The 57,671-nt window shown below is 38.1% G+C and carries 50 protein-coding genes and 2 pseudogenes (1 of these 52 running past the window's edge); 42 read left to right on the plus strand and 10 right to left on the minus strand.

The annotated features are described in order from the left end of the window. The first annotated feature begins 75 nt into the window (after nt 1–75). From AC1D0Y_RS10455 to AC1D0Y_RS10490, 8 genes are all read left to right on the plus strand, one after another. A complete protein-coding gene (locus AC1D0Y_RS10455) occupies nt 76–1,266 on the plus strand; it encodes a glycine C-acetyltransferase (RefSeq protein ID WP_060747530.1) in 1,191 nt (396 codons plus the stop codon). Nucleotides 1,267–1,303: 37 nt separating this feature from the next. Beyond that, a complete protein-coding gene (locus AC1D0Y_RS10460; protein ID WP_060747531.1) occupies nt 1,304–2,263 on the plus strand; it encodes an L-threonine 3-dehydrogenase in 960 nt (319 codons plus the stop codon). Between the two features lie 211 nt (nt 2,264–2,474). Continuing rightward, complete coding sequence (hutP, locus tag AC1D0Y_RS10465) at nt 2,475–2,939, plus strand: hut operon transcriptional regulator HutP (protein ID WP_060747532.1); 465 nt, start codon at nt 2,475–2,477, stop codon at nt 2,937–2,939. Between the two features lie 354 nt (nt 2,940–3,293). After that, complete coding sequence (locus tag AC1D0Y_RS10470; protein WP_477707555.1) at nt 3,294–4,514, plus strand: MFS transporter; 1,221 nt, start codon at nt 3,294–3,296, stop codon at nt 4,512–4,514. Between the two features lie 258 nt (nt 4,515–4,772). Then, on the plus strand, nt 4,773–5,438 hold the full coding sequence (locus AC1D0Y_RS10475; RefSeq protein ID WP_060747534.1) for a type 1 glutamine amidotransferase domain-containing protein: 666 nt from the start codon (nt 4,773–4,775) through the stop codon (nt 5,436–5,438). 203 nt (nt 5,439–5,641) lie between these two features. Beyond that, nucleotides 5,642–5,932 (plus strand): putative quinol monooxygenase, encoded by a 291-nt coding sequence (locus tag AC1D0Y_RS10480; RefSeq protein ID WP_060747535.1) that lies wholly within the window; start codon nt 5,642–5,644, stop codon nt 5,930–5,932. A 316-nt stretch (nt 5,933–6,248) separates the two neighbouring features. Next, on the plus strand, nt 6,249–7,688 hold the full coding sequence (locus AC1D0Y_RS10485) for an aldehyde dehydrogenase family protein (RefSeq protein WP_253352562.1): 1,440 nt from the start codon (nt 6,249–6,251) through the stop codon (nt 7,686–7,688). Between the two features lie 153 nt (nt 7,689–7,841). Then, nucleotides 7,842–8,690 (plus strand): MBL fold metallo-hydrolase, encoded by an 849-nt coding sequence (locus AC1D0Y_RS10490; RefSeq protein WP_060747537.1) that lies wholly within the window; start codon nt 7,842–7,844, stop codon nt 8,688–8,690. Nucleotides 8,691–8,827: 137 nt separating this feature from the next. Here AC1D0Y_RS10490 and AC1D0Y_RS10495 read toward each other — a convergent pair whose 3' ends face one another. Beyond that, nucleotides 8,828–9,064 carry a hypothetical protein gene (locus tag AC1D0Y_RS10495; protein ID WP_028408115.1) on the minus strand — a complete coding sequence of 79 codons (237 nt, stop codon included), beginning with the start codon at nt 9,062–9,064 and terminating at the stop codon, nt 8,828–8,830. A 166-nt stretch (nt 9,065–9,230) separates the two neighbouring features. On the opposite strand from AC1D0Y_RS10495, the gene AC1D0Y_RS10500 reads away from it, so the two are divergent. From AC1D0Y_RS10500 to AC1D0Y_RS10510, 3 genes are all read left to right on the plus strand, one after another. Further along, nucleotides 9,231–9,857 carry a LysE family transporter gene (locus tag AC1D0Y_RS10500; RefSeq protein WP_080781608.1) on the plus strand — a complete coding sequence of 209 codons (627 nt, stop codon included), beginning with the start codon at nt 9,231–9,233 and terminating at the stop codon, nt 9,855–9,857. Nucleotides 9,858–9,984: 127 nt separating this feature from the next. Beyond that, nucleotides 9,985–11,328, plus strand: coding sequence for an amino acid permease (locus AC1D0Y_RS10505; protein ID WP_013082475.1), 1,344 nt, complete (start codon nt 9,985–9,987; stop codon nt 11,326–11,328). 70 nt (nt 11,329–11,398) lie between these two features. Then, nucleotides 11,399–11,539, plus strand: a complete 141-nt coding sequence (locus AC1D0Y_RS10510) for a hypothetical protein (protein ID WP_013082476.1) — start codon at nt 11,399–11,401, stop codon at nt 11,537–11,539. 46 nt (nt 11,540–11,585) lie between these two features. On the opposite strand, the gene AC1D0Y_RS10515 is transcribed toward AC1D0Y_RS10510, so the two are convergent. Both AC1D0Y_RS10515 and AC1D0Y_RS10520 read right to left on the minus strand, forming a co-directional pair. Then, nucleotides 11,586–11,738, minus strand: a complete 153-nt coding sequence (locus tag AC1D0Y_RS10515) for a YpzG family protein (protein WP_013056278.1) — start codon at nt 11,736–11,738, stop codon at nt 11,586–11,588. 227 nt (nt 11,739–11,965) lie between these two features. Then, nucleotides 11,966–13,639, minus strand: a complete 1,674-nt coding sequence (locus tag AC1D0Y_RS10520; RefSeq protein WP_217599341.1) for a ribonuclease J — start codon at nt 13,637–13,639, stop codon at nt 11,966–11,968. Nucleotides 13,640–13,856: 217 nt separating this feature from the next. Between AC1D0Y_RS10520 and AC1D0Y_RS10525 the strand changes: the two genes are divergently transcribed. The 3 genes from AC1D0Y_RS10525 (at nt 13,857) to AC1D0Y_RS10535 (ending at nt 14,861) form a co-directional block, all read left to right on the plus strand. Continuing rightward, on the plus strand, nt 13,857–13,997 hold the full coding sequence (locus AC1D0Y_RS10525) for a hypothetical protein (protein WP_176547857.1): 141 nt from the start codon (nt 13,857–13,859) through the stop codon (nt 13,995–13,997). 68 nt (nt 13,998–14,065) lie between these two features. Beyond that, a complete protein-coding gene (locus AC1D0Y_RS10530; RefSeq protein WP_156602962.1) occupies nt 14,066–14,212 on the plus strand; it encodes a hypothetical protein in 147 nt (48 codons plus the stop codon). A 232-nt stretch (nt 14,213–14,444) separates the two neighbouring features. Beyond that, nucleotides 14,445–14,861 carry a hypothetical protein gene (locus AC1D0Y_RS10535; protein WP_060747540.1) on the plus strand — a complete coding sequence of 139 codons (417 nt, stop codon included), beginning with the start codon at nt 14,445–14,447 and terminating at the stop codon, nt 14,859–14,861. Between the two features lie 78 nt (nt 14,862–14,939). On the opposite strand, the pseudogene AC1D0Y_RS10540 reads toward AC1D0Y_RS10535, so the two are convergent. Next, a pseudogene (locus AC1D0Y_RS10540) lies at nt 14,940–15,143 on the minus strand (KGG domain-containing protein); the annotation flags it as partial. Nucleotides 15,144–15,363: 220 nt separating this feature from the next. Between AC1D0Y_RS10540 and AC1D0Y_RS10545 the strand changes: the two are divergent. Then, nucleotides 15,364–15,588, plus strand: a complete 225-nt coding sequence (locus AC1D0Y_RS10545) for a hypothetical protein (protein WP_060747541.1) — start codon at nt 15,364–15,366, stop codon at nt 15,586–15,588. 96 nt (nt 15,589–15,684) lie between these two features. Here AC1D0Y_RS10545 and AC1D0Y_RS10550 read toward each other — a convergent pair whose 3' ends face one another. Beyond that, a complete protein-coding gene (locus AC1D0Y_RS10550) occupies nt 15,685–16,416 on the minus strand; it encodes a ZIP family metal transporter (RefSeq protein ID WP_060747542.1) in 732 nt (243 codons plus the stop codon). 461 nt (nt 16,417–16,877) lie between these two features. Between AC1D0Y_RS10550 and AC1D0Y_RS10555 the strand changes: the two genes are divergently transcribed. The 3 genes from AC1D0Y_RS10555 (at nt 16,878) to AC1D0Y_RS10565 (ending at nt 18,997) form a co-directional block, all read left to right on the plus strand. After that, on the plus strand, nt 16,878–18,263 hold the full coding sequence (locus AC1D0Y_RS10555) for an amino acid permease (RefSeq protein ID WP_028408122.1): 1,386 nt from the start codon (nt 16,878–16,880) through the stop codon (nt 18,261–18,263). 156 nt (nt 18,264–18,419) lie between these two features. Next, nucleotides 18,420–18,641 carry a hypothetical protein gene (locus tag AC1D0Y_RS10560; protein ID WP_013056286.1) on the plus strand — a complete coding sequence of 74 codons (222 nt, stop codon included), beginning with the start codon at nt 18,420–18,422 and terminating at the stop codon, nt 18,639–18,641. Between the two features lie 155 nt (nt 18,642–18,796). Next, complete coding sequence (locus AC1D0Y_RS10565; RefSeq protein ID WP_028408123.1) at nt 18,797–18,997, plus strand: hypothetical protein; 201 nt, start codon at nt 18,797–18,799, stop codon at nt 18,995–18,997. 89 nt (nt 18,998–19,086) lie between these two features. Here AC1D0Y_RS10565 and AC1D0Y_RS10570 read toward each other — a convergent pair whose 3' ends face one another. Then, entirely contained in the window at nt 19,087–19,296 is a 210-nt protein-coding gene (locus tag AC1D0Y_RS10570; RefSeq protein ID WP_013058452.1) for an alpha/beta-type small acid-soluble spore protein, read from the minus strand. Nucleotides 19,297–19,386: 90 nt separating this feature from the next. After that, nucleotides 19,387–20,370, minus strand: a complete 984-nt coding sequence (locus AC1D0Y_RS10575; RefSeq protein ID WP_477707556.1) for a LacI family DNA-binding transcriptional regulator — start codon at nt 20,368–20,370, stop codon at nt 19,387–19,389. A 310-nt stretch (nt 20,371–20,680) separates the two neighbouring features. On the opposite strand from AC1D0Y_RS10575, the gene AC1D0Y_RS10580 reads away from it, so the two are divergent. The 12 genes and pseudogenes from AC1D0Y_RS10580 (at nt 20,681) to AC1D0Y_RS10635 (ending at nt 38,365) form a co-directional block, all read left to right on the plus strand. Beyond that, the gene (locus AC1D0Y_RS10580) at nt 20,681–21,922 is read left to right on the plus strand and encodes an MFS transporter (protein WP_028408125.1); all 1,242 of its coding nucleotides are present in this window, start codon (nt 20,681–20,683) and stop codon (nt 21,920–21,922) included. A 21-nt stretch (nt 21,923–21,943) separates the two neighbouring features. Next, a complete protein-coding gene (locus AC1D0Y_RS10585; protein WP_477707572.1) occupies nt 21,944–23,401 on the plus strand; it encodes a glycoside hydrolase family 32 protein in 1,458 nt (485 codons plus the stop codon). Nucleotides 23,402–23,673: 272 nt separating this feature from the next. Further along, nucleotides 23,674–25,134 (plus strand): protein adenylyltransferase SelO, encoded by a 1,461-nt coding sequence (locus AC1D0Y_RS10590; protein ID WP_098332354.1) that lies wholly within the window; start codon nt 23,674–23,676, stop codon nt 25,132–25,134. 590 nt (nt 25,135–25,724) lie between these two features. Continuing rightward, nucleotides 25,725–27,176: a glycoside hydrolase family 68 protein gene (locus tag AC1D0Y_RS10595; RefSeq protein WP_477707557.1), complete on the plus strand. Its 1,452-nt coding sequence runs from the start codon at nt 25,725–25,727 to the stop codon at nt 27,174–27,176. A 352-nt stretch (nt 27,177–27,528) separates the two neighbouring features. Further along, a complete protein-coding gene (locus AC1D0Y_RS10600) occupies nt 27,529–30,315 on the plus strand; it encodes a sigma-54-dependent transcriptional regulator (protein ID WP_477707558.1) in 2,787 nt (928 codons plus the stop codon). Between the two features lie 254 nt (nt 30,316–30,569). Continuing rightward, entirely contained in the window at nt 30,570–31,010 is a 441-nt protein-coding gene (locus AC1D0Y_RS10605) for a mannose/fructose/sorbose PTS transporter subunit IIA (protein WP_014460796.1), read from the plus strand. Then, nucleotides 31,007–31,501 carry a PTS sugar transporter subunit IIB gene (locus tag AC1D0Y_RS10610; RefSeq protein WP_013056296.1) on the plus strand — a complete coding sequence of 165 codons (495 nt, stop codon included), beginning with the start codon at nt 31,007–31,009 and terminating at the stop codon, nt 31,499–31,501. Before AC1D0Y_RS10605 ends, AC1D0Y_RS10610 begins: the two co-directional genes overlap by 4 nt. A gap of 12 nt (nt 31,502–31,513) precedes the next feature. Further along, a complete protein-coding gene (locus AC1D0Y_RS10615; protein WP_060747546.1) occupies nt 31,514–32,317 on the plus strand; it encodes a PTS mannose/fructose/sorbose transporter subunit IIC in 804 nt (267 codons plus the stop codon). A gap of 26 nt (nt 32,318–32,343) precedes the next feature. Then, nucleotides 32,344–33,171 carry a mannose/fructose/sorbose PTS transporter subunit IID gene (locus AC1D0Y_RS10620; RefSeq protein WP_013056298.1) on the plus strand — a complete coding sequence of 276 codons (828 nt, stop codon included), beginning with the start codon at nt 32,344–32,346 and terminating at the stop codon, nt 33,169–33,171. Between the two features lie 86 nt (nt 33,172–33,257). Beyond that, nucleotides 33,258–36,836 carry a GH32 C-terminal domain-containing protein gene (locus AC1D0Y_RS10625; RefSeq protein WP_334036075.1) on the plus strand — a complete coding sequence of 1,193 codons (3,579 nt, stop codon included), beginning with the start codon at nt 33,258–33,260 and terminating at the stop codon, nt 36,834–36,836. A gap of 194 nt (nt 36,837–37,030) precedes the next feature. After that, nucleotides 37,031–37,826, plus strand: a pseudogene (map, locus tag AC1D0Y_RS10630) (type I methionyl aminopeptidase). A gap of 230 nt (nt 37,827–38,056) precedes the next feature. After that, the gene (locus tag AC1D0Y_RS10635) at nt 38,057–38,365 is read left to right on the plus strand and encodes a DUF5634 family protein (protein WP_060747548.1); all 309 of its coding nucleotides are present in this window, start codon (nt 38,057–38,059) and stop codon (nt 38,363–38,365) included. Between the two features lie 868 nt (nt 38,366–39,233). On the opposite strand, the gene AC1D0Y_RS10640 is transcribed toward AC1D0Y_RS10635, so the two are convergent. Next, complete coding sequence (locus tag AC1D0Y_RS10640; protein WP_060747549.1) at nt 39,234–39,707, minus strand: YbaK/EbsC family protein; 474 nt, start codon at nt 39,705–39,707, stop codon at nt 39,234–39,236. A gap of 306 nt (nt 39,708–40,013) precedes the next feature. On the opposite strand from AC1D0Y_RS10640, the gene AC1D0Y_RS10645 reads away from it, so the two are divergent. The 8 genes from AC1D0Y_RS10645 (at nt 40,014) to AC1D0Y_RS10680 (ending at nt 47,700) form a co-directional block, all read left to right on the plus strand. After that, a complete protein-coding gene (locus tag AC1D0Y_RS10645) occupies nt 40,014–40,205 on the plus strand; it encodes a hypothetical protein (RefSeq protein WP_034275619.1) in 192 nt (63 codons plus the stop codon). A 37-nt stretch (nt 40,206–40,242) separates the two neighbouring features. Then, on the plus strand, nt 40,243–41,067 hold the full coding sequence (locus tag AC1D0Y_RS10650) for an aldo/keto reductase (RefSeq protein WP_060747550.1): 825 nt from the start codon (nt 40,243–40,245) through the stop codon (nt 41,065–41,067). A 356-nt stretch (nt 41,068–41,423) separates the two neighbouring features. Then, nucleotides 41,424–42,935, plus strand: coding sequence for a histidine ammonia-lyase (gene hutH / locus AC1D0Y_RS10655; RefSeq protein WP_098248917.1), 1,512 nt, complete (start codon nt 41,424–41,426; stop codon nt 42,933–42,935). A gap of 50 nt (nt 42,936–42,985) precedes the next feature. Beyond that, nucleotides 42,986–44,647 carry a urocanate hydratase gene (gene hutU / locus AC1D0Y_RS10660; protein WP_477707559.1) on the plus strand — a complete coding sequence of 554 codons (1,662 nt, stop codon included), beginning with the start codon at nt 42,986–42,988 and terminating at the stop codon, nt 44,645–44,647. Between the two features lie 16 nt (nt 44,648–44,663). Beyond that, nucleotides 44,664–45,953: an imidazolonepropionase gene (gene hutI / locus AC1D0Y_RS10665; protein WP_477707560.1), complete on the plus strand. Its 1,290-nt coding sequence runs from the start codon at nt 44,664–44,666 to the stop codon at nt 45,951–45,953. Further along, a complete protein-coding gene (locus AC1D0Y_RS10670; protein ID WP_477707561.1) occupies nt 45,928–46,911 on the plus strand; it encodes an agmatinase family protein in 984 nt (327 codons plus the stop codon). Before hutI ends, AC1D0Y_RS10670 begins: the two co-directional genes overlap by 26 nt. Before the next feature lie 189 nt (nt 46,912–47,100). Then, entirely contained in the window at nt 47,101–47,532 is a 432-nt protein-coding gene (locus AC1D0Y_RS10675) for a MarR family winged helix-turn-helix transcriptional regulator (protein ID WP_136790138.1), read from the plus strand. A 3-nt stretch (nt 47,533–47,535) separates the two neighbouring features. Then, complete coding sequence (locus tag AC1D0Y_RS10680) at nt 47,536–47,700, plus strand: hypothetical protein (RefSeq protein WP_217599329.1); 165 nt, start codon at nt 47,536–47,538, stop codon at nt 47,698–47,700. Between the two features lie 85 nt (nt 47,701–47,785). Here the strand turns inward: AC1D0Y_RS10680 and AC1D0Y_RS10685 are convergent, their stop codons facing one another. Together AC1D0Y_RS10685 and AC1D0Y_RS10690 are read right to left on the minus strand one after the other, a co-directional pair. Continuing rightward, nucleotides 47,786–48,724: a nucleoside hydrolase gene (locus tag AC1D0Y_RS10685; RefSeq protein WP_098248912.1), complete on the minus strand. Its 939-nt coding sequence runs from the start codon at nt 48,722–48,724 to the stop codon at nt 47,786–47,788. A 39-nt stretch (nt 48,725–48,763) separates the two neighbouring features. Then, nucleotides 48,764–49,834 carry an isocitrate/isopropylmalate dehydrogenase family protein gene (locus AC1D0Y_RS10690; protein WP_098964654.1) on the minus strand — a complete coding sequence of 357 codons (1,071 nt, stop codon included), beginning with the start codon at nt 49,832–49,834 and terminating at the stop codon, nt 48,764–48,766. Between the two features lie 434 nt (nt 49,835–50,268). Between AC1D0Y_RS10690 and AC1D0Y_RS10695 the strand changes: the two genes are divergently transcribed. The 4 genes from AC1D0Y_RS10695 to AC1D0Y_RS10710 all read left to right on the plus strand — a co-directional run. After that, the gene (locus AC1D0Y_RS10695) at nt 50,269–51,690 is read left to right on the plus strand and encodes a YfcC family protein (protein ID WP_477707562.1); all 1,422 of its coding nucleotides are present in this window, start codon (nt 50,269–50,271) and stop codon (nt 51,688–51,690) included. Between the two features lie 63 nt (nt 51,691–51,753). Next, complete coding sequence (iadA, locus tag AC1D0Y_RS10700; protein WP_286128122.1) at nt 51,754–52,926, plus strand: beta-aspartyl-peptidase; 1,173 nt, start codon at nt 51,754–51,756, stop codon at nt 52,924–52,926. 92 nt (nt 52,927–53,018) lie between these two features. Next, the gene (locus tag AC1D0Y_RS10705) at nt 53,019–55,589 is read left to right on the plus strand and encodes a cyanophycinase (RefSeq protein WP_477707563.1); all 2,571 of its coding nucleotides are present in this window, start codon (nt 53,019–53,021) and stop codon (nt 55,587–55,589) included. Nucleotides 55,590–55,808: 219 nt separating this feature from the next. After that, on the plus strand, nt 55,809–57,671 hold the 5' portion of the coding sequence (locus AC1D0Y_RS10710; RefSeq protein ID WP_272801555.1) for a sigma 54-interacting transcriptional regulator. The gene runs 183 nt beyond the window's last position; the window shows 1,863 of its 2,046 coding nt (coding positions 1–1,863); the start codon lies at nt 55,809–55,811; its stop codon lies off the right edge, out of view.

The following is a 57,671-nucleotide window of genomic DNA, read 5'->3' on the forward strand; positions in this document are numbered from 1 at the left end:
TGCTTAGATGAATCTTTTAATGGGGAAAAGAGAAGTTTATAAGACGTGTTGAACAACAATGAGGGGGTATGGAAGATGACAAGCAGACGTTTAAAAGAATTCTTGAATAATAATTTAGAAGATTTAAAAGATAAAGGATTATACAATGTCATTAATCCGGTAGAGGGGCCCAATGGACCTGTGATTCAAATTGAGGGAAAGCAATTAATTAATTTATCATCCAACAATTATTTGGGGCTTGCTACAGACGAGAGGCTTATTAATGCGTGCAACGAAGCCACTGAAAAATACGGAGTGGGGGCTGGAGCTGTCCGAACGATTAATGGAACTCTAGATATTCATATTAAGCTAGAGGAAAAGCTAGCCGAGTTTAAGCATACAGAAGCAGCTATAGCTTATCAGTCTGGGTTTAACTGTAATATGGCAGCCATCTCCGCGGTTATGGATAGACATGATGCGATTTTATCAGATGAGCTGAATCACGCTTCAATTATTGACGGATGCCGGCTATCAAAAGCAAAAATTATTCCTTTTAAGCATTCGGATATGGAAGATCTTCGTGCAAAAGCAGGCGAAGCACAAAAATCCGATTTATATAATAAAATAATGGTGATTACCGATGGTGTGTTCTCAATGGATGGAGACATTGCTAAGCTTCCGGAAATTGTAGAAATCGCAGAGGAATTTGACTTAATCACATACGTAGATGACGCTCACGGGTCGGGCGTATTAGGGAACGGCATGGGCACAGTTAAACATTTTGGCTTATCTGAAAAAGTAGACTTCCAGATTGGAACATTATCAAAAGCGATTGGAGCTGTAGGTGGGTACGTAGCCGGAAAAAAAGACTTAATCGACTGGTTAAAAGTAAGAAGCCGTCCGTTTTTGTTTTCGACTGCTATTACACCAGGCACGGCTGCTGCCTGTATGAAAGCAATTGAAATCCTAAGCACAAGTACAGAGCTGCAGCAGCAAATGTGGGAAAACAGTCGGTATTTAAAGCAAGGATTAAAAGAACTAGGCTTTAACATTGGAGAAAGTGAAACACCTATCACTCCGTGCATCATAGGAGATGAAAACCAAACCCAGATTTTTAGTAAGAGGTTAATAGAAGAAGGGGTATACGCTAAATCAATTGTTTTCCCAACCGTTCCAAGAGGGACAGGACGCGTTCGCAATATGCCGACGGCTGCTCATACGAAAGAAATGTTAGATGAAGCACTTCGTATCTACAAAAAAGTAGGCAAGGAAATGAAATTAATCTAAACGTTGAATCTAGGCAGTACACGAGGAGGATATTGACATGAAAAAAGTATTAATAACGGGTTCTTTAGGGCAAATCGGTTCTGAGTTAACGGCGAAAATGAGAGAGATATATGGTTCAGAAAATATTATTGCCACCGATATTCGCAAAACGACGAGCGATGTCGTGACTTCAGGTCCATTCGAGATTTTAGATGTAACGGATCAGACTGCGTTATTTACGATCGCTAAAAAGCATAAAGTTGATACGATTATTCACTTGGCTGCGCTGTTATCAGCGACAGCCGAGCAAAAACCGCTTCTAGCTTGGAATCTAAATATGGGCGGATTAGTAAACGCGCTCGAAGCAGCACGCGAGCTTCAGTGTCAATTTTTCACTCCAAGTTCAATTGGTGCATTTGGTCCAACGACTCCAAAAGACTGGACGCCGCAGGATACAATTCAACGTCCTACCACGATGTATGGTGTTAATAAAGTAGCGGGTGAATTACTTTGCGATTACTACCACCATAAATTCGGAGTAGATACACGAGGGCTGCGTTTTCCAGGCTTAATTTCATACGTAACGCCTCCAGGTGGAGGAACAACGGACTACGCTGTTGAAATTTATTATGAAGCCGTTAAGCATAAGCGATATACCTCTTACATTGACAAAGGAACATATATGGATATGATGTATATGCCTGATGCATTAAATGCTGTTATCCAACTAATGGAAGCTGACGGTTCTAAGCTGAAGCACCGAAATTCATTTAACGTTTCTGCCATGAGCTTTGATCCAGAACAAATGGCGACTGAAATCAGAAAAACGATTCCGGAATTTGTGCTGAATTATCAAGTAGATCCTGTTCGACAAGCAATTGCGGAAAGCTGGCCTAACCATATAGATTCCAGCTGTGCAATAGAAGAGTGGGGGTTTAAAACAGAATATAACCTAGAAAAAATGACGAGAGAGATGCTGGGAAAGTTAAAAGTTGAATCACAGCTTGTCTTAACGTAAGTAGAGAAAAATGATTTCTTCCTCGAAAATAAAGTAAGCGCTTACTAAAAGGCAGATTGCTTGTTTATGCAAGTTCTACTTCGTAACAGTGGTGGACAGTACACATAGATCTTCTGCCCCTTTAAGTGAGCGCTCGTTCGTTGAATAATCAGCACCCTTTTAGGTATTCGTCTGTTAAAATAATAAGGGGATAGAAGGGAGGGAATGACAGTTGAACAATAAATTTCAACAAGTTAATGATTTTTCAATGGGAAGATTAACATCTTTACTCGTTCTTTTACATAATACGGAACTAGCTGAAGGTATTGAAAAGGAAATCAATGAGAGAGGATATAGCTACACAGTAGGAAAAGTCGGAGCAATGGAACTGTCTAAAGTCGTGGCGGCAATTGAAACGAGCGCCAAGACAAACAAAATTATTAATGCCCAGTCGTACCGGGAAGTTCACGCTCTTTATCATGCTATACTTGAAGCCATTCAAGGAGTTAGTCGAGGAACGCTGCAGCTGGGTGATATTTTACGGACGGTAGGACTCACATTTTCAATCGTGCGCGGAAAAATTGAGTTTTCAGGATCAAGCGACGAATGGATTAGCGTTTGTGTGTATGGAACGATAGGTGCGCCTAAAAAAGGCTTTGAACATGATACATTAGGCTTTGGTTTTAACCACATTTAAAAAATAATGAACGAAATAGTACGAATATAAAAAGTGAGAGATGTACATAGCTGCTTTAAAGAAGATATTTTTCTTATTGAAAGGTTCTGTGCGGCGTGTTAACATAATAATTAATATAATAACTGCCTTTAAGACGGTCCAGAGAGGCCGAAAAGGACGGATCACTCATTTACTGCTTCTATGCCTATCTGTGCCCTTTTGCCCTCTGCGACAAAAGGGCTTTTATGTGTTACTTACCTCTTTTAAACGAAGTCCAGAGAGGCTTCAAAAGAGAATGGAGATATGTTATTTATCCATTCCTTCAAAAAAGAAAGAGCGTTGATACGGAAAGAATACACTGGAGGGTGGAACAACATGAATTATCGTAACAAGACAGTTGTAGCATCAGTAGCAGGTTTGACGTTAGAAGGGATGGACATTATGTTTATCTCGTTTGCTATGTCAATGATTATTGCTGAATTTCACATTGATTTAGCAACAGGTGGACTTATTTCTTCTATTACAAATATAGGAATGCTCATAGGCGGCGTAATCTTCGGAATTTTAGCAGATAAATTTGGAAGAGTGCGGGTTTTTACCTACACGGTTCTTTTATTTGCAATCGGAACGGCATTAACAGGTTTTGCAGCAAATGTTGAACAAGTGTATGCTTCACGATTTATTGCTGGAATTGGGGCTGGAGGAGAGTACGGAATCGGTATGGCTCTTGTTGCAGAAGCGTGGCCGAAACATAAGCAGGGAAGAGCTTCATCTTATGTTAGTGTTGGCGCACAATTTGGAGTTATTCTTGCGGCGCTTTTAAGTTCTCTGATCCTACCGATTTTCGGATGGAGAGCCTTATTCTTTGTCGGAATTATACCCGTCATTTTTGCTTTTATCGTACGAAAAAATTTAAACGAATCTCCTGAGTGGCTAAAAGCTCAAAAAGAGAAAACAGCGGTTGTTAAAAATAATGGTAAGCTTCGTCAATTATTCGCTACGCCTAGGACGGCGATGACGACTATTTCGCTGGCAGTGATGGCTACAGTCCAAATTGCAGGCTATAACGGACTGATGATATGGCTTCCATCTATGCTTCAGCAATCACAAGGCCTCTCTGTTTCAAGTTCAGCTCTTTGGACAATCAGTACAGCCGTGGGAATGATTATAGGCATGCTAACATTTGGTCAATTTATGGACCGTTTTGGATCGAAACGTACTTTTGGAATCTTTCTTCTTGCTTCAGCTTGTGCGGTATTTTTATACTCGTATGCCGAAGGAGGTGCAGGGCTGCTTATAGGAGGAGCTGTGGTCGGATTTTTCTCAAACGGAATGTTCGCGGGATACGGAGCATTGATCAGCAGCCACTATTCAGTAGAAGTGCGCAGCACTGCAACGAACACCATTTTTAACTTTGGGCGAGCGCTCGGAGGGTTATCACCCATTCTTGTCGGCTATATTTTGCAAAGCTATGATATGACAGTAGCGATGACGTACTTGGCGGGGTTGTACTGTATTTCGTTTGTTTTTATGGTAAGTCTTAAAAGAACGGGAGAAAAGAAAGTGAAACAAATGAACGCTCAATCTGCTCTTTAAAATAAAAGATAGATTCTATGCTTTTCTGGAAAAAACCGCGCTTATTCAAAAGGGCGGTTTTTTTGAGTGTATAAAAAATAAATTCAGAAATACGTTTGTTTTTTTGCAGATGCTTTATTAACAAAGACACATTATCTATAAAAATATTTATGGATAAGCAGATATTTTCTAATTTGTATTATAGTAATTCCTCTCTTACAATAGGGTGTGTAAAGCGGAAACAGAAAATACTATCTTTATTTACAGGAGGACGTTACTATGTCTAAACATATATTAATGGTCGTAACAACGGCTGACAAAATGAAAGAAAATCATCCAACAGGCCTTTGGCTTTCAGAATTTGGTGAAGCGTACGTAGAGTTCGAAAAAGCTGGATTTACGATTACTGTAGCAAGTCCTCTAGGAGGAAAAGCGCCGGTGGATGCTCGCAGCCTTGAAGGAGAGACTTCTCAAGAAATCTTAAATACAGCTAAGCATCTAGAGAATACCCTAAAACTTGATACAATTACAGACAGTGCTAAATTCGATGCTATTTTCTTACCAGGCGGTCACGGCACAATGTTTGATCTGCCAGATAATCAAACGCTCCACGCTTTAATTCGTGAACTATACGAAGGAGACAAAGTAGTAGCCGCTGTATGCCACGGACCCGCAGGCTTAGTAGGTGTTACATTATCAGATGAAAAGCCGTTGGTCGAAGGAAAAGATGTCGCTGCGTTTACAGATGATGAAGAACGTGAAACAACATTGGACCGCTTCATGCCGTTTCTTTTGGAAACACGTCTGCGTGAACTTGGTGCAAATGTAGTAACTGCTCCAAACTGGACAGATAATGTACAAGCAGATGGCAACCTAATAACAGGTCAAAATCCTCAGTCAACAATCAGTGTAGCTAAAGCAGTCGTGAAACACTTATTGAAATAAGATGTAAAAAAGCCTGTAGGCTATAAGCCTACAGGCTTTTTTATGAACAGCATCAAGAAAGATCGATGTGGATAAAATGTATGTTTTGCCGGCTTGAACTAGAGAAATCAATCATCATACAAAAAATATGATGGTCAGTGTAATAAATTCAAAAAGAGGGAAGCTTTTTATGGAGAATATTTTTAAAGAAATGAGGAAAAACGATGTCAGAAATTATTATTAACGCCATTTTGCAAGCCAAGCCAGGAAAAGAAGAAGAGCTTCGATCAGAGTTAGTAAAAGTTATTAAACCATCAAGAGAAGAAAAAGGATGTATTCAATACACTCTCCACCAGGATACAGACAAAGCAGGCACATTTGTTTTTTATGAGAAATGGAAAAGCCAAGAAGATGTTGAAGCTCACATTGAAACACCTCACTATCAACAATACAGACAGCAAACAGAACTGTTAATTGAAAGCAGAGCGGTACATCGTTTACAAGAAGTACGTTAATACAAAAAGAAGGGGAATAAAAGTGTTTTAGTTGAAGGAAGATCCGAACGAGGAACCGAGATTCTTGATGGAGAATCAAACTCGTTCGGATTTTTTTGTGGTTATGGTGAATGCAGATTTCATTTAGTGAGATCACGCAGAAGGGTAAGCGATGAGGAAAAATAATTGCAGCTGGGAAAAGCCGATTGGAAAAGGGGTAAGACAGTGAAAGAAACAAAAAATAATAGAAGCGGTGTTTGAGAAGCAGACAGGCGGGTAGATAAAAACTAGATGAGATAGTTCAACAATTAACAAACTAAAAGGAGAGATCAAATCAATGCGTACAAATTTAAAACACTTTATTAATGGAGAATGGATTGAATCAACAGGAAACGAAACGTCAGATGTGATCAATCCTGCTACTGAAAAATCAATTGGTAAAATTAGCTTAGGCACAAAAGAAGATCTAGATAAAGCCGTGGCAGCAGCTAAAGCAGCTCTTCCCACATTTTCAAGAACAACAAAAGAAGAGCGAATTAAAATGCTTCGCAATATTGCAAAAGGATATGAAAAGCGTAAACAGGAGCTTATTGAAGTTATGACTGAAGAGCTTGGCGCTCCTTTAAAGATTTCAGAAGAAGTTCACTATGAAATGGGACTTAGCCACTTTAAAGAAGCAGCTAATGCACTTGAAGATTACACATTTGAAAAAGATCATGGAAGCTACAAGGTCGTGAAAGAGTCTATTGGAGTAAGCGGACTTATTACACCATGGAACTTCCCAACGAATCAGACGTCTACTAAAATTGCAGGAGCTATCGCAGCAGGAAGTCCAATGGTATTAAAACCATCAGAACTTACACCGTATGCAGCGATGATATTAGCAGAAATCATTGATGAAGCTGGTGTACCAAAAGGTGCCTTTAACCTTGTAAACGGAACGGGAAGCACAATCGGTGACGGTATTAGTTCTCACCCGGACATTGATTTTGTATCATTTACAGGATCAGGTGCTGTAGGCGAGAAAATTATGCAAAACGCGGCTAAAACAATCAAAAAAGTAGCGCTTGAGCTAGGCGGGAAATCACCGCTAGTTGTATTAGAGGATGCGGATGTAGAAGAAGCGGCTAAAATAGCAGTTTCACACATTGCAATGAATACAGGGCAAGTATGTACGGCAGCAACGCGCATTATCATTCCTGCCTCTATGAAAGAAAAATTTGAAGAAGCAGTGAAGAAGGTTTTACCATCATTCCCAGTTGGTGATCCATTAAATAAAGACAACGTAACTGGACCGCTCGTAGCGGAAAAACAGTGGGATCGCGTACAGGATTATATTAAAAAAGGAATGGACGAAGGTGCAACACTTCTTACTGGCGGAACGGGCAAACCAGACGGCTTAGAGACAGGATACTTTGTTAAACCGACAGTCTTTACTGACGTTTCAAATGATATGGTTATTGCACAAGAAGAAATCTTTGGACCTGTAACAACTATTATTACGTATGATGATCTAGAGCAAGCTCTTGAAATTGCAAATGATACAATTTATGGACTTGCAGGCTATGCGGTCGGAAAAGACCAAGAAACACTTGACTATGTTGCTAAAAATATTAGAGCTGGTCAAATCATTGTTAACGATGCCAAGCAAGACAGAGCTGCACCATTCGGTGGATTTAAGCAATCTGGTATTGGACGCGAATGGGGAGCATTTGGTATCGAAGAATATCTAGAGCCAAAAGCGATCATGGGCGTTAAAGTTCCGGCAAAAGTATAATTGATGTAAAAAAAAGAAAGGAGTTCTTCTCCTTTCTTTTTTTATGGATACATAAAAGAGAGCTAGTTAAAAAAAGAATAACGAAAGCAAAGGTGGATAGCATAAACGTGTAGCACATATATGAAGTGACACGTTAAAGGAGGGAATTATAAATTGAATAGAGAGATGCACGGAAGTTCATCAACGGAAAGTTTCATTCCCATGAGCTCTATAGCCAGTGGAAAAGGAGTCGAAGTGGCGCCGGATATCTACAGCTATACTACACAGATTGTTAACGTATGTTTTATAGGGAATCCAGCCAAGAACGATCGCTTTGTCCTTATTGATGCAGGCATGCCTAACTCGGCTTCTATGATTATTAATGAGGCAGAGGAAAGGTTTGGAAAAGAAAAAAAACCAAAAGCAATTATTCTTACACATGCACATTTTGATCATATTGGATCTATTATTGAATTAGTGGAGAAGTGGAAAATACCGGTATATGCACATCCGCTTGAACTTCCATATGTGACGGGTAAAAAAAATTATCCCACACCAGACGGCACAGTCGAAGGCGGGCTTGTAGCAAAGCTTTCTCCGCTATTTCCAACGGAAGCCATTGATTTAGGTTCTCATGTGCAAGCTTTACCAGCCGACGGCTCTGTACCTCATATGCCGGAATGGGAATGGATTCACACCCCTGGTCATTCTCCAGGACATATTTCTCTTTTTAGAAAGCAGGATCTTGCGCTTATCGCTGGGGATGCTTTTGTTACCACTAAGCAAGAATATTTACTGGATGTACTAGAGCAAGAATTGGAAATTAGCGGTCCTCCTCGTTATTTAACTACGGACTGGGCATCTGCTAAAAGATCAGTTGAAGTGCTTCAGTCACTGCATCCGTCTGTGGCGGTGACCGGACATGGAAAACCAGTTTCCGGAGAATGGCTTTCAACTAATTTATTGAAGCTTACGAAGAATTTTGATGAGATTGCTCGTCCGGATTATGGAAAGTATGTATAAGGCTAAAGAAAAAAGTTTACTCTTTACGCAGCTCTTAAAAGCTGCAGGTGAAGATCAAAAGCTTTACGAACTCAGTGAGTTCGTAGAGCTTTTTTAATTTTTCGTATAAAAGTGAAAAAAGGTTGTTATTACCCTTATTAAAAATTTTGTTGAATAGCCTGCTGCGCTTCTCGTAAATGTCTTAAGTGCTCTTCCATTCGTTTTAATTCTTTATCACTAGACGCCGCTTCTTTTTGTTCATTAATTTGCTGCTGAACGATAGTCAAATGCATTTGAGCATTTTGAAAATTAGCTCCATTCAAATTCATCTGTCCTTGATAAACTGCCTGTTCAGCTAATTGTAATGCTTCTTTAATATGAGTGTATGAATTCATGCTTCTCATCCTTCTGTATAGTATTTACAGTTAACATGCGCTGGTTTTTCGCAGCTATACAAAAGGATTTAGAAATAAAATAAAAATTACGTAGTACAAGCTAAGCAGGCTGCATACATTTATCATAGTTCAATTTATAAAACCTCAGAAGCAGGGAGGGATGCATGTGGGAGCTTTTTTCAGTTATATGTTATTAGGGCTATCGTTAGCCGCACCAATCGGTCCTATCAACGCCGCTCAGCTTGATAAAGGAATTAAAAATGGTTTTTTACATGCTTGGTTCTTAGGGATAGGGGCAACATCGGTTGACGCTCTTTATATGCTTGTAGTTTATTTTGGGTCCGTTCATTTTTTAAGCAGCGATTTTATGAAAACGTTTCTTTTTTCGTTTGGATGCTTCGTATTAATTTATACCGGTATTGAAGGATTGATGAGCGCAGGGAAAATTACACAGCATCGGAATGCAAAAGGAGATTCGGTCGTAAAATGTTTTTTTTCAGGTTTTTTAATTTCATTAACAAACCCCCTTACTATTCTTTTTTGGCTCGGTATTTATGGCTCTGTTTTAGCCAAAACAGCTAATACATACGAAACAGAACAGCTTATTTTATACAGCTGTGCTATTTTTACAGGGATTTTATGCTGGGATATTGCTATGGCAGCTTTAGCAAGCACTTTTCGCAGGTATTTAGCAGCGACGTTTTTGACTGCAGTTTCCGTTATATCCGGCCTCTCTCTAATAGGATTTGGTATATATTTCGGCTGGCAAGCTGTGCAGCAATTCATTATTTAAAAGGGGAGAAAGCAGAACTGAATTTAAAGCGTTTTCTATCTGCTGAAAAATAGTAAAAAGCTGCCTCTTTTTGCGCATAAATTTTTCAAACTATCACACACTACATCGAGGTGTAAGGAGTGATAGTATGAAAAAGAAAATAGGCTGCGGAAGTCAAGTTGAAGGGAAATTAAAATGGTGGCAGCTGTCTTTAATCGGAGTAGGGTGCATCATCGGTACAGGCTATTTTTTAGGATCAAGTATTGCAATAAAAGCCACGGGTCCCTCTGTATTAATTGCTTTTTTACTAGCAGCAGTATGTACATTTATTGTATTTGACGCTCTTGCTAAAATGAGTGCTCAAGATCCTCAAAAAGGTTCGTTTCGCTCCTATGCTAAAAAGGCTTATGGAAGATGGGCAGGCTTTAGCAGCGGATGGGTATACTGGAGTTCAGAGATGCTGATCATGGGGAGTCAGCTCACGGCTTTATCTCTTTTTACACGTTTTTGGTTTGACGGTATTCCACTGTGGGTCTTTGCCTCTATTTATGCTGTTTTAGGCATTGCTGTTGTATTAATAGGAACAAAAGGCTTTGAACGAATGGAAAATGTATTTGCTGTCACAAAAGTGGCTGCCATTTTAATGTTTATTGTATTAGCTAGTCTCGCTTTATTTGGATTTTTAGACGAAGGTGCCAAACAAGGGATGCCACGAACGATAAGTGAAGTATTTCCCCACGGGTTTTTAGGTTTATGGGGCGCTTTGCTTTATGCCTTTTATGCTTTCGGCGGAATCGAAGTCATGGGGATCATGACGGTTCGTTTAGAAAAAAAAGAAGACGCACCGAAAGCAGGTAGAAGTATGCTTATTCTCCTTGGAATTATTTATATCGCTTCACTGAGTTTAGCTATTTTAATTGTGCCATTTCATGATTTTCATGGAAATCAAAGTCCATTTATAACGGCTTTAGAAACATACCATCTTCCATTTTTTCCTCATGTTTTTAATGGAGCAATGATTATCGCTGGATTTTCAACAATGTCGGCTTCTTTCTTTTCTGTAACAACGATGATTGTCACTCTTTCAGAAGATGGAGATGCTCCTGCATTGTTTTCAAAGCAAAAAAAGAAAAAGCTGCAGTTTCCTTTACCGGCCTTGCTTTTAACAACGGCAGGATTAATTGTTTCTATTGTTCTTTCCTTGCTATTGCCCGGGAAAATTTATGAGTACATTACAACAGCAGCGGGACTGATGCTGATTTATAACTGGTTCTTTATTTTAATTTCTTTTCATCGCTTAATCAAACAAACCGTTTGGGATAAAGTAAAACAAGCTGTTGGCCTCTTATTAATCCTGCTAGCAGTAAGCGGTACGCTGTTAGAATCTGCAAGCAGGCCAGGTTTCTTTGCAAGCTTAGGCTTTCTAATTGTTATAAGCCTTGTTATTTTAAAACTGCGCCATAAGTGGAAAGAAGAAGAAGCCGCTAGCTAACATATATTTAATCTTTATGAGGGACACTATGCACGTTGTACAATTACAAAAATAAAAGGTGGTTATGAACATGCCAAAAAACAAGCAGACTCCTTCTTCACAAGTAGATCAAAAACAAGTAGTAGATGACAAAGCGAAAGCGCTACGAGAAAATAATTATGAAGATGGTCATATTCGCAAGATAACTCAAAGCGGGGCAGACGGCCAATAACAAAAAAAGACGCGTTCGCGTCTTTTTTTGTTGAAGTGTATCATCCTTACCAACGATGAGCTTTTGCATTACTTCGCAAGATGATGTTCGTTTGAGACATCTCTGTATGTCCATTTACTTGGGACTTTGAACGCTTCGGTCTCGTCCAGTTGTGGCGGAATAGTTCTGAATGCTGATCTACTTGATTTTTATCATTCATCATAATCACCTCAAGGATAGGATACTTTCACAAGATATTTACGGTGAAATATCTCTCTTATAGAATGGGATAAAAAAGAAGAAATACACCTAACACTTTTAACCATACATATAAAGGGAGTGCCTATTCATAAACTATAAAGGGCAACTTCTAACTTTAGGTTAAGCTTCGGATTTATAAAGTAAAACTGCCTTAGTGGGGACTAAGGCAGTTTTTTAGTGGAGTAATCATACTTCAATAATGACAGGAAGGATCATAGGTCTTCTTTTGGTTTGGTTATATAGAAATTGGCCAAGCGTTGTCTTGATTTCTTTTTTCATAATGCTCCATTGATGAACATGAGCTTTTTGTAATTGATTTACAATTTTAGTCACTTGTCGGTTAACATCTTTTAATAACTGCTCTGAATCTCTGGTATAAACAAAGCCTCGTGAAATGGTATCTGGACCAGACACAATTTTCCCTTCCGCTTTATTCAGAGTAATAACAATAACCAGCATACCATCTTCTGAAAGCTGTTTGCGGTCACGTAAAATCGCGTTGCCAACATCTCCAATGCCAAACCCATCTACATATACATTACCTGCAGGGATTTTTCTTGTTTGAACAGCTGCTCCGCCCTTGATATCAACAATATCACCGTTATTTATAATAAAAATGTTCTCTTTTTCCACCCCGACGGATTCTGCTAATAAGCTGTGGTGATGAAGCATTCGAAACTCACCGTGAATCGGGATAAAATACTTTGGCTTCATCAATGTAGCCATTAATTTTAGCTCTTCTTGATAGCCGTGTCCTGATACGTGCATACCTGTTGCGCTTCCTGAACCGTAAATCACATGAGCCCCCAGTGTGAAAAGGCTGTCGACAATACGAGAGATATTACGTTCATTGCCAGGAATAGGTCCTGCTGATAAAATGACCGTGTCTTCAGGAAGAATCTCTACTTGTCGGTGATTTCCGCTGGCTAATCTAGATAGAGCGGCCATCGGCTCGCCTTGGCTTCCAGTGCAGAGGATAGCGACTTGTTCAGGCGCAAGTGAATGTACTTCATAAGGTTCAATTAGCATCCCTTCAGGAATGGTTAAATAACCTTTCTCTAACGCAACTGATACAACGTTAACCATACTTCTTCCTAGCAGCGCAAGTTTTCTGTTCGTTTTAATCGCTGCATCTACAATTTGCTGTACGCGGTTAACATTGGAGGCGAAAGTAGAAATAATCACTTTTCGCTTTGCTTTACGAAAAGCTTCTTCTACATGTTTGCCAACTAGCTTTTCTGAAGGCGTAAATCCAGGGCGTTCAGCATTTGTGCTTTCTGATATTAAAGCGAGTACACCTTCACTGCCGATTTTCGCCATTTTATGAAGATCTGGATATTGGTCGTTAACAGGAGTTAAATCAAACTTAAAATCCCCGGTATGCACCACAGCTCCTTCAGGGGTATGAAAGACAATGCCGAGACAATCTGGAATGCTGTGATTCGTTTTAAAAAAAGTAAGCGGAATATTGCCTAATATAATTTCCGACTCTTCGTTGATTTCAATAAGCTCCGTCTCAGCAGATAATTGATGTTCCTGGAGTTTAATGTCAATTAATCCAAGGGTAAGGCTTGTTGCATAAATTGGAAGATTCAACTGTTTTAAAAGATAAGGAATGCCTCCAATATGATCTTCATGACCATGCGTAACAACCAGTGCTCGAACTTTTTCTCGATTCTCTTGCAAGTATGTAATATCAGGTATAATCAAATCAATTCCTAATAAACTTTCGTCAGGGAATTTAGAGCCGCAGTCAATTACAATGATGTCATCATCATATTGAACGGCATACATGTTTTTTCCTATTTCATTAATGCCGCCTAAAGCAAAAATGGATAGTGTGTTTCTATTTGTACTCACACTTATTTCCTCCTATATTTTCAAAATGAATATGCAGAATTTCTACTCTTAGTATGAACATTTATTTCTGGTGCATTCTGTTAAATATGGAGATTTTATTTTTATTTAATAAGAGGGGTGCAAGTAAAAAGAAAAGAAAGTCATTTTCCTAATACTACCTCTTATTTTCTTTTTATAATTCCATAAAATATAGACGTTACACATGGAGGTGGATGGAATGAGTAAACAAAATAAAAGCAAAAACCAAGGAGTCAGCAGCAGTGCAGCTGCTGTCGATAATGTGAATAAAAGTATTTTATCAAACGATATTCATACAGATGAGCTTCAAAAATCAAAAGTAAGCCGTCACAACAAATAAAAGAATGACAACCAAAAGAGCAGCTTTGAGCTGCTCTTGATAAAATAGAGATAGGGAAGTGAAAAAACGTGTCAGAAAACAAAAGTTCTCAATATAAAGAAGAAAATAAGTCAACTCCTAGTCGTCCTCTTGAATATAAAGAACGCACAAATGAATCACAGAGTACACGTCAAATGCTGCGCAGCATTCTGGAATATTCGAGTCGATATCGTTAATAAAATTCTACATATAAAACTGTAAGGATAAGCGGGCAATATAAAAGTTGAAGCACCGCTTTAATACAAAAAAAGCAAGCAGCTATGCTTGCTTTTTTTGTATGCATAGCCCTGTACATATTGAAAAAAAAACATACATACGTTATTTTAGATAAACGTATGTATAATGGTAAACCTGTACATGTATTTTTTGAGAAAAATTAAAGTTTGGAGAAAAGAAGTGGGGGATTTTATGAATTTACATGATTTTGTTCATGGAGTAGATCCAACAATAAAGCTAGTTATTGAAGATGAGTTTCCTGGAACGCGGTGTGTAGGCGGAAAGTACGTTCCTAGCACACATTCTATTTTTTTATATGAAAAAGATATTAACATACAGTGTCAGCACTTGTTTGGTTCAAATGAGTGTTTAGAATCTTATCAATGGATTATTTTAGCTCACGAATTAGGTCATGCGCTAGATGAAGAACTTTTATCTTTGAGTGCAAAGTTTGATCAAACAGACGATATAGGTCTTTTGTATCGAATTGAATGTAATGCTTGGGAGATAGGAGAGAAATTGATTCCTTTTATTAATTCAGAACTATTCTCATTCATAAAAGATCAATCGTTAGCCCATTACCATAAAGAGATGGAGAAGATTAGTTAGAAGAAGAAAAGTTCCTGTGACTTGTACTATAAGGAACTTTTCTTCTTCGAGTTGTTTATATACTTCAAATACTAGTTAATTATTACGCTGGCTGCTGGATCTGCCGCCTTTTTTTCCAATTTCCTCGTAAAATTCTTTACCTTGATTTTTGGAAGTAGCTTCTCCGCCTTTTTCACCAATTTCTTGGTAAAACTCTTTGTCATGATTTTTGGAAGTAGCTTTTCCACCTTTTCTTCCTGCTTCTTCACGACTCATTTTTTCATTCTTTTTATTAGTTGCCATCTTGCATCCCTCCTAATAAATTTGAATTCATAGTCTGTCTTCCCGGTCAAAAAAGGATTAAACTGGTTATTTTATATTTTTTCTAAAAATTAGATTTTTCTCAAAATTATCAGACCACGAAGCCCTGTATAGTAGTATTTATTAAGTTGAAATTAATCTTAAAAAATTTTATATAAAATATGATATGGTTAAGAGAAATAAGAAAAAGGAGCTTAGAAACATGTCAAAATATGTAGAAATAGATACCGCTTCGCTGCGACGGAAAATACAAGAATACAAAGAATTAATTTGGAGAGTAGGGCCAGGAAGTGAAAGAACTATAGAAGCTGTTCAAGAGATTCAAGGAATGGAAAAGGAGTTAAAAGCACGCAATGCAGAATTTGAAGCTACGGATTGGAAAGCTTTTACTCGGGAAATAAAAGAAAACTACGATTTTACTTATTAAGAAGACACATTCATAATAATGTGATTGAAATAAATGTCTCCAAGTAGAAGGCTTTCTGTTTTCTACTTGGAAACGATAGAAGTAGTATGAAGACGATTAAGAAAAATGATCCAGTATCAATGAAACAAGTAATCCAAGTGCAGCAATCAATCCTGTAATAGACCCTCCTTCTTCATAGGCCTCTGGCATCATTGTAGAACCTACCATAGCAATAATGCCACCGCCGGCAAAAGCAGCAATAGCAGCCATAAGTGTCTCAGATGCATGATCTAAAAAAACAAAGCCTGTCCATGAGCTAAAAGCTGAAATGAACAAAACAGCTGCCCATAGTAAAAAAATTTTCTTTTTAGAGAATCCGCTTTTCACTAGACCGGTCGTGCTGGACAGTCCTTCAGGAATATTACTTATAAAAATAGCGATAACAAGAAGCCAGCTAACGGTTGCATTTTCAATTAAGCTAGCCCCAATCATAATGGACTCTGGTATTGCGTCCATTACGGTTCCTATAAATATAGCAATTCCAGAACCATTCGCGGCCATTTGTTTTGTAGACCTCTTTCTTTTATTCGCTCCTTGGCGTGAAATTAGATAGTCTAAAAAAGTAAAAACAATAGCACCTGCAAGGAACCCAAGAGAAGTAGCTTTTAACCCGCCGCTATGAACGGAGTCTCCAAGCAGCTCATAGGTAGATGCTCCAATTAATACACCCGTCCCAAAAGCCATAATATAACCAATTATCTTTTTGCCGATAGGCAAAAAAACTGCTGCCAAAGCACCAAGAAGGACAGCTGATCCTGAAATTCCGCCCCACATCGCAGCTTGCCACATGAAAAATCCCTCCTCATCTCTATTTTCTATTGATACTTTCCCTAAGTAGAGAAAGTGAAAACGTAAAGGGAGAAGAAAGGAATTTGTTCGATCAAGTAGCGGTTTCATTTCGTTATCCTTAAGAAATAGAGTGTTCCAGTATTCTACGTCTATATTTATTTTTAATATTCATAAAATTTAAATTATACTTAAATAAAAAAATATTTCACTGAGATGATTGATTTAATAAAGGTGAAAGGTTTTGTTAAGTGTTTTTCTGAAAAAAACAATTGTATTTCTGAGGGAAATTTATTATTATAAAATAAGTAATTATACAGTCGAATAGCTAAAAATAGAAAAAATAGTTTAGTTGTAAAGGTACTAGATAAAAATGGAAGGTTTTAAAAGCGATAGCTGTTCCATCAGACACAAAAAGTATCTTTCCTAACAGAGCTATAACAAGTTTAGGAGGAGGAAATGGAATGGCAGACAAAGAGCTAAAAAGAGGTTTAGAATCCCGTCACATTCAAATGATCGCGCTAGGCGGAACAATTGGCGTTGGATTATTTATGGGATCAGCAAGCACCATCCAATGGACAGGTCCATCGGTATTGCTTGCTTACGCAATCTGCGGAATGTTTATTTTCTTTATTATGCGTGCCATGGGCGAGATGCTGTACATGGAACCAAGCACAGGTTCATTCGCTACATTTGGCCACAAATATATTCATCCATTAGCAGGTTATATGGCTGCGTGGAGCAACTGGTTTCAATTTGTAATCGTAGGGATGTCTGAAATTATAGCGGTAGGAGCATATATGCATTACTGGTTCCCACATCTACCTGCTTGGGTACCAGGTATTATCGCCATGTTGATCTTAGGCACAGCAAACTTAGTTTCAGTAAAATCATTTGGAGAGTTTGAATTTTGGTTTGCGATGATTAAGATTGTAACGATTATTTTGATGATTATTGCAGGGCTCGGGTTGATTTTCTTCGGATTTGGAAACGGGGGAGACGCCATTGGATTATCAAACCTTTGGGCACACGGCGGCTTCTTTGCAGGCGGATGGTCAGGTTTTTTCTTTGCACTATCTCTTGTTATTGCAGCTTATCAAGGAGTCGAGCTAATTGGTATTACAGCTGGTGAAGCAAAGGACCCTAAAAAAACGTTAAGAAACGCAATTCAAAGCATCATCTGGCGCATTTTAATTTTTTATATTGGAGCTATTTTCGTTATCGTGACGGTATATCCGTGGAATGAATTAGATTCTTTAGGAAGTCCATTTGTATCTACATTTGCTAAAGTTGGTGTTACGGCAGCTGCAGGTATCATTAACTTTGTTGTTATTACAGCAGCGATGTCAGGCTGTAACAGTGGAATTTTTAGTGCAGGACGCATGCTTTATACACTTGGCGTAAACGGCCAAGCACCTAAATTCTTCACAAAAATTTCTCGTAACGGCGTTCCAATTTATAGCACACTCGCTGTTATGATTGGATTGGTAATTGGTGTTGTTTTAAACTACATCGCTCCACCTAATGTATTTGTTTATGTATACAGTGCGAGCGTGCTTCCGGGAATGATTCCTTGGTTCATCATTCTTATCAGTCAAATTCGTTTCCGTAAAGCTAAAGGTGCTGAAATGGATAGTCATCCTTTCAAAATGCCTTTTGCACCTGTAACGAATTATGTAACTATTGCCTTTCTACTAATGGTGCTTGTAGGCATGTGGTTTAATGATGAAACGCGTATTTCACTTATCGTAGGAATTATTTTCCTTGCTCTTGTTGTCGTTAGTTTCTACGCATTCGGAATAAATAAGCGTATGATACCTGATACAGAGAACGGTCAAATAAAGAAATAACTATGCATTTTCATAAGTGAAAAGCAAAACAAAAAAACGGCTGAGAAAAGCCGTTTTTTTGTTTTGTTTAAATGAAAGATACAAGAAAAATGTCATTGTACGCTGATAGTTTGGATAAACTATATTCGTTCATATAACGTAAAGGGAGCGATTGTTATGAGAAGCCACAGATATATTATTAAAGATTCACTAAAAGCTGATGAAGTTGCCCGAGATTTGGAACTGCAGCTGGATATAAACCGAATGTCGGATGTCAGAATCCTTTCGGTAAATGCACAAAACGAAATACTCGTTCAAATGGAGGAGGAGAACGAAGAAGCAGGAGATGTTATTGATGTATTTATGAAAGAGTATAAAACCGCAGAAATTATTGAATAGCATGTAGTTGAGAAGAATATTGAGGGGTTTCGTTGAATAAATAAAAAGAAAACACCTTTACTTTTTATTAAAAAAGAACACACGAAGAAAACTTCTTGGTTATCAAGAAGTTTCTTTTGTATCTGAACATTCGTTTATATAGGTAGGGAGAGGTGATGAAGGTGAAAAGAAATAGTGAGGGTCACGTCTTTTTTATTATTCTCGGAGGGCTGTTTATTTTAATAGGCACACTCTTTGCAAATACTTCCGTTTATTTTCTCATCTCCGGATGGATAGCAGCTGTCTGTTGTTTAGGAATCAGCGCTGTACTAAAGAAAGGAAAAACAAAATCAGTCAGTAAAGAGGAGGAAGAATAATAATTTTTATATAAAGATGGAAAGTAAATATATGAAAAGGAAGAATGGATCTCCATTCTTCCTTAAGTCATGGTGTGTATGAAATTGTCTTAGAAACGTCCGCCGCCAAGTTGTTGCTCAGCTAATTGTACAAGACGTTTTGTGATTTCGCCGCCTACTGATCCGTTTGCACGTGCAGTAGTGTCAGCTCCTAAATTTACTCCGAACTCGCTAGCGATTTCATATTTCATTTGATCGATTGCTTGTTCAGCTCCGTATACTAATAATTCATTATTATTGCTGCTTTTGTTGTTTGCCATTGTATTCAACTCCTTTCTGTAACGTTAAGGTGTGAATAAAAGAAGGAGAATATACAACAAACTGATATTTATTTTATAAAAAACGTATCTTTACGTTGTTTGTCCTTCTAGAAGCTTAACGGGAAGGCAGATTTCATGAGGTATATTGCTGAATTCTCCTTCAATTTCTTTTAGTAAAATATCAATGGCTGTTTGAGCAATCGATTCGATGGGTTGTTGAACTGTAGTTAGACCAGGTAACAAAGTCTGACTGGTCTCCGTTCCGTCATAGCCCACGATTTTTAAATCTCTTGGGATATTTTTTCCTCTTTTTTGTGCTTCCGCAACTACTAAAGCTGCAAGTAAGTCATCACTTGCAAAAATACCATCTACTTCCGGATGTTCTTCAAAAACCTTAGAAATAGTTTCTCGCTGAATGTTGCGGTCAAAGGTATTTGAAATTTCATACGTGATAGGCTGTTTTCCGTCCTTTTTCATCACGTTTTCATAAGCTTTCCTTCTTAAGTTAGCTGGAGTTTCAAGTTTAAGGGGGCCGTTAATATGAACAATATGCTTACAACCTTTTGAAATGAGCAATTCCGTGGCTTGTTTTCCTCCAGCATAGTTATCAGAAGATACGGTAGGAATATCTGTTGATAAATAATGATCCACTGCTACCACAGGAAGACTTTGACTTTCTGAATCAAAAATACCTCTGTTATAAGTAACGGCAATAACACCATCTACCTGATTTCTGATGAGCATCTCTACATATTTTTTTTCTTTATCAATTCGATTAAGACTGTTACAAAGAAGTACTTTGTAGTTAAGGGAAGCACATATACTTTCAATGTGAAAGGCTAACTCTCCGAAAAAAGGGTTGCTCGTTTGCGGGACGATCATACCGATTAAATTTGTTCGCTTATTAAATAATGAACGTGCAATATCGTTTGGGAAATAATTAATTTCTTTCATTGCTTTATAAACATTTTCTCGTGTTTCTTTGCTTATGTAACCACGGTTATTTAATACACGAGAAACGGTAGTCGGTGAAACACCTGCAATTTTTGCTACATCACTAATCTTGGCTTTCATCTAGTTTCCTCCTAATTTCTCCAAAACATTGCTTTTATAGTATATATCAGACATGTAAAAGGCTTAAAATAAATTGCAATCAAGCAAATAGTTTTCTAATTGTTCGTTTTCTTTTGAGCGATAAAAATCTATATAAGGATTGTAAACGGTTTATTAAACAATTTAAACATACCACAAAGCCCACTTTTCCGCCTAATACAATCTTTTTTTAATATAAAATGTGAAACCGGTTGACATAAAATCAAATTTGAAAGTGCTTTCATTTTGTTAGATAAAAGATTTTATATCTTAAGCTAAAGGGGTAACTAAAATGAAAAGTTCAAAAAGTTTATATTGGAAGCTGAGTGCATATTTTTTCTTCTTCTTTTTTACGTGGTCGTCGAGCTACTCTTTATTTTCTATCTGGTTAGGGCAAGAGATTAAGTTGAACGGATCAGCAACAGGCTTAATCTTTTCTGTGAACGCTATCTTTGCTTTGTGTATGCAGCCTTTGTACGGATATATATCTGACAGGATAGGTTTAAAGAAACACATTTTATTTTTTATTAGCTGTCTTTTAGTGTTTGTAGGACCATTTTATATTTTTGTTTATGGACCTTTACTTCAATACAATGTGTTGATAGGAGCTATTATTGGAGGACTATATTTAGGAGTGGCGTTTTTGGCGGGCATCGGAGCGATTGAAACCTACATAGAGAAAGTCAGCCGAAAATATAAATTTGAGTACGGAAAATCTAGAATGTGGGGTTCATTAGGCTGGGCTGCAGCTACGTTTTTTGCAGGACAATTATTTAATATTAATCCTCACATTAATTTTTGGGTGGCATCTGTTTCAGCGATTATCTTAGTGGCTATTATTTTTTCTGTAAAGGTAGAAATGAGCAGCTATGAAATGGAAAAGGCTGAATCCGTCACGCTGAGAGATGTAGGCAGTTTATTCTTATTGAAGGAATTTTGGTTTTTTATGATTTATGTTGTTGGCGTTACATGCGTATATGGGGTATACGATCAGCAATTTCCTATCTATTATGCATCTTTGTTTCCTACTGAATCGATAGGTAACCAAGTATTTGGCTACTTAAATTCGTTTCAAGTATTTTTAGAAGCTGGAATGATGTTCGCAGCACCGTTTATTGTAAATAAGATCGGTGCAAAAAACAGTTTAATTTTAGCAGGGTTTCTAATGGGATTTCGTATTATTGGGTCAGGGCTTGTTGTTGGTCCAATCGGAATATCGTCGATGAAACTTATTCATGCATTAGAACTTCCTATTATGCTCATTGCCATCTTTAAATATTTGGCAGCTAACTTTGACACGCGCCTATCTTCTATACTTTATTTGGTTGGATTCCAATTTGCTTCACAAATAGGTGCTTCAGTTCTTTCACCTATAGCGGGAGGATTATATGATGGCGTAGGTTTTTCCCGTACCTATTTAATTATGGGAGGTATGGTTTTGGTATTTAACGTTATTTCGATGTTTACATTACTAAACTCTAAAAAACATAGATTTATAAGAAAAGATGTACAAGAAAACACGCAGATTATATAGGGGGATATGATGATGTTAACGATAAATAAAATCGAGCAAGCTCAACATTCATTAAATGAAGCAGAGAAAAAGGTGAATCATCAATATCGGTTAGGGTATCACATTATGGCGCCAGCGAACTGGATTAATGACCCGAATGGGTTGGTTCAGTATAAAGGAGAATATCATGTTTTTTATCAACATCATCCTTATGACGAGAATTGGGGGCCGATGCATTGGGGGCATGTCAAAAGCAAAGATCTTGTTCATTGGCAGCACTTGCCGATTGCTTTAGCTCCTGGAGATCCATTTGATAAAGATGGATGTTTTTCTGGAAGTGCCGTGGATAACGAAGGAGAGCTTACGTTAATTTATACAGGACATAATTATATAGACAAAGAGCTGGATACTTTTTTTCAAAACCAAAATATAGCTGTTAGTAAAGACGGCATTACCTTTGAAAAAGCAGAGGCCAACCCAGTTATTGCTGAGCCGCCAGCAGATAGTTCTCATCATTTTCGAGACCCCAAAGTATGGAAGTACGAAGATTTCTGGTATATGATTCTAGGAAACTCAACAAAGAAAAAAGAGGGACGTGTTATCTTATACCGGTCTTCAAATTTACGAAAATGGGAATATGTTGGTGTTCTTGCTAAAAGCGATGGAGATCTAGGATATATGTGGGAGTGTCCAGACTTCTTTGAGTTAGACGGAAAGCACGTTTTAATGATTTCTCCTCAAGGGATAGAAGCAAAAGGTGATTCCTATCACAACCTTTTCCAAACGGGATATTTAGTTGGAGAATATAATTATGAAACCAATACATTTCATCACGGGTCATTTACTGAATTAGATTACGGCCACGATTTTTACGCTGTTCAAACACTTTTAGATGATAAAGGGCGGCGAATTGCAATTGGCTGGATGGACATGTGGGAAGCTAATATGCCAACGAAAGAGGATGGATGGTGCGGTGCGCTAACGCTTCCGAGAGAACTAACTTTAAGAGGGGATAAAGTGTTGATGAACCCCGTCCAAGAGCTTACATCACTTCGGAAAACTCAGTATAATATGCTAACCAATAAAGCTCTTTCTAACAGCTATGTAGTAGAAGTAAATGAAGACTTGCTAGAGATACAAGCTGTATTTGATTTATCGGACTGCCAAGCTTCATCGGTAGGAATAAAAATTCGTGGAATAAACAACGAAGAAACGCTGATGTGTTACAACCTTAATGAGCAAAAGCTATTGCTTGACTGTACTCACTCGGGAAAAGAAGATGGAGTGAGGAAAGCAGCGTTACAAGCAGGTGAGACACTAGCTTTACGAATATTTGTGGACCGTTCTTCCATTGAAGTATTTGCAAACGAAGGACAAGCGACCATGACGAGCCGTATTTATCCAAAAGAAAGCAGGCTCGGAATTGAGTTATTTACTGAAGGAGGAAACGTAATCGTAAAAGAGTTAACGTATTGGAATTTAAAAGATATTTGGGGGTAAAATACAGAGGAAGAAGTATATTAATACTTCTTCTTTTTTGAGCATTTAATAGTTCGTCAACAAAGTGGAGGTATATAAATGGATAAGGCACTTTAGATTAAAAGTACGAGCAAATACGATATAATAGTAAAAGAGATAATGAATGAAAGAGAAACTGTCCTGCTCTAAGATTCCCAGAAGAAAGTAGGATAGAGCAAGGCTACTGCGCTTATAAAACAACGATCAGTAAAGAAAAAATTATGTTTTAAGACACAAAAAGAAAAGGAGATACGATGACTAATCAAAAAGAAACAGGATGGAATTTACGTAATAGCTATGCGGAGTTACCAAACATCTTTTTTACGCCTCTTGATCCTAATCCAGTGAGTTCACCTAAAATAGTTAAATTTAACGACTCTTTAGCCCCATCTCTAGGGTTACAAAAGGAACAGCTGCAAAGCCCAGAAGGAGTTAGCATTTTGGCTGGAAACAGTGTCCCAAAAGGTGCTTTCCCACTTGCACAAGCTTATGGGGGGCATCAATTTGGCCACTTTAACATGCTAGGAGACGGTCGGGCTATGCTGATAGGGGAGCAAGTTACGCCTTCGGGTGAGAAAGTAGACCTTCAGCTTAAAGGCTCAGGCCGAACTCCGTATTCCCGCGGAGGAGATGGACGGGCAGCTCTAGGACCTATGCTGCGTGAGTATATTATTAGTGAAGCCATGCATGCTCTTGGTATTCCAACTACTCGGAGCCTAGCAGTCGTAACAACAGGCGAATCCATTTTTCGTGAAAAAGAACTGCCCGGGGCGATTCTGACGCGTGTAGCTTCCAGTCACCTTCGTTTTGGCACATTTCAGTTCGCTGCAAAATGGGGAACGGTAGAAAACCTTCAAGCTTTAGCTGACTATGCATTAGAACGTCACTTTTCCCATATAGAAAAGAATGAAAAAAAATATTTATCATTGCTTCAAGAAGTGATTAAGCGTCACGCTAAGCTAGTTTCTAAATGGCAGCTTGTTGGTTTTATTCATGGCGTCATGAATACGGATAATATGACAATTAGCGGAGAAACAATTGATTATGGACCATGTGCATTTATGGATACCTATGATCCAGAAACTGTATTTAGTTCAATTGATGTACAAGGGCGCTACGCTTATCAAAATCAACCAGGCATTACAGGGTGGAATCTTGCTAGGTTTGCTGAGGCTTTATTACCGCTATTGGATCAAGATATAGAAAAAGCAGTTGAAATAGCGCAAAGCGCCGTGACGGAATTTCCAAAATTCTATCGGGAAAACTGGCTCGCTGGTATGCAGGCTAAACTTGGGCTTTTTAACGAAGAAAAAGAAGATGAAGCATTATTCCAAGACCTTCTTACAATAATGAAAACCTATAAAGCTGACTATACAAATACGTTTCGTGCATTAACTTTCGAGAAGCTAGAAAATAGTGACTTGTTTGAAAGCAAAGAGTTTGCACAGTGGCATGAGCTATGGCAGCAAAGACTAGGTAGACAACAACAATCTAAAGCGGAGTCACAAGAGCTTATGAAAAATAATAATCCGGCTGTCATTCCTCGAAATCACCGAGTGGAAGAAGCGTTAGACGCAGCACAAAAAGAAGACTACAGCGTCATGGAAACCCTTCTTGAAGTGCTTTCTAGCCCATATGAATCTCCGGGTCAGCCAGAGTATTGTACACCGTCTGCTCCGTCTAATCAGCCTTATCAAACTTACTGTGGAACTTGATCTGCCTAAATAAGAACTGGTATTTAAAAACAGGATAAACGAAATCAAAAAGAGCTCTTTATAAAGAGCTCTTTTTGATTTTCTGAAAAATGTATTATTGATCCATTAAAATGATAGCGATTTCTTGCAAAAATCTACATAAAATTTAACAGGATAAAAGAATCAAAATAAAAAGTGATTATCTGATTCTTTGGTCTCTCATTATTGCCAATAGGAACTACTATATAATAAATTATTCCACTATTTCACAAAAAATACATTAACGATATTTTTTTGAAAATGGTCTACTTTAATAGCTGTAGAAGAGTTTATAAAAAAATAGCAGGTTAAATATGACGATGGATTTGCCTATTTAATCAAAAAATTGAAGGTTTAAGACTTTATAACCAAATGAAAAATATAAGAGGAGAAAAATGAGATAATCACTCCATTTTACCTATTTGACTTTTCAATATTATGCAAGTAATCTTGGAAAGGTAATGGAACCGGTTCTGTTATTTCGCCAGATTGATATGACTTCTCGATACATAGAAAATGAATTACTTGTGAGTGACACAAGAAAAGGTATTATACAAAAGGGAGAAAAACAGATGAATATTAAGAAAATCGCAAAGCAAACTACAGCTTTATCTTTTGCTACAGCTCTGTTAGTAGGTGCTGGATCTCAAACATGGGCTGCTGAAAGCAATCATAAAGATACCAACAATAATTATGGAGTTTCCCATATTACGCGTGATAACATGCTGAAAATTCCTCAGCAGCAAAAAAGCGAACAGTTTAAAGTTCCAGCTTTTGATAAATCAACAATCAAAAATATTGCTTCTGCAAAAGGGTACGATAAATCGGGCAATTTAATTGATTTAGACGTATGGGACAGCTGGCCTCTGCAAAATGCTGACGGAACAGTAGCCAACTATCATGGTTACCAAGTTGTATTTGCACTAGCAGGTGATCCGAAAGATGCTGATGATACATCTATTTATGTGTTTTATCAAAAAATCGGTGAAGATTCGATTGACAGTTGGAAAAATGCAGGAAGAGTGTTCAAAGACAGTGACAAATTCGTACCGAATGATCCTCATTTGAAAATGCAAACACAAGAATGGTCAGGATCTGCTACTTTAACATCAGACGGAAAAATACGCTTATTCTATACTAACTTTTCAGGTACAAACTATGGAAAACAAACCTTAACAACGGCTCAAGTAAATGTATCCCAGCCGAGTGGAGATACGTTAGAAATTGAAGGTGTTGAAGATCATAAATCCATTTTTGATGGTGATGGTAAAAAGTATCAAAATATTCAGCAGTTTATTGACGAAGGCGCATATGGTTCAGGAGATAATCATACGTTGAGAGATCCTCACTATGTAGAGGATAAAGGGCATAAATACCTTGTATTTGAAGCAAACACAGGAACTGAAGATGGTTATCAAGGTGAAGATTCCCTTTACAATCGAGCTTACTACGGTGGAAATAATCCATTTTTCCAATCAGAAAAAGAGAAATTACTGCAGAGCTCTAATAAAAAGAAAGCCTCTTTAGCAAACGGTGCATTAGGTATTGTTGAACTAAATAACGATTATACCTTGAAAAAAGTAATGGATCCACTGATTACTTCAAACACGGTGACAGATGAAATTGAACGCGCAAATGTATTTAAAAAAGATGGAAAATGGTACTTATTTACAGATTCTCGCGGATCTAAAATGACGATTGATGGTATCGGCCAAGATGACGTATATATGCTAGGATACGTATCAAATACGCTGACAGGAAAATACAAGCCGCTAAATGATACAGGACTTGTTTTACATATGGACCTCGATCCTAATGACAAAACGTTTACGTATTCACATTTTGCAGTTCCACAAGTGAAAGGAGACAATGTCGTAATTACAAGTTACATGACAAACAGAGGCTTCTATTCAGAGGAACATTCTACTTTTGCTCCTAGCTTCTTATTAAATATTAAAGGATCAAAAACAGCTGTTGTGAAAAACAGTATTTTACCACAAGGGCAATTAAGTACGGACAAATAATTTTTAAAAACGAAAGAAAATGGCGGTAACTGCTGCTGTTTTCTTTCGTTTTATTATTTAATCAAAAATGTGCTGTAACCGCAGTGCTGATTAAATAAAAAAGCAGTGTACACATTGATAGTTATTTAAAGAAAATGAAACATTCAGACAGACTATAACTTTAAGAATGAAACCGGTTGACATGCAGGTTTGACTAACTTAATATATTTACATATAATGGTTTGAAGCGTTTTCATAGATTAGTATGACATGAGGGTACTTGTAGATGAAATAGCTTGTAGTAGTAGGGAATGATCATTTCTTTGAAAGAGAAAATTCCAATCGTTAACTGAAAATAAAGAAGGTGCTTCTAATGAAACGAATTGATAAGGTATACAATCAGCTGTTGAGTAATTTTCAAGAGTTTACAGAAGTGGAACTTTTACATAAACAAGGAAGCTCAGCGATTGAAATTGCTGAACAGTTAGATTTAGAGAGATCTAATGTAAGTCTTGAACTTAACAAACTTGTCCGCATGCAAAAAGTAATCAAAATTAAAATGTTCCCCGTTCGCTACGTTCCGCTAGAGATTGTTGAAATCATTTGTCGTCAAAAGTGGGATACGAATAAGATGGAAGTAGAAAAGCTAGAGCAGCTATCTAATGGGGGAAAAGAAGAAGCTCTTCCTGCTAATCCTTTTGAATTAATGATTGGAGCTACCGGAAGTTTGAAAAAATCGATTTCTCAAGCAAAAGCTGCTGTTCTTTACCCGCCTAATGGATTGCATATGCTGCTATTAGGTCCCACGGGATCGGGAAAATCTCTTTTTGCAAAACGAATCTATCAATTTGCCTTATATTCAGAGAGGCTAAAAACAGATGCCCCGTTCATTACCTTTAACTGCGCTGATTATTACCATAATCCTCAATTACTTCTTTCTCAGTTATTTGGTCATAAGCAAGGGAGTTTCACCGGAGCAACTGAAAGTAAAGTAGGTTTAGTAGAACAAGCAAATGAAGGTATTCTCTTTATGGATGAAGTACACCGGCTTCCTCCGGAAGGCCAAGAAATGCTTTTCTATCTCATTGATCAAGGTACGTATAACTGTCTAGGGGAAACAGATCATAAGCGAACGTCTAAGGTATTAATTATTTGTGCTACAACTGAAAATCCCGGTTCAGCCTTGCTGCAAACTTTCTTAAGAAGAATTCCGATGACTATCCATATTCCCTCATTAGAAGAGAGGTCTTTAAAAGAAAAAATTCGCCTCACCACATTTCTTTTAGAACAAGAGGCTAAACGAATTAATAAAAAGCTAAGTGTCCACATTGATGTATTAAATGCTTTAATCCACACTGAAAAATTCGGGAATGTAGGGCAGTTAAAGTCTAATGTGCAGCTCGTTTGCGCACACGGATTTTTAAATAACCTTGACAGTAAACATATGGTGGAACTTACAGTGCGAGATCTGCCTGACGATATTAAACGAGATTGGATTTCAAATAGTAAAAATATGGAGCGCAGCAAAAAAATTTCTGAATATGTAAACCTTAAAACGATTATCTCCCCGGCTATGGAGAGCCAAGAAATAAAAATGGAGGAAGACGTATCATTTAATTTATATCAGTTAATAGAAGAAAAAGTAGATGTTTTAACAAAAGAAGGTTTATCTCAAGAAGACATCAATCAGTATATTCTTACCGACATTCATTTGAATGTTCGAAGCTTTTTTAATCAAAAAAATGGCCAGAGCTCTAATTTAATGAAGTTTGTGGAAGACGATGTGATTCAGCTTACAAAAGAATTAAAACAGTTGGCTGAAAAAGAATTGAACTGTAAATTTGATCGCAGGTTTATTCATTTTTTAAGTATGCATATGGAATCCTTTTTAAAGCGAAAAAAACAAGTAGACGTATTAAATACAAAGGAGATAGATGAAATTCGCGAAACATATCCAAAAGAATATGCGGTAGCACTGCTTTTTAAAAATCGAATTGAAAAGTGGTTTAACATCAGCGTGCCAGAAATAGAAGTTATTTATCTCACAATGGTTATTCAATCAATTCGAACGTTAGAAGAAAATAAACGAGTAGGAATTGTAGTTGCTGCCCATGGAAACAGCACGGCAACTTCTATGGTTGAAGTTGCTACGGAGCTTTTAGGAAGCACTCCTATTATAGCTATTGATGTGCCTTTGACGGTATCTCCAGTTGAAATTGTAGACAGGTTAATCCAAGGAATTAAGAAAGTAGATGAAGGAGAAGGCGTATTAATGCTTGTGGACATGGGTTCGCTTGCCATGTTAGAAAGCAAGTTGGAACAAAAAACAGGGACTAAGATTAAAACCATCAGCAATGTGACGACGTCTATGGTGTTAGACACCGTTAGAAAAGTAAATTATTTAGATTTAAATTTATATGCCATATTTGATTCGGTGCAAAAAGACTTTATGGAATTTATAGATAAACAGCAGCACGTGTTTGGAAAGAAGAAAGCACTTGTTTCTATTTGTACAACAGGAAGCGGTACAGCAAAACAATTAGAAAAAATCTTAACGATTATTTCACGCAAAGTATCTCAAGAACCTATTAAAATTTTAACCGTTTCTTCTATTAAATTAGCAGCAAACATTCGAGAAATTCAAAAAGAATATGAAATTGTTGCAACGGCAGGCACTAAAAATCCAAGGATTGATGCGCCTCATGTATCATTAGAAGTCCTCATTGAAGGGCAGGGAGAGCGAATACTTCAACAGGCAATTACAAAAGAAACGATAAGCTATGATGATGAGAAAACCGAAGCGAATATTGTGGTGCGTGAACTTTGCGAAGAAAACTTGCGAAAGTACCTTCTATTTATTAATCCGTACCTCATAAGTGAAATTCTGTTAGAATGGTTAAGTCATGTACAAGATGAGTTAGAAATGGAATTAAGCAACACTGTTATGATTCGAATTGTGATGCATACAGCCTTTGCTTTAGAAAGAATGATAAAAAATGAACCTCTTACTTTTCCCGAGGATGAAGAAATCACTCACCAGTTAGAAAACATTTATCAAAAAACGGAAAAAACATTACAAGCCGTCGAAAAAAAGCTGAAACTTACCTTAACAAGAGATGAAAAATTATTTATTGCCACCATTTTTGCGGATGAAATGTAAAAATCATATTATAATTCTGAGAAACTAGTTTGATTTATGTGCCACTAGTTTCTTTTTTTATCCCATTTTTTAAATAACAGAAAAACCTGTATTAAAACGCATGACGTTTTGATACAGGTTTGTTTATTTTAAGGAACCTGTATCAACAACGCAGAAAAAGGTATTGAAAAATAAATGAAAGCGCTTAATACTCTTTGTTGGCACGATACTTGCAATAAATCAGTGTAGAACGTAAAAGAGAGGAGCAAGTGTACATGATTTCAGTCATTATTAGTGGACATGGTGATTTCGCGCCAGCGTTAGAGGGGTCTTCCAAAATGATATTTGGTGAAGAGAATCACGTAGTAGCCGTACCTTTTCTAAAAGGAGAGGGTATCCAAACCCTTGAAGAAAAATATAAGCAGGCACTAGAGGAGATGCCCTTAGAAAATGAAGTGCTTTTTTTAGTCGATATTTTCGGAGGTACACCCTACAATGCGGCTACTCCATATATCCTTAAAAATAAAACAGCGGATATGGTATCCGGAGTTAACTTGCCTATGCTATTAGAAGTGTTAGCCATGAGGGAACACGTTACATTAAAAGAGATGCTAGGAAGATTAAAGCAGGTGAATGAAGAAAGTTTTCAAGTGTGCAGTGAACATTTGGAGAAAATCCAGCAAGCAAACCAAATCGGAGAGGATGGATTATTATGAAAATCGTTTTAGCAAGAATTGATGACCGCTTTATTCACGGGCAGGTATTAACAAGATGGATCAAAACAAATGCAGCAGATCGAATTATCATTGTTTCAGATGAGGTGGCAGCGGATGAAATGCGAAAAACGCTTATTCTTTCTGTGGCTCCTTCGAATGTAAAGGCAAGCGCTGTGTCGATTTCTAAAATGACAAAAGCATTTCACAGCCCTCGTTATCAGGATACAACAGCCATGCTGCTGTTTGAAAACCCCGCAGACATTGTCGCTCTTGTTCAAGCGGGCGTACCTATTGAGACAGTAAACGTAGGGGGCATGCGTTTTGCTAATGACCGAAAACAAATCACTAAATCTGTAAGCGTTACCGAAAAAGATATCGATGCTTTTGAGAAACTGCAGGAACTAGGCGTAAAGCTTGAGCTGCGCCAATTACCTTCAGATTCTAGTGAAAATTTTATTCAACTACTGAGAAACGAAACAAAAATCAAATAAGGAGATGAGTTTATGTCTTCCATACAAATTATTTTATTATTAGTCATTGCAGCAGTAACTGGTATCGCAAGCGTGTTGGACGAAGGGCAATCCCATCGTCCTCTCATTGCCTGTACGTTAGTAGGCTTGGTGCTTGGAGATTTAAAAACCGGCATTATTTTAGGTGGAACACTGGAATTAATGGCTCTTGGATGGATGAATGTTGGATTGGCGATGGCACCTGATACGGCTATTGCTTCTGTTATTTCAACTATTTTAGTTATCACAGCTGGTCAGGGGATTGGTGAAGGCATTGCGGTAGCCATAGCTTTAGCAGCTGCAGGGCAAGTACTCACCATTTTTGTTCGTACCATCACAGTATTTTTAATTCATCGGGCTGATAAGTACGCGGAAGAAGGAAACTTTAAAGGAATTGAAATTATGCATATTACTGCTATGGGTTTTCAGGCTCTCCGCGTTATGATTCCAACTTTAATTGTTACATTAATCAGCGTAAGCGCCGTGCAAACTTTCCTCGGAAATATTCCGGAAGTTATTACAAAAGGCCTGCAAATTGGGGGAGGCATTATCGTGGTCGTAGGATATGCCATGGTTATCAATATGATGAACATTCCTCATTTAAAGCCCTTTTTCTATATCGGGTTCTTATTGGCGGCATTTACAGGGTTTAACCTGGTAGGATTTGGAGCGCTGGGTCTTTGTTTAGCACTTCTTTATCAACAAGTAATGCAGCAGCGAAATCAAATGCAGCCGGCAGGCGTTCCCGCAGCTACAGGGAGCGAACAAGTATATGATGATGATGATTTAGATGCCTAACCGGCGAACTTAAGGGAGGGATAGAGATGGAAAATGAAAAAAGATTAACGAAAAAAGATATCTTTAGCATGTTCATTCGCTCGAATTTTTTACTCGGTTCATTTAACTTTGAACGTGTTCAAGCAATGGGCTATTGCTATGTCATGATTCCAGCAATCAAACGCTTATATGGACCGGGAGCTCAGCGAAATGCAGCATTAAAGCGTCATTTAGAATGGTTCAACACACACCCATGGATTTCTGCACCTATATTCGGCGTCACGGCAGCAATGGAAGAAGAAATGGCAAACAAAAAAGATTTTGATGAAAAAGCTATCAGCGGAATGAAAATTGGATTAATGGGCCCGCTTGCTGGTGTAGGAGACCCTATTTTCTGGGGAACGCTTCGACCAGTTCTCGCAGCCCTAGGCGCATCGCTTGCGTTAGGCGGGAATATTGCCGGCCCACTGCTGTTTTTCATCTTAATTAATGCAATTCGATTAAGTACAAAATATTATGGATTAAAATATGGCTACTTAAAAGGAACAGAAATTTTAAAAGATTTAGTAGGCAATCGAATTCAAAAACTGACGGAAGGTGCATCCATTTTGGGACTCTTCGTAATGGGAGCGTTAGTTTCGAAATGGACCACTATTAATATACCAGTGGTTGTTTCTAGGATCAAAGATGATTCTGGTAAAGTTGTGGTAAAAACCGTGCAAGACGTACTTGATAGTATTCTGCCGGGGCTGCTTCCTTTAGCTCTAACTCTATTAGTAGCATGGATGCTTCGAAAAGGCACAAATCCGCTGCTTATTATTTTCGGTATTTTCTTAATTGGTATAGGGGGTTATTGGATAGGCTTTTTAGGCTGATAAATAAGAGGAGTCATCTATTCTTCTAGCATCTGCTGGTGAAAATGTTTTACATAGCCAGTATGCAAATAAAGGAGGAAAGGAAGATGAAAAGAATCGTTAAAAAGTTATTGATGATTGGAGTCGCTTGTTCCATAAGCTTGTTTTCTGCATACCCTGTATTAGCTGATAATACAGGGTATTATCAAGAAAAATACCGGAATCAATTTCATTTTTCTCCAGAAGCGAACTGGATGAACGATCCAAATGGAATGGTCTATTATAACGGAGAGTATCACCTTTTTTATCAGTATTATCCTTATGGTACCACTTGGGGACCTATGCACTGGGGGCATGCAGTTAGTACAGATTTAGTGAAATGGAAACACCTGCCGATTGCTCTTTCTCCAGACGAGAACGGAGAGATTTTTTCAGGAAGTGCCGTTATCGATTGGAATAATACCGCAGGGTTTGGAAAAGAAGCAATGGTAGCTATCTTTACACACTCGGGCAGAAAAGGACAAGTGCAAAGTCTAGCATACAGCAAGGACAGCGGAAGAACGTGGACCAAATATGAAGGAAATCCTGTTATGCCCAATCCCCCAGTTCCTGACTGGCGCGACCCAAAAGTGTTTTGGCACGAGCAAACCAAGCAGTGGGTGATGTCTTTAGCTGCTAAAGATAAAATTATGTTTTATACATCACCTGACTTGAAAAGTTGGAAATACGCAAGTGAGTTTGGACCTGATGGAGGCATCCAAGCAAACGGTCAAAATGGTGCCTACTCATATACTTTATCCGAACAAAAAGGTCAATCCTTTACTCTGGAGGGAGAAATTACGCTTGTAGAAAAGAATGGACGCGCAGGCGCAGGCGGTCTTGTTTTTCGTTCTAATAAAGACGCAACAAACGCATATACCGTCAATTTAGATGCAGAAAAGAACCTCTTAACACTTAACAAAGTGGAGAAAGGAAACGTAACGACCGTTGTTTCAAAGTCGATGAGGCTCGATACATCACAAGCATATCATGTAAAAGTAGAAACAAACAGTCACTACTTTAAGGTACTGTTAAATGGAAAACAGGTTCTAGAAGGCAGTGATGCATCTTTTGAAAATGGTCAGTTTGGATTAACAGCATGGAATTCCACAGCTGTCTTTCGGCATGTTAAATTTACGAATCAATCTAATTTTATAACCAATCTATCTAACTGGAAACCTGTTACGGGAACGTGGAATGATACTGCTGATGGAAAAACCGGTAAATCTGACAGCGATGGATATATCATGAGTAAAGAACAGGGAGATCAGTTCATTTTTAAGTCAAATATGACATTTTTAGATGAAAATCCTGGTTCAGGTGCACTACTCTTTCGGGCAGACGCGGAAGCCAAAAACGGATATATAGCTAGCGTGGACGCTTCTAAAGATACAATCAAACTAGTAAAGCTTCAAAATGGCATTTCAACTGTCCTTGCCGAAATCAACGCAAAAATTGATGCGAGCAAATCACATCAAGTAAAAGTAACTGCCTCGGGAAATAAACTTGATTTGTATATAGACGATAACTTCACCCTTACTGCAAAAGATGAAACTTTTTCAAAAGGATTGTTTGGATTACATGTTCATCAATCCTCAGTCCAGTTTCAAGATGTTAACATGACCAAGTTTATTGATACAGATGAAAAGGAGATTAAAAATAAAAGTTTTGAAACAGGCGATCTCACCGGCTGGAAAACGATAAAAGGAAATGCATTCACAAACGATCATGTAACGGATGCCACCGCAAATTGGAGCGGTCTTTTTGAACAAAAAGGAAAGTATCATTTATGGGGATTTTCCGATAAGCAAGATGGCGATAATGCTACTGGAGAATTACATTCATCTTATTTTAAATTGAGCGGATCAGGTGAAATCAATTTGTTAATGGGAGGCGGAAACGACCCCACAAACCGCTATGTCTCCTTAGTCAGGGCCTCTGACGATAAAGAATTGATTCGTCAAGCGAATACAAAGTTTGCAGATGAAAAGTATCAGCGCTACGTATGGGATGCTTCTAAGTATATAGGAGAAGTATTGTACGTTAAAGCCGTTGATCAAGCTGTAGGCGGATGGGGGCACATTAATCTAGATGATATTAATGTATTTAATACAGAAAAAATGCCGGAGAAAATAGACAGTGTAGCAAAAGAACCGGAGGAAGTTAAACAAAGGGAAAGCGGAGAGCTTTCAGATTGGAATACTGTGTCAGGAGAATGGGTGGAATCAACTCATGGAAGCAACGGAGGGATTTGGGAGTGTCCTACTTTACTCGAACTGCCGGTTGATGGAGACAGCACAAAGAAAAAATGGGTGCTGCAAGTCAGCATCAATGATGGAGCGGCAGCTGGAGGTTCAGGTATGCAGTACTTTGTTGGTGATTTTGATGGAAAAACATTTAAAAATGAAAACCCGCCAGAGGAAGTGCTTTGGACAGATTATGGTGCCGACTTTTATGCTGCTGTAGATTGGAGCGGAGTTGAAGGAGATAACGGAGAAAAGTATTGGCTAGGCTGGATGAGCAACTGGCAATATGCCAACAATACCCCAACTACTACTTGGAGAAGTTCTATGTCAATTCCAAGAAAAATAGAACTCACCAACACAGCAAAAGGGCTTCGTTTAAAACAAATACCTGTTTCAATTGATTCAATTCGCAATAAGCAAGAAAAAAAGGTGTTAAAGAATCTGATGGTCGTTGAAAATAAAAATCTTCTTTCAGGCATACAGGAAAACAAATATGAAATTATGGCAGAATTTGATGTTTCTAATACAGATGCACAAGAATTTGGTTTTCAAATTCAAAAAGAAGGCAGTGAAAATGCAAAAGTCAGCTATAACGTAAACAAGCAGCGATTATTTGTTGACCGAACAAACTCTGGAAGTTTTGATTTTGGTGAAGATGTGAAAGGCAAACACTCTGCTTCCATGCTTCCAAAAGACGGAAAGGTTAAGCTTCATATGTTTGTAGACCAGTCATCTGTAGAAGTATTTGGTAATGACGGCACAGAAGTAATAACAGATCAGCTCTTTCCGACGCTTTCAAGTAATAAAATAAGGCTTTATAGCAAAGGAGGAGCTGTGAAATTGAATTCCTTGAAGATGTATCCATTAAAATCTATTTGGAATAAAAGTCCTGTTGAAACAAACTTATCAGGGTGGAAAAGCATTAGCGGACTATGGGCCGATACGATTAACGGAAAACAAGGACGAAGCAAAGAAGATTCCTTTACCTTATCATCAGAAAATGCAAAGAATTTTATATATGGGGCAAAGATAAAGGTGTTAGACGATCCTGTTTCAACTTCTACAGGAGCAGGAGCGTTAGTATTCCGTTCGGATGAACAGGCAAATAACGCTTACGCTGCGAATGTAGATGTGCTTAATAATCAAGTAAAACTCATTGCGTTTAGAGACGGAATAGGAAAGGACCTCATTATTTACAATGATGGGGGAAAGCTGGATTTAAAGACAAATACGGATTATCGCTTGAAAGTAACGGCTGAAGGAGAACACATTCAAGTTTATCTCAATGATAAGCTTGTGATTGATGCAGTGGACCATACCTTTTCAGAAGGCTATGCAGGGTTGAACGTGTGGAATTCTACTAGTTTGTTTAATGATGTGAAGTTTGAAACAGTGGATTAAGGAATTGTGAAAGCTTCTGCTTGTTTGAGGGAGCTTTTATATACCATAAAAAAGCATGCTGCGGTAAAGTAGCATGCTTTTTTGAATTCCATAGGTTAGTGAAGAGGATTTTGACATATGATAAATATCTTACTAGTCTAATTAATTGTACATTTTAGTTCTTAAAAGGTCTTTTGAAAAATCCTCATAAAAATATGATAAAATCGGATAGGATATATATTTCGAGGAAGGAAAGTGTTTTTTATGATTATTGGTAACGAACAAGATTTAGAAAGTTTACGCAAAATTGGACGCATCGTTGCACTTGCGCGCGAAGAGATGAAAAACCAAGCAAAAGCAGGCATGACAACAAAAGAGCTTGATATGATCGGTAAAAAAATATTGGATGAACACGGTGCTATTTCTGCACCTGAAAAAGAATATAATTTCCCAGGTGTAACGTGCATTAGTGTAAACGAAGAAGTGGCTCACGGTATTCCGGGAGATCGAGTATTAAAAGATGGCGATTTAGTCAATGTGGATGTATCTGCCGTACTTGACGGCTATTATTCAGATACGGGTATTTCATTTGTTATTGGGCAAGACGAAGAAAAAGAAAAGCTGTGCCAGGCTGCAGTAGATGCATTTTGGGCAGCCATGAAAAAAGTAAAAGCTGGTTCAAAACAAAACCAAATTGGTCGCGCTGTCTCTAATTTTGCACATCAAAACGGATATGCTGTTATTGAAAACTTAACCGGTCACGGTGTGGGCCGCAGCTTGCATGACGCTCCTAACCATATTTTAAACTATTATGATCCAATGGATAAAGCCCTTTTGAAAAAAGGCCTTGTTATTGCTGTCGAGCCATTTATCTCTATGAAAGCTGATCACATCATTGAACGCGGAGACGACGGCTGGACATTTGTTACCCCAGATAATAGTCTTGTAGCACAATGTGAGCATACAATTGTGGTAACAAACGGCGAACCGATTATTTTAACTGAACTATAATCAAGTTTCGCACGTCTTCTTATTTTTATAGATTCCATTAATTAATAAAAAGCTACTTCACTTAGCAATGTTTTTTTATTGTGTTATAGTGAGGTGGCTTTTTTGATTTATTATGCAATGAATGATGATCATATTGATTTGCTTTGTTCAGATAACGTTTGAAAGATAGTGTAATTGAATATGCTCAAGGGAATGCTAAACATAGATCAAAATGAAAAGGGGTATAAAATGTGGAATATGTAAAAAGAGAAACGGCTATAAGTGAACTGACGCATCATATGGATGACATTTTAAACAAATATAACCTTCAAGGCGTCTCCGTATATGAAGAAGAAGGAGAAGGTAATCACTATTATCTTGGCTACACAGTAAAAAAGAATGATCATGTGTTTATGCTTAACAGACCTTATCTAAAAGATAAAGACGGGAAACTAGCAGTAGAAAATCAAGAATGGACCGTTCAAGGTAACGAAGGAGAAACAAATGGATATACTTCACTTGAAGATGCATTTCAAAAAATTGATGAAATCGTACATTAAATAAATTTGATGAATTTCACTGCGGGTGCTTTTCTTTGAACGCTTGAGTACGAGCAGTAGAAGCGCTAATAGGTGAGGGGTGTCTTTCATCTATACTATCTAAATTTTCTTTGCTTTGAAGTCTAGAAAAATTATATAATAAAAAATTGTTTTTTAAGGTTTTACTATATAAATACGGGGTACACATATAGTACAGCAGCTATCATGCAAATGGTTGTTGTGAAAGGTTAAATACTTAGCGTATGAAGGGACTGATTAGTTTTGAAAGGCTTAACAGCGACTTCAGCAAATGTATTACCGCAAATTGAAAGCAGATATTCGTATCTGACACAAGGCACTTTGGTTATGAACCGATATACGTAAGGAAAGGGCCTGACTAGGCAAACAAAGGAAAGACTGAATCAACGAGAAGAAGCCTGCATCTAAAAATGTAGGCTTCTTCTTTTTTACAGATGAAACTAAGATGACGAATGAGTACATAGCGAGGATGAATTCAAAAGATTCACATTCAATCAATTTTCCGTGCACGTTTTTCTTGAAAAAAGGTCATAAGTTGAAGATACTGTATATAACTATGTAAAAGAATTTTTGAAGACAAAATAGTAAATCTGCTTGAGGTGAAAATGATGAGAAAAGCAAATAAAAGTGAATTTCTGTGGAATACGTTAGACGGCTGGCTTTTTATCCCTAGGAACATTCCTTTACTATTTCTTTTTGTATTTCTCTTAGGGGTTTCTTACCTAGGTTGGGTTAAGCTGTTTCATAAATTCGTTTAGATACACCAATGAGCTGAAACAAAAAACTGTTTCAGCTTGTGGGCGTGCTGATTTATTTATTTTATGTATAGCTGTACCGTAATTTACCTAAATTATTCATTCCATCCTTTGCATACATCAACCCATTTTAAGCATTTCGAAAATTCTTCTAGTTCAGGTATTGTTAATTCGATTGCACTATTTCCACTTCCACAGGCAGGGAAAATGGTGACAAAACGTTTCAGAGATTCATCTAGGTACACGTGAACACCTTCATTAACGGCAAAAGGGCATACTCCGCCTACAGCATGACCAATCAGCGTTTCTACTTCACTTGCTCCAAGCATTTTTGCTTTGGTTCCGAACTCTTCTTTGTATTTTCGGTTATCAATTTTCGCATCTCCTGCTGCCACAATCAATAGAACAGTTCCTTCGGCGTTAAAAGAAAGACTTTTTGCGATCCGTTTCGGCTCGCATTTTAAAGCTTGCGCTGCTAGTTCTACAGTAGCACTGGACTCATCCATTTCGATAATTCGATTCTCCATACCATATTGTTTAAAATATGCTTTTACTTTTCCAATCGACATTTTTTATATCCATTCCTTTCTTGCAAATATGTATGATTGCCTTATAGAAAACGTGCAGTTGTTCTTTACAGTGAAAAATCTTATTATTTTAATATACAGAAATTATACACAACTTTGAAGTTAAAAGCACATATTCGTTTTAATTAAAAAAGTTACGTAGGTAAAGTATTTTTAACTGATTAAAGCAGGATTACGGAACCATTTGACGAATGTAACTATGTCGGCTGCGAAAACATAGGCATTAGAACGAAAGATAAATGATGAAATTGAAAAGGCGCAAACGTTCTAGTGAAATGAGGAGAAGTAATGCCAAATTTACACACTGTCGTCAGTTTTTTTAGCAGTACATGTATGGCAACGATGAGTATGATTTATTTGTTTTCCCTTGTGCCGCGCGCATGGTCTTTTAAATTTCGATTTGGAGCCATGATTATAGGAATCCCAGTCGGCATTATAATGGGACAGGTTGCTATGCTGATCGGCTGGCACCATCATTAAAACTTTGAATTTTTTAACAAAAAAGGAGACGTGTAAAATGAATACTGTTACATTAAACAATGGTTTAAAAATGCCTCAGCTTGGATTTGGCGTATGGCAAGTAGAAGATAACCAGGCAGCAGCTGCAGTGTCAAAAGCAATTGAAGTTGGGTACACCTCTATTGACACAGCCATGATTTATAAAAATGAAGAAGGAGTAGGCCAGGCTATTAAAGAATCTTCTGTTCCTCGAGAACAGCTGTTTATTACAACAAAAGTTTGGAACAGCGACCAAGGCTATGAAAATGCATTACGTGCATTTGATGAAAGCTTAGAACGATTAGGACTTGATTATGTCGATTTATATTTAATTCACTGGCCTACGCCTCAATATGATGAGTATGTGGAGACGTATAAAGCATTAGAAAAGCTTTATCACGATGGAAAAGTAAAAGCAATTGGCGTCTGCAACTTTGAAATTGAGCATTTAGAGCGCTTGTTAAACGAATGTGATGTAACACCGGTTTTAAACCAAATTGAGTGCCATCCGTATCTAGCTCAAAATGAATTAAAAGAGTTTTGCGCCAAACATAATATTTTTGTGGAAGCATGGAGCCCTCTTGATCAAGGAGGAGAAGTGTTACAAGACGAGGTCATTCAAAAAATTGCTGAAGTACATAGCAAAACTCCGGCTCAAGTTGTATTGCGCTGGCACTTACAAAACAACACAATTGTCATCCCTAAATCAGTTACACCGTCTAGAATAGAAGAAAACTTTAACGTGTTTGATTTTGAACTCACTGCCGATGATATGGCAGAGATTAATGGGTTAAACAGCAATCGCCGCAAAGGTCCGCACCCAAGTGACATGAACGTCCGATAACGTTTGAAAAATAAAATTGTGCAGCCGTGAATCATCGCTGTTATAAGAAATAATAAGTTTATTTCAGATTATTTAAAATTTTCTTAAATAACAATTGACAAATGATTAATTCAGCGTAATACTTAGTGTAGGTACCCTAGTTGCTTTAAGTTGTACAGCTTAAAGTGTATAGTGATTTAGTCATTTAGCGATTGTTTGTATGTATAAGTTGAAATGCCAATTATTAATAAAAGCCCATAGTGTAGGTAGGTTAGTTTATAGGGGGCTATATCAAAAGGAGCTTGTTTCCTCTTTGATATAGCCCCTTTTTGTGTTCAAAAAAAAGTAGTCTACAGTTTAACAAGGGAGCGGGTATGATGTTTATTCAAATCGACGGAAATTCACTGACGTTCGACCAAATCTACAAAGTTATTTACCAAGGATACTCCGTAAAAATTAGCGATCACGCAGTTGAACATATCCAAAAAAGCAGAACGTTAGTTGAAGAGAGTATTACGAACAACAACGTAATTTACGGAGTAAATACTGGATTCGGAAAGTTTAGCGATACGGTTATTTCAAAAATGGACTTAGCTGATCTGCAGATTAACTTGATTCGGAGTCATGCCTGCGGACTAGGAGAACCATTTTCTTTAGAGGTAAGCAGAGTGATGCTGCTTTTACGAGCAAATGCATTGGCTAAAGGGTATTCAGGCATACGACTGGAAACCTTGCAGCTGCTTATCGATTGCTTAAACCAAAATGTAGTGCCAGTTATCCCAAGTCAAGGTTCACTTGGAGCTAGCGGTGACTTAGCTCCATTATCACATCTAGCGCTGCTGTTAGTTGGAGAAGGAGAAGCTGTATATAATGGTCAGCGAATGCAAGGAGAAGAAGCTTTAAAGCTAGCGGGGCTTGAGCCTATCCAATTACAAGCAAAAGAAGGGCTAGCTTTAATCAACGGCACTCAGGCAATGACAGCTGTAGGAGTAGTTTCGTACCTTGAAGCTCAAAAGCTAGCAGATCTTGCTGACGGGATTGCAGCACTGACGTTAGAAGGCCTGCAAGGCATTTTAGATGCATTCATGCCCGAGTCTCATGGAGTAAGACCTTATCCGGAACAACAGCAGGTAGCTGCCCGAATTCTTTCATATTTAGAAGGCAGTCAATTAACTACTTCTCAAGGTCAAATAAGAGTGCAAGATGCTTATTCACTGCGCTGCATTCCTCAAGTTCATGGTGCTATTTATCAAGTTTTAAATTATGTAAAAGAAAAGCTGTTAATTGAAATTAATTCAGCAACCGATAACCCGCTCATCTTTGCCGACAGCGGCAAAGTAATTTCTGGAGGGAACTTTCACGGGCAGCCCATTGCGTTTGCTATGGATTTTCTAGGAATTGCAATGGCGGAGCTTGGGAATATTTCTGAACGGCGCATTGAACGAATAGTAAACCCTCAGCTTAGCGGGCTGCCGGCATTTTTAAGTGCAGATCCTGGTTTAGAATCCGGGCTCATGATTACTCAATACGCTGCTGCTTCATTAGTTTCCGAAAATAAAGTATTAGCGCATCCATCAAGTGTCGATTCTATCCCATCTTCAGCGAATCAAGAAGATCATGTCAGCATGGGAACGACTGCTGCACGTCATGCTTATCAAATTATCCAAAATACACGAAGGGTTCTATCGATTGAAGCAATTTGTGCGGCTCAAGCAGCCGATATTCAAGGGGTGGATAAACTGGCTTCGGAAACAAGAAAAATTTATTCCAGAATTAGAAAAACCGTACCAACCATTACTAAAGATCGAATTTTCTCACGTGATATTGAAGTGTTAGCAGCTGATTTCAAAACCTTTGTGCAAGATACTAATTATGAACTAGCGCTGTAATAAAAATGTTCGTTTAACAGTTTTTCATTTTTATAGAGGAGGAAAACAAAATGGAGACAAAACAAAGTGGGATGAAAGCACCTCGTGGGACGGAACTAACGACAAAAGGCTGGGTACAAGAAGCTGCTCTTCGCATGCTTCTCAACAATTTAGATTCTGAAGTAGCGGAGCATCCGGAAAAGTTAGTCGTATACGGAGGAATCGGAAAAGCAGCCCGTAACTGGGAGGCGTTCGAGCGTATTGTCGCAGCGTTAAAAGAGTTAGAAGATGATGAAACGCTTCTCATACAGTCCGGTAAGCCTGTTGCGGTTTTTAAAACCCACAGTGATGCACCGCGTGTTTTATTAGCGAATTCGAATCTTGTTCCTGCTTTTGCAAATTGGGAGACGTTCCATGAGCTTGATAAAAAAGGGTTAATGATGTACGGACAAATGACTGCAGGAAGCTGGATTTATATCGGAAGCCAAGGCATTGTTCAAGGAACGTATGAAACATTTGCTGAGTGTGCCAACCAGCATTTTAACGGAACTTTGAAAGGAACGATTACGGTAACAGCTGGATTAGGAGGAATGGGAGGTGCACAGTCACTAGCTGTTACGATGGCAGGCGGCGTTGTAATTGGAATTGATGTTGATCGCACGCGTATTGAAAAACGTATCGAAACAAAATATTGCGATACGGTAGTCGAAAGTGTAGCTGATGCAATCACGTTAGCTGAAGATGCAAAAAAATTGGGCAAAGCGCTTTCCATTGGATTAGTTGGAAATGCAGCCGAGATTCTTCCTGAAATGATAGAGCGAGGATTTATCCCAGATATTGTGACGGATCAAACATCGGCACATGATCCACTTAACGGATATTTGCCGATTGGAGTCAGCTTAGCAGAAGGAGAAAGATTGCGGAATACAAATCCAAATGAATATATAAAACAATCAAAAGCAAGTATGGCTATCCACGTTCAAGCCATGTTAGAGATGCAAAGAAAAGGCGCGGTTGCTTTTGACTATGGCAATAATATTCGCCAAGTGGCGCTTGATGAAGGCATCACGAATGCATTTGATTTCCCGGGATTTGTCCCAGCGTATATCCGTCCGCAGTTCTGTGAAGGAAAAGGACCGTTTCGATGGGTCGCTTTGTCAGGAAACCCAGAGGATATTTATAAAACAGATGAAGTCATTTTACGTGAGTTTTCGGATAATACGCATCTTTGCAACTGGATTAAAATGGCGAGAGAAAAAATTGAGTTTCAAGGATTGCCTGCGCGTATTTGTTGGCTAGGCTACGGAGAAAGAGCGCGCTTTGGAAAAATTATTAATGATATGGTGGCGTCCGGAGAACTGTCAGCGCCTATCGTTATTGGCAGAGATCATCTAGATGCCGGTTCTGTGGCGTCGCCAAACCGTGAAACTGAAGCGATGAAAGACGGCAGTGATGCAGTAGCAGACTGGCCGATTTTGAATGCATTAGTAAATACGGCAGCAGGCGCAAGCTGGGTATCTGTTCACCACGGAGGAGGAGTAGGTATGGGGTATTCTCTTCACGCTGGAATGGTTGTAGTAGCAGACGGGACGGAAGAAGCCGCCAAACGTCTAGAACGTGTTTTAACAACAGACCCAGGCATGGGTGTAGTTCGTCATGTAGACGCCGGCTATGATAAGGCCATTCAAACTGCAAAAGAAAAAGGAATACAAATTCCTGCGTTAAATGAATAAAAAAGGAGGGATACGTATGACTATTACGTATATCAAATGCGCTGCACAAGTCATTACGGTTAAAGGAGGAAGTCAGCCTAGACGATCGGAGGAAATGTCAGATCTAGGAATCATTGAAAATGGCAGCGTACTCGTGAAAAATGGAAGAATTGTATTTGCTGGGCCTGACGTCAAAGCGCAGGAATACCTTGAGCATATTGATGAACCTATTAATATAATTGATGCCGAAGAAAAAATCGTAACGCCTGGGTTGATTGATCCCCACACTCACCTTGTGTTTGGCGGCAGTCGTGAAAAAGAATTAGAAATGCGCTTAAACGGGGCAAAGTATATTGATATTTTAAAAGCGGGAGGAGGAATTTTACAAACAACCGTTAGTACACGACAAGCAACGGAAGAGGAGCTAATCAAGCAATCTACAAAACGTTTAAATAAATTTCTGCAGTACGGAGTTACAACTGTCGAAGCCAAAAGCGGGTACGGTTTAAATCTTAAAGATGAAATCAAACAATTAAAAGTTGCGAAGAAACTGAATGAACAGCATCCGGTAGATGTTGTTTCAACCTTTATGGGAGCTCATGCGGTGCCAGTTGAGTACAAAGGAAATGAAGATGAGTTTGTTCGTTTCGTTATCGAAGAAATGATACCAATCGTTGCAAAAGAAGAGCTAGCGGAGTTTTGTGATGTATTTTGTGAAGAAGGCGTGTTTACAGTTGAACAGTCAGATCGTATTTTACAAGCTGGAAAAGCATACGGACTAAAATCTAAAATCCACGCCGATGAAATTGTGTCTTTTGGCGGGGCAGAATTAGCGGCTAAAGTGGGAGCTGTGTCCGCGGATCATTTGTTAAAAGCATCGGATCAAGGAATTAAGCAAATGGCTGAAAGGGGAGTTATAGCCGTTCTATTGCCGGGTACTGCATTCTTTTTAATGGAAGAGCCGGCGCGTGCTAGGAAAATGATCGAAGCAGGAGTGCCTGTTGCTTTGTCTACAGATCGAAACCCAGGGTCTTCTCCTACGGAATCGCTGCCGTTTATTATGAATTTAGCTTGTTTAACGATGAAGATGACGCCAGCAGAAGTTTTAACCGCTTGTACGATCAACGCGGCTCATGCCATTTGCAAAGGGGATCAAATCGGCAGTATTGAAGTAGGTAAAAAAGCCGATTTAGTGCTATTTGACGCTCCCAATTACCAAACGCTGCAGTATAACTATGCCGTAAATCTTGTAGACACGGTATTAAAAGATGGAAAAGTTGTGGTTGAAGGCGGTGTTTTACATGAACTATCCGTACCCACAGCTTGATCGACCGCCTTTTTGCTGGCAGCGTCAAAGTACTTCTGATCCCAAAGTAAGTGATTGGATTCAGACAGTTGAAGATGGGAGCAACGTCGACTTTACATCGATAGATATTACGGTCTTGGGCGTGCCTCTTTCAAGATCTTCCATTAGCGCTTCTGGAGCCAGTGAGACGCCAATGGCCATGAGGAAGCTCTGGAAATCCTTTAACCCGTATCATATTGAGTATGATACGGATTTGACTTCCTTGTCAGTGTTGGATTTAGGAGACGTCAAACAGCACGTAACGGATATAGGGAAGTCTCATCAGTATATAAAAGAAGCGATGACGTCTATGCGGAAATGTCATCCGCACGCGCTGCCTATTATGCTTGGAGGAGATCATTCTATTACAGCTATGTTAGTAAAAGGGTGGAAAGAGTCATATCCCGAACAGAAAATAGGGATTTTACAGTTTGATACGCACTTTGACTTACGCAGCTTAGAAGATAACGGTCCTTCTAACGGAACCCCTATACGAAATTTAATCGAAAGCAACACGATTGATGCAGCTCATGTATGGAATATCGGACTTCACGGGTTTTATAATTCCAAATCGTTAAAGGAATATGCAGATAGCAAAGGCGTTCATTATGTAACGTTACTGCAAGCAAGAAAAGCAGGAATAAATCATACCGTGAAAGAAGCATTAAAACAGCTGAGCAAAGAGGTAGATATGATCTATTTAACAGTTGATATGGATGTGTTGGATATCGCTTACGCACCGGGAGTTCCAGCAGGAACGACAGGCGGAATGAGGACAGATGAGTTATTTGAAGCAGTATACACCGCGGGGAGTCATCCCCTTGTTCAAGCAATGGACATTGTATGTCTAGATCCGCTGCGTGATGTAGGAGAAATTACCGTGAAAGCAGGCGTACACGTGTTTTTGAATTTTTTAACGGGCGTTGCAAACAGAAAGTAAGGAAGTGTGCTTCCTTACTTTTTTTATGGCTCTTTTTATAAGCTTCATAAACGATTGTTGAGATTGGGATAAAATAACTTTAGAAGTATGTATGGGTTTTAGTAAATATATTTTTACTAAAATAAACGATTTTTATTGTTTTTATTCAAATTTAGTAATAATATATTTACTAAAGAAGGTGGATATCTCATGAAGGAAAAGCTGGCTAAGGAATATATCGCTTTAATACCGGTTTTATTTAAAAACTTCAAGAATTTAAACAAAAATGAAGTGAAATTAACACATTTACAAAATCACGTAGTTGAATTTATGTATATGAAAAAAAGAGATTTGAATATTAAGGAAATTAGTAATGGATTAAATATTGCCAAACAACAGTTAACGAATGTTATCAGTGAATTAGAAAATGAAGGATATTTAATCAAAATGCCTGATCCGCGAGATAAGCGTGCAGTTTTAGTCTCATTAACGTCTAAAGGAAAAAGTATTCAAGAGGAAAAATGGAGAGGGGTTTATAGTAACTTTCATACAAATCTTGCGAAGTTAAATGATGAAGAGCAATTAGACCTGCAGTTTGCTCTTCATAAATTAAATGTTTTATTAAAAAAGATGGAGGGATAAATTATGAATCAATGGGAACGAATTTCACTCATTAGTGTAGGCGTTATAGGCGGGACAGTAATGGGAGTAATTTATAAAGATATATCAAACTGTTTAATTACAGGTGTTATTGTTGCTTCAATCATTACGGTAATGCTCAATCAAAAAGCGAAAAAAACAGCTAGATAGTATGAATAAACGTAAGACAGCACCAGCAAGTTGCGAACTCGACGTTCTGGTGCTGCCTCTATAAAATTTATCTTCTAGATGAATTTTACGAAGCGGAATACGTTTTAAGAGCTTCAAGCATCAGATCCCAAAATCCATCGACATCAAGGGTTAAACCAAACTTCGCATTTGCTTTCCTTCCTGTAACTCCAAGCAAATCAACTGAAGTTGTTCCAGCGGTATATTCTCCGCGTGTTTCTACTACGATATTAACTTCCTTTAGGGTAAATAGTTCTGGAGCTATGCAATAAGCAACGGTTAATACATCGTGAACAGGAGGGCCATCAAAACCAAACGTTTCCTTATAGGTAGATTTAAAAAATGCTAATAATTCACCCACCTTTTTTGCTACGTTATTATCAATGTTCATCACTTGGTTAATAACATTATCTGTTGCAACGGCTTGATGCGTAATATCTAACCCCATTACTACGAGTGGAATGCCGCTATCAAACACTTTTTTAGCCGCTTCTGGATCTGCCCAAATATTAAACTCAGCCGTTGGCGTCCAGTTCCCGAAGGTTCCACCGCCCATAAGGATAATCTCTTCAATGTTTTCTTTCATTTCTGGAGCTTTTATTAAAGCTAAAGCAATGTTCGTTAAAGGACCGGTAGGCAAAAGCGTAACGGGATCTTCTGACTCTTTGACCATTCGTATAATAGTATCTACTCCGTGTTCTTCGCTCCAGCTGCGAGAGAGAGCTGGGAACTCAGGGCCGTCTAATCCTGAATCCCCGTGTATACTAGGCGCGTTTTCACGTCTGCGCATCATTGGTTCGCTTGCTCCTTTTGAAACCATCACGTTATGTAACGATACTAAATCACACACTTTCAAAGCATTCATCGTCGTTTTTTCAATTTCTGCGTTTCCTGAAACAGTTGTAATCGCTAAAATATCTAATTCCGGTCGTGCGGCAGCCAAAATGATAGCAATAGCATCATCATGACCTGGATCACAGTCCATAATAATCTTTCTTTTTTTCATTATGATCACCTCTATAGAATGGATAAATTGCTGTTAATTTTACATGGATTTTATTTTTTCTAAAATAGCTTCTGTAAACTCCGACGTAGAGGCATGTCCGCCTAAATCTTTCGTTTTTACTTCAGCTTGGAGCGTTTGATAAAGTGCGTGTTCTACTGTAGCAGCCACTTCTGTAAGTTTGTGATCCGCATGTTTTTCAGCCAGCCATTTCAGTAGCATGGCTGCTGAAGAAATAATACCGGTTGGGTTTGCTATGTTCAAACCTGCGATATCTGGCGCAGAACCATGAGCTGCTTGTGCCATAGCGATATGTTCATTTGCATTAAGAGAAGCGGCTAATCCTAAGCTTCCTACAAGCTCGCCGGCTAAATCTGAAAGAATATCACCGTACATGTTTTCTGTCACAATGACATCGAAATCGGCTGCACGACGTACGAGATGAGCAGCCATGGCATCGATATGGTAGTCGTCCACTTTTACTTCAGGATATTGCTCAGCTATTTCTCGACAAACGTTTAGAAATAGTCCGGTACTTAATTTTAAAACATTTGCTTTATGTACGATTGTTACTTTTTTATGACGCTGCATGGCCAATGCAAAAGCTTCATGTGCAATTCTTTCTACAGCTTTTCGCGTAAATACCCCCGATGTCACCACAACGTCTTTTGTAATCTGCCATTCCCCGTGTCCAGAATACATATTACGATCGGCATAAAATCCTTCTGTATTTTCTCGGACGATCACTAAATCAGCTTTTTTCACGACGCTTTTAATACCTTGCATTGTTTTAGCAGGGCGAATATTTGCGTAAAGATCTAAACTGTGACGAAGCTCTCCGCTAGGATTACGCTTTTCTTTGTGTTCAAGAGGGTAAGCCGCAGAATCATGCGGGCCAAGTATCCATCCATGCGTATGTTTTAAAGCATCTATCGTTACTTCTGGAAGAGGATCGTTATATTGTTTAATTCCTTCCCATCCCATAGGCAGATAAATCCATTCCATTTTTACTCCTGCTTTGCAAGAAGCAGTTTTAACTACCTTAACTGCGGCATCGACAATCTCCGGCCCGATGCCATCACCGGCCAATACCCCGAAACGATAAACAGTCATTGTTTTGAACACCCTTTCATTATGCGCAATGCTTTTATAAATAGATTGAAGGTTTATAGTATTAATCTACTTAAAGAAAAGACAATAATAAAATAGTATTTTTTTATGTTTATAGATTAAATTCTTTTATCTTTCTTTTTGCAGCTTTTTAAAAAAAGAACTAGCTAATGCTTCGTGCTTCAGATTTTCTATCAACCAACATCTTAATTGGCGCTGTTGATTTTTTAAAAACACCCAATTAACACCTAAAACACGATTTAATTATATCATAATTCAGAAAATTAAACGGTTCTACGTTGGCACGAAAATTGCTTGTACTGTATATGAGGAATACAAAAGAAAGGAGCAATATGTAGTCGCAGATAAGGAAACTGCTTTTAAAGAACGAGATGTCTGTTTAAAGTTATTATTTCACAATGAAGGGGAGAAGAAGGATGAGTGAACCGCAAAAGGAAATGAGTTCATTAAATCATGTACGAAAAAAAGAGAGGAAAATAAACGTTTTTGCTTTATTGTTAGGCTTTCTTGTGATTGCTACCATTTTAACGTATATCTTGCCAGCTGGAGAATATGCGCGTGTAGAAGTAGACGGGAGAACAACGGTAGATCCTCAATCGTTTAAATGGATTGATTCTACACCTGTTGGATTCTTTGATATGGTCAAAGCGATACATACAGGAATGGTAGAAGGAGCCGACATTATCTTTTTTGTATTAATTATCGGTGGTTTCTTTGGTGTACTAAGCGCTACAGGGACAGTAGATGTATTAATTACAACGATGGCTAAAAAACTTGCTACCCGAGAAAAATTATTAATTCCTGTTATGATGCTATTTTTTGCAGTAGGCGGTTCTTTAATGGGGATGGCGGAAGAAACGCTAGCCTATATTCCTCTTTTAATTCCCCTGGCACTTGCTCTTGGATTCGATGCATTAACAGGGACTGCTATTGTTTTAATTGGCGCATCGGCTGGTTTTACTACGGCAGTTATGAATCCATTTACAGTGGGTGTTGCACAAGGAGTAGCAGAGCTTCCTATGTTTTCTGGAATGGGCTTTCGACTCATCTTGTTTGTAGTTGTTTACGCTGTTTCAGTTTGGTTTGTCTACCGATATGCGATGAAAGTGAAAAAAAGTCCTTCTATTGGGACGTACGGAAAATACAGCATAACCAGCGCAAATAAACTTTTAAACTCGGATGCCAAGTTAACTAGAAAGCATAAATGGATTATGGCAGCATTTCTTGTTAACTATGTAATTCTTGCTTTTGGCGTTATTAAGTACAAATGGTACATTACTGAAATTGCCTCTTTATTTGTCATTTTGACAGTTGTAATTGGGATTATTGGAAGGCTCTCTGTTGAAAATACGGTTAAGTCGTTTACAAACGGGGCAGCAGCACTAGTTGGAGGAGCGCTTGTTATCGGAGCTTCTCGTGCTGTTCTTGTTGTTTTAAATGAAGGACATATTGTAGACCCTATGCTTCATCAAGTATCTGGAGCTATTCAGCATATTCCGGGATATTTAAGCGTCATCGGAATCTATAACTTCCAAGCGCTGATTCATCTTATTTTAGCATCTGGAACAGGTCATGCGATGCTGACGATGCCAATCATGACGCCTCTTGCAGATTTACTTGATATTACAAGGCAAACAGCAGTATTATCTTTTTCTTTTGCAGACGGCATTGGAAATATTATCTTCCCGACAGCTGGAACATTAATGGCTGGTTTAGCGATTGCGGGAATTTCATGGACAAAGTGGGCCAAATGGGTGTTGCCGTTAGTCCTTATTCAATATGTGATTGGTTTAATTGCCGTTGTGATTGCTTATTTTATCAATTACGGACCATTTTAAGCATTAAAATTATATAGAAAAATGTTATTCGTAAGTTGAGCTTACTAGTAGGAGGAATAGAAGTTGTTAACCTTAATCAAAAACGCAGAAGTATATGCACCAGAGTATTTAGGAAAAAAAGACGTATTGCTTGCAAACAGCAAAATCATCCTTATAGAGGATTGTATTGATCATGTAAATACGTCCATTCCTATTCATGTTGTAGACGCTGCTAATGATGTTATAGCTCCAGGCTTTATTGACTCACATGTTCATATTATTGGCGGAGGAGGAGAAGGCGGATATAAAACACGCACGCCTGAACTAATGTTAACCGATGCAACGACTGCCGGTGTTACAACTATTGTAGGTGTACTTGGAACAGACGGTACAACAAGAAGAATGGAAAGTCTTCTTGCTAAAGCAAGAGGATTAGAAGAAGAAGGAATTAGCTGCTTTATTCACACAGGTTCTTATCAAATACCAGTAAAAACGTTAACTACCAGCATCGAAGAAGATCTTATTTTAATTGATAAAATTATCGGAGTAGGTGAAATTGCCATTTCTGACCACCGTTCCTCTGAACCGACATTTGAAGAACTGGTAAAGGCGGCTTCTGCTGCCCGCAATGGAGGGATTTTATCAGGGAAAGCCGGAATATTAGAAGTTCATGTAGGAGACGGGGAACGGAAATTATCTTTATTAAATCAAATCGCAGATAAAACAGATCTGCCAATTCGTCAGTTTCATCCTACACATATTAATCGAAATGAAGAACTTTTTAAAGAAGGAATTCAATTTGCAAAACGAGGTGGCTATGTAGATTTTACAACTAGCACCATTCCATATTTTTTAGAAGAAGGCGAAGTTAAGTGCAGCAAAGGGTTACGTATCATGCTTGAAGAAGAAGTTCCAATCTCGAGCATTACGTTCTCATCCGATGGACAAGCGAGCCTGCCGTTTTTTGATGATAACGGAGACTATAAAGGGCTTCAAGTTGGAAAAGTGTCTTCTTTATTTCAAGAAGTACGAGATGCAGTATTAGAAGAATCAGTGCCGTTAGAAACAGCTCTTCAAGTCATTACGTCTAATCCTGCCAAAGTATTAAAACTGGACAATAAAGGGCATATTCAACCTGGAAAAGATGCAGATTTAGTCCTTTTAGACAAAGAGACACTAACAATTAAAACAGTTTTTGCTCAAGGTAAAGTAATGGTAAAAGACGGTGTCCCTGTTGTGAAAGGAACGTTTGAATAACAGGTTTTAAACATCATTTAACGAAAGTATCGCGGAAGGATACGAGCTAATTAGAAAAAGGTATTAAAATTTGCGTGGAAAGGATCTTTCAAATGAAAAAGAAACTTGTTTCATGTCTTATCAGCTTTACATTACTTTCTTCTTTGAGTACACCGCTGCTTGCAAAAGCACAAGAAAATACTGGAGACATTAAAGGCAGCCTTGTTATTGCAGGCGGAGGTGTAGGAACATCCAATGACGACATATATGAAAAATTCCTCTCGCTTGCTGGAGGAAAAGAAAAAGCAAAAGTAGGGATTATTCCAGCTGCTAGCACAACGCTGCAGTCTTCTGAAAAGTTTAAGGAAGACCTCGTGAAATACGGAGCAAACTCAGATTCTATTCAAATACTTCCCGTTTCAAATCACGATTTTTCTGATACACAAAAGGACGAATCAACCTGGAAGAATCAAGTAAATGATAAGGAGTTATCCCGTACGATTAAAGGACTAACGGCAGTTTGGTTTGTTGGAGGAGATCAAACCAAAATTGTGGATTCTCTTCGTCAAAATAATGGAAGTGATTCTGAAGCGTTAAAAGCTATTTGGGATATATATCGTAAAGGAGCAGTAATCGGAGGCACAAGTGCAGGAGCTGCAATTATGAGTGACGTCATGATTACAGGAGGAGACAGTCTAGGAGCGTTAAAAGACAGTTTAGAAAACAAGGAAAATAAACATGTAAGCAAAAACAAACGCAGTCAAAAAGAGTACGAGCCCCTGTCAATTCAAAAAGGGCTGGGGTTTTTCCAACACGGCATAATTGATCAGCACATGGATGAACGAGCACGACTTGGGCGACTTGCAGTAGCTGCATATATTTCTGAACGTGACAAAGAAAAAAACTTTGCATACGGTGTGGACGAAGATACGGCTATGGTCGTTAACAATAAAGATCAAAAGATTGAAGTTGTTGGACGAAGCGGAGTAGCCGTCTTGGATATGAGCGAAGCTAAGCTAAAATCAGCTTCGAGCTATACATCTAAGCAAAAAGCGCGTTCAGGCTTAGCGAACATAAAAGTTAGTTACTTATCTCCTGGAGATCAAATTGACTATCATTTAAAATCATTTGAATTTCCAAAAGAGAAAGTAGAAACGAAAGGATTTGAATATAATTCCTTTAGCGCGCTGCCTGCTACGGGTGTTTTTACACCCTATGGAAGATTAAAGGCTTATTTATCCTATTCTCTTGTTGACAATGAATCGATGAAATCTGCTAGCAGCTATGTTTATGACAGTAGAGGGTCTGGTTACGAAATTGCTTTTCAAAAGGAGAATGATACAAACGGCTACTGGAGATATACTGACGGACAAAAAGATGACTATTCCATTGTAAATGTCAAAATGGATATTACGCCCAAAACCTTCAAATTCCAGCCGGATAAAAAAACTAGTTTAACGTATAAAAAATCTACTTTTTCTTCATCTGAAAGTCCTGCATACGATTCGATCAAAGGTAATCTTTTAATTGCAGGCGGAGCGCTTGGCAGCAGCAATTCAAGCGTGTATAACAAGTTTATTAATCTTGCAGGAGGAAAACAAGCCAAAATAGGAATTGTGCCTGCAGCGAGTACTAAGTTCGACTCTTCTAATCAGTTTAAAAGTGATTTAATTAAATACGGAGTGAAAGCAGAAAATATAGAGATTTTACCTATTTCGAACCATGACTTTAAAGGAACTTCTGAAAATGAGTCGACCTGGAAAACAAATATAAACAGTGATAAACTAGCGCAAAAAGTTAAAGGGCTAACGGGCATTTGGTTTGTAGGAGGAGATCAAACCTTGATTACGGGCTCCTTGCGTAATGAAAATGGCTCGGACTCAAAAGTTTTACAAGCTATATGGCATACGTATAAAAACGGGGCAGTACTTGGCGGTACGAGCGCCGGCGCGGCAATTATGAGTAATACTATGCTCGCAGGCGGAGATAGCTACGGAGCTCTTTCGTACGGGTTTACAGACACATATGATGATATGACTCAGCAAGAACAAGGGCCTGCTTATTTGGAAAAAGGCCTTGGCTTCTTTCAATACGGTCTTGTAGATCAGCATTTTGACAACAAAGCAAGACTCGGACGTCTTATTGCAACAGCATATGAAAAAGGAAATAAAAATCAGCTTTCATACGGAATTGATGAAGATACTGCTATGGTGGTAAATAATAAAGAAAAACAAATAGAAGTTGTGGGAAGAGGCGGTATTACGCTAGTTGACTTAGCGAAGGTACAGACAAATGACAAATTTCCGAGTGATTACAAAAATATTGTTATCTCTTGTATTACTCCAGGCGATAAAGTAAATATCACAACAAAAGAAATCGTCATAAACCCAGCTAAAACGTCTACTAGAAAAAATGAATACTACAGTGAAAAGGTTGGACCAAATACAGGTCTTTTCTCTCCACACGGTGTATTAAGAAAGTTTTTAGCTTACGATCTTATTGATAACGCTCAGAGCAAAGAAATAAAGAGCTATGCGTTTAACCAAAACAAAGGATTTGAGCTTACCTTCCGAAAAAGCCCCGAAAGCAATGGGTATTGGGCTTATACAGACGGTCAAAAAGACGATTATTCCATTGTAAAGGTAGCCTTAGATATCAAACCAATAAAAGTAGCTATTAAATAAAAAGAGAACAGACAGTAATTCAATGCATCTAGCACTTTAGCATATTGTGCCTCCACCTATTAAAGCGGAGGCACTTTTTTCTACTTGTTTTTATTTACAATAGGGACAAACGTCCGCTAGATGAAATGGAGGGCAACGTATAAAATGATAGGTACAGTATCCCAAGACTAATCTCTGAAGGCAAGCAAATTTAAAGGCCCGTAGAAAGGTGTTCATACGATGAAAAAGAAATTAGTTTTAATAACAGGAAGCAAGCAAACTAGAATCATTTTGCACAATCAATTAAAAGAGCTGCTAGACGATTACATTTTTATTGAATGCTTTGCGATTGACGAAGAATTACCGGGTGAAATTGATGGCGATGTTGTACTCTACTCATCAGAGAGTATAAAGCACGAAATGAAGGACAGATTAGACGTTCAGCATGCACATGAAATTGTAGGAAATAGAACAATTCACCATAAACATATAAATGAATTGCTGCAAATCCCTGCCCATACAAAAGTATTAATTGTAAACGATGACGATAAAGAAACCCTTAAATTAATAGAATCTCTCTATCAAGTAGGTATTAATCATGTTCAGTTTATTCCTTTTAAAAAGCAAAAGACCTATTACGAAGGTGTGGAAGTTGCTGTTTCTCCAGGTGAGATTCACTTATGTCCGCCATATGTAAAACATGTAATTGATATAGGCGTTAGGCTTTTTGATATGGCGACCATTTTTGAACTTATAAAATCATTTGGTTTTCATCAGTCTAATCATTCAATTATTTGGGATCGCTATTTGCGAAATATTATTGAGCTGCAAAAAAAGCTAATAGAAGCAGAAGGGCAAATGAAAGAACTTCACCTCCATGTAAAGAGTGTTGTAAATGTAGTAGAAGATGGGATCCTGGCCGTGGATTTCAATAAAAGAATTACGTTATTTAATAAAAGGTTAGAATCATTGTTTCAGCTATCTTCTTCTGATGTTGTAGATCGTGAAATTCAACATGTCATTTCTAACGAAGGCCTTGTGGAGTTTATTACATCGTCCGACGAGAAAAGTCAGTACTTTAACGTAAACGGATACGAAATGGTTATCTATAAGTCTATGATTCAGGAAAGCAATACTACGGTAGCAACGTTTAAAAGTGTGAATCAAGCTGTTGAAATAGAAGGAAAAGCGCAGTCGGAACTTAGAAAAAACGGCTTTTCTGCTAAGTATAATTATCAAGATATTATCGGAGAACACCCAGCTTTGCTTAAAACGATGGAAATTTCCCGGAAAATGGCGGTTACTGAGTACCCTATTTTAATTCAAGGAGAAACCGGTACAGGAAAAGAGCTGTTTGCTCAGGCCATCCATAATCATTCTACACGTAAAAACGGACCGTTTCTTGCCGTGAATTGCAGTGCCATGACCGATACATTGCTAGAAAGTGAGCTGTTTGGGTATGAAGAAGCCAGTTTTACAGGAGCCCAAAAAGGCGGCAAAAAAGGGCTGTTTGAGAGCGCTGATAAAGGTACGATCTTCCTGGATGAAATTGGTGATATCAGTCCGCGTTTACAAACTCAGCTTTTAAGAGTGCTTCAAGAAAAAGAAATTAGACGGGTAGGAGGGACAAGAGTTATTCCGATCAATGTAAGAATAATAGCAGCTACTCACAACAATTTACTACATAAAATGAAAGAAGGGTTGTTTCGAGAAGATTTGTACTATCGTTTACACGTATTATCTTTAACGATTCCTCCTTTAAGGTATAGAAGAACCGATATTCCTTTACTGATTCATCATTTTATTTCTAAATCAAAAACGTGGACGCATATCCATCCAGAAGCGATGAAGCTGCTTATCGAATATGAATGGCTAGGAAATATAAGAGAATTAAAAGGAGTCATCGAGTATTTGCTTACTGTCTGTGATGAAAACGAAGTGAAAGCAAAAGACGTAGAGTATAGGCTTAGTAGTCAAAAGGAGGAGCATACTTTACATGAAATTGAAAATGAATCGGTTGACTTGATCGAACTTCAAGAAAATCACGCTCTGTTAGAAACGATAAAGCAGTGTAATGATACAGGAAAAGCAGCAAGCAGAAAG

Source organism: Priestia sp. P1_B12_1, assembly GCF_056406695.1.

What these genes read in the sequence shown, in the direction of transcription:
- AC1D0Y_RS10470 (WP_477707555.1), top strand. Translation starts at nt 3,294, where the DNA reads ATGAATTATCGTAACAAGACAGTTGTAGCATCAGTAGCAGGTTTGACG.
- hutH (WP_098248917.1), top strand. Translation starts at nt 41,424, where the DNA reads ATGTTTATTCAAATCGACGGAAATTCACTGACGTTCGACCAAATCTAC.
- AC1D0Y_RS10675 (WP_136790138.1), top strand. Translation starts at nt 47,101, where the DNA reads ATGAAGGAAAAGCTGGCTAAGGAATATATCGCTTTAATACCGGTTTTA.
- AC1D0Y_RS10460 (WP_060747531.1), top strand. Translation starts at nt 1,304, where the DNA reads ATGAAAAAAGTATTAATAACGGGTTCTTTAGGGCAAATCGGTTCTGAG.
- AC1D0Y_RS10680 (WP_217599329.1), top strand. Translation starts at nt 47,536, where the DNA reads ATGAATCAATGGGAACGAATTTCACTCATTAGTGTAGGCGTTATAGGC.
- AC1D0Y_RS10570 (WP_013058452.1), bottom strand. Translation starts at nt 19,296, where the DNA reads ATGGCAAACAACAAAAGCAGCAATAATAATGAATTATTAGTATACGGA.
- AC1D0Y_RS10560 (WP_013056286.1), top strand. Translation starts at nt 18,420, where the DNA reads ATGAGAAGCCACAGATATATTATTAAAGATTCACTAAAAGCTGATGAA.
- AC1D0Y_RS10525 (WP_176547857.1), top strand. Translation starts at nt 13,857, where the DNA reads ATGAGTAAACAAAATAAAAGCAAAAACCAAGGAGTCAGCAGCAGTGCA.
- AC1D0Y_RS10625 (WP_334036075.1), top strand. Translation starts at nt 33,258, where the DNA reads ATGAAAAGAATCGTTAAAAAGTTATTGATGATTGGAGTCGCTTGTTCC.
- AC1D0Y_RS10455 (WP_060747530.1), top strand. Translation starts at nt 76, where the DNA reads ATGACAAGCAGACGTTTAAAAGAATTCTTGAATAATAATTTAGAAGAT.
- AC1D0Y_RS10640 (WP_060747549.1), bottom strand. Translation starts at nt 39,707, where the DNA reads ATGTCGATTGGAAAAGTAAAAGCATATTTTAAACAATATGGTATGGAG.
- AC1D0Y_RS10685 (WP_098248912.1), bottom strand. Translation starts at nt 48,724, where the DNA reads ATGAAAAAAAGAAAGATTATTATGGACTGTGATCCAGGTCATGATGAT.
- AC1D0Y_RS10615 (WP_060747546.1), top strand. Translation starts at nt 31,514, where the DNA reads ATGTCTTCCATACAAATTATTTTATTATTAGTCATTGCAGCAGTAACT.
- AC1D0Y_RS10535 (WP_060747540.1), top strand. Translation starts at nt 14,445, where the DNA reads ATGAATTTACATGATTTTGTTCATGGAGTAGATCCAACAATAAAGCTA.
- AC1D0Y_RS10480 (WP_060747535.1), top strand. Translation starts at nt 5,642, where the DNA reads ATGTCAGAAATTATTATTAACGCCATTTTGCAAGCCAAGCCAGGAAAA.
- AC1D0Y_RS10620 (WP_013056298.1), top strand. Translation starts at nt 32,344, where the DNA reads ATGGAAAATGAAAAAAGATTAACGAAAAAAGATATCTTTAGCATGTTC.
- AC1D0Y_RS10610 (WP_013056296.1), top strand. Translation starts at nt 31,007, where the DNA reads ATGAAAATCGTTTTAGCAAGAATTGATGACCGCTTTATTCACGGGCAG.
- AC1D0Y_RS10580 (WP_028408125.1), top strand. Translation starts at nt 20,681, where the DNA reads ATGAAAAGTTCAAAAAGTTTATATTGGAAGCTGAGTGCATATTTTTTC.
- AC1D0Y_RS10550 (WP_060747542.1), bottom strand. Translation starts at nt 16,416, where the DNA reads ATGTGGCAAGCTGCGATGTGGGGCGGAATTTCAGGATCAGCTGTCCTT.
- AC1D0Y_RS10515 (WP_013056278.1), bottom strand. Translation starts at nt 11,738, where the DNA reads ATGAATGATAAAAATCAAGTAGATCAGCATTCAGAACTATTCCGCCAC.
- hutU (WP_477707559.1), top strand. Translation starts at nt 42,986, where the DNA reads ATGGAGACAAAACAAAGTGGGATGAAAGCACCTCGTGGGACGGAACTA.
- AC1D0Y_RS10670 (WP_477707561.1), top strand. Translation starts at nt 45,928, where the DNA reads ATGAACTATCCGTACCCACAGCTTGATCGACCGCCTTTTTGCTGGCAG.
- AC1D0Y_RS10695 (WP_477707562.1), top strand. Translation starts at nt 50,269, where the DNA reads ATGAGTGAACCGCAAAAGGAAATGAGTTCATTAAATCATGTACGAAAA.
- AC1D0Y_RS10575 (WP_477707556.1), bottom strand. Translation starts at nt 20,370, where the DNA reads ATGAAAGCCAAGATTAGTGATGTAGCAAAAATTGCAGGTGTTTCACCG.
- AC1D0Y_RS10600 (WP_477707558.1), top strand. Translation starts at nt 27,529, where the DNA reads ATGAAACGAATTGATAAGGTATACAATCAGCTGTTGAGTAATTTTCAA.
- AC1D0Y_RS10510 (WP_013082476.1), top strand. Translation starts at nt 11,399, where the DNA reads ATGCCAAAAAACAAGCAGACTCCTTCTTCACAAGTAGATCAAAAACAA.
- AC1D0Y_RS10645 (WP_034275619.1), top strand. Translation starts at nt 40,014, where the DNA reads ATGCCAAATTTACACACTGTCGTCAGTTTTTTTAGCAGTACATGTATG.
- AC1D0Y_RS10475 (WP_060747534.1), top strand. Translation starts at nt 4,773, where the DNA reads ATGTCTAAACATATATTAATGGTCGTAACAACGGCTGACAAAATGAAA.
- AC1D0Y_RS10690 (WP_098964654.1), bottom strand. Translation starts at nt 49,834, where the DNA reads ATGACTGTTTATCGTTTCGGGGTATTGGCCGGTGATGGCATCGGGCCG.
- AC1D0Y_RS10590 (WP_098332354.1), top strand. Translation starts at nt 23,674, where the DNA reads ATGACTAATCAAAAAGAAACAGGATGGAATTTACGTAATAGCTATGCG.
- hutI (WP_477707560.1), top strand. Translation starts at nt 44,664, where the DNA reads ATGACTATTACGTATATCAAATGCGCTGCACAAGTCATTACGGTTAAA.
- AC1D0Y_RS10705 (WP_477707563.1), top strand. Translation starts at nt 53,019, where the DNA reads ATGAAAAAGAAACTTGTTTCATGTCTTATCAGCTTTACATTACTTTCT.
- AC1D0Y_RS10485 (WP_253352562.1), top strand. Translation starts at nt 6,249, where the DNA reads ATGCGTACAAATTTAAAACACTTTATTAATGGAGAATGGATTGAATCA.
- AC1D0Y_RS10495 (WP_028408115.1), bottom strand. Translation starts at nt 9,064, where the DNA reads ATGAATTCATACACTCATATTAAAGAAGCATTACAATTAGCTGAACAG.
- AC1D0Y_RS10595 (WP_477707557.1), top strand. Translation starts at nt 25,725, where the DNA reads ATGAATATTAAGAAAATCGCAAAGCAAACTACAGCTTTATCTTTTGCT.
- AC1D0Y_RS10505 (WP_013082475.1), top strand. Translation starts at nt 9,985, where the DNA reads ATGAAAAAGAAAATAGGCTGCGGAAGTCAAGTTGAAGGGAAATTAAAA.
- AC1D0Y_RS10605 (WP_014460796.1), top strand. Translation starts at nt 30,570, where the DNA reads ATGATTTCAGTCATTATTAGTGGACATGGTGATTTCGCGCCAGCGTTA.
- AC1D0Y_RS10565 (WP_028408123.1), top strand. Translation starts at nt 18,797, where the DNA reads ATGAAGGTGAAAAGAAATAGTGAGGGTCACGTCTTTTTTATTATTCTC.
- AC1D0Y_RS10650 (WP_060747550.1), top strand. Translation starts at nt 40,243, where the DNA reads ATGAATACTGTTACATTAAACAATGGTTTAAAAATGCCTCAGCTTGGA.
- AC1D0Y_RS10545 (WP_060747541.1), top strand. Translation starts at nt 15,364, where the DNA reads ATGTCAAAATATGTAGAAATAGATACCGCTTCGCTGCGACGGAAAATA.
- AC1D0Y_RS10555 (WP_028408122.1), top strand. Translation starts at nt 16,878, where the DNA reads ATGGCAGACAAAGAGCTAAAAAGAGGTTTAGAATCCCGTCACATTCAA.